Source organism: Microvirga sp. RSM25, from assembly GCF_044784385.1.
GTDB classification, from domain to species: Bacteria; Pseudomonadota; Alphaproteobacteria; order Rhizobiales; family Beijerinckiaceae; genus Microvirga; species Microvirga tunisiensis.
Window position 1 is genome coordinate 401,377 of the sequence record NZ_CP173040.1, and the last position, 56,509, is coordinate 457,885.

The 56,509-nt window shown below is 60.4% G+C and carries 56 protein-coding genes and 3 pseudogenes (1 of these 59 cut by a window edge); 27 read left to right on the forward strand and 32 right to left on the reverse strand.

Annotated features, from left to right (window positions below):
- From ACD578_RS27875 to ACD578_RS27905, 7 genes and pseudogenes are all read right to left on the reverse strand, one after another.
- On the reverse strand, positions 1-978 hold the 5' portion of the coding sequence (locus ACD578_RS27875) for an LLM class flavin-dependent oxidoreductase (RefSeq protein ID WP_404295295.1). The gene continues 375 nt to the left of window position 1, outside the view; the window shows 978 of its 1,353 coding nt (coding positions 1-978); the start codon lies at positions 976-978; the stop codon falls past the left edge of the window.
- A gap of 38 nt (positions 979-1,016) precedes the next feature.
- Positions 1,017-1,624: pseudogene (locus ACD578_RS27880) on the reverse strand (NAD(P)H-dependent oxidoreductase).
- A gap of 354 nt (positions 1,625-1,978) precedes the next feature.
- The gene (locus ACD578_RS27885) at positions 1,979-2,224 is read right to left on the reverse strand and encodes a hypothetical protein (RefSeq protein ID WP_404295297.1); all 246 of its coding nucleotides are present in this window, start codon (positions 2,222-2,224) and stop codon (positions 1,979-1,981) included.
- A gap of 380 nt (positions 2,225-2,604) precedes the next feature.
- Entirely contained in the window at positions 2,605-2,850 is a 246-nt protein-coding gene (locus ACD578_RS27890; RefSeq protein WP_404295300.1) for a flavin reductase, read from the reverse strand.
- 139 nt (positions 2,851-2,989) lie between these two features.
- Complete coding sequence (locus ACD578_RS27895) at positions 2,990-3,583, reverse strand: RBBP9/YdeN family alpha/beta hydrolase (RefSeq protein WP_404295302.1); 594 nt, start codon at positions 3,581-3,583, stop codon at positions 2,990-2,992.
- 102 nt (positions 3,584-3,685) lie between these two features.
- Positions 3,686-4,147 carry a flavin reductase family protein gene (locus ACD578_RS27900; RefSeq protein WP_404295305.1) on the reverse strand — a complete coding sequence of 154 codons (462 nt, stop codon included), beginning with the start codon at positions 4,145-4,147 and terminating at the stop codon, positions 3,686-3,688.
- Positions 4,148-4,403: 256 nt separating this feature from the next.
- The gene (locus ACD578_RS27905; RefSeq protein ID WP_404295308.1) at positions 4,404-4,856 is read right to left on the reverse strand and encodes an RrF2 family transcriptional regulator; all 453 of its coding nucleotides are present in this window, start codon (positions 4,854-4,856) and stop codon (positions 4,404-4,406) included.
- A 1,047-nt stretch (positions 4,857-5,903) separates the two neighbouring features.
- Between ACD578_RS27905 and ACD578_RS27910 the strand changes: the two genes are divergently transcribed.
- Positions 5,904-7,250 (forward strand): LLM class flavin-dependent oxidoreductase, encoded by a 1,347-nt coding sequence (locus ACD578_RS27910; RefSeq protein WP_404295311.1) that lies wholly within the window; start codon positions 5,904-5,906, stop codon positions 7,248-7,250.
- A 244-nt stretch (positions 7,251-7,494) separates the two neighbouring features.
- Here ACD578_RS27910 and ACD578_RS27915 read toward each other — a convergent pair whose 3' ends face one another.
- The 3 genes and pseudogenes from ACD578_RS27915 to ACD578_RS27925 form a co-directional block, all read right to left on the reverse strand.
- Positions 7,495-8,061, reverse strand: a complete 567-nt coding sequence (locus ACD578_RS27915) for a transposase (protein WP_404294435.1) — start codon at positions 8,059-8,061, stop codon at positions 7,495-7,497.
- Entirely contained in the window at positions 7,947-8,528 is a 582-nt protein-coding gene (locus tag ACD578_RS27920; protein WP_404294432.1) for a winged helix-turn-helix domain-containing protein, read from the reverse strand. The genes ACD578_RS27915 and ACD578_RS27920 overlap by 115 nt, the downstream gene beginning before the upstream one ends.
- A gap of 75 nt (positions 8,529-8,603) precedes the next feature.
- Positions 8,604-8,765: pseudogene (locus ACD578_RS27925) on the reverse strand (IS630 family transposase); the annotation flags it as partial.
- Between the two features lie 56 nt (positions 8,766-8,821).
- Between ACD578_RS27925 and ACD578_RS27930 the strand changes: the two are divergent.
- Positions 8,822-9,856, forward strand: coding sequence for an IS630 family transposase (locus ACD578_RS27930; RefSeq protein WP_404292134.1), 1,035 nt, complete (start codon positions 8,822-8,824; stop codon positions 9,854-9,856).
- Here ACD578_RS27930 and ACD578_RS27935 read toward each other — a convergent pair.
- Positions 9,844-10,251 carry a transposase gene (locus ACD578_RS27935; protein WP_404295313.1) on the reverse strand — a complete coding sequence of 136 codons (408 nt, stop codon included), beginning with the start codon at positions 10,249-10,251 and terminating at the stop codon, positions 9,844-9,846. The genes ACD578_RS27930 and ACD578_RS27935 overlap by 13 nt on opposite strands.
- Positions 10,252-10,285: 34 nt before the next feature.
- Complete coding sequence (locus ACD578_RS27940) at positions 10,286-10,678, reverse strand: transposase (RefSeq protein ID WP_404295316.1); 393 nt, start codon at positions 10,676-10,678, stop codon at positions 10,286-10,288.
- Positions 10,679-11,613: 935 nt separating this feature from the next.
- Between ACD578_RS27940 and ACD578_RS27945 the strand changes: the two genes are divergently transcribed.
- From ACD578_RS27945 to ACD578_RS27970, 6 genes are all read left to right on the forward strand, one after another.
- On the forward strand, positions 11,614-12,453 hold the full coding sequence (locus tag ACD578_RS27945) for an ABC transporter substrate-binding protein (RefSeq protein WP_404295318.1): 840 nt from the start codon (positions 11,614-11,616) through the stop codon (positions 12,451-12,453).
- Positions 12,454-12,456: 3 nt separating this feature from the next.
- Positions 12,457-13,368 carry an ABC transporter permease gene (locus tag ACD578_RS27950; RefSeq protein WP_404295321.1) on the forward strand — a complete coding sequence of 304 codons (912 nt, stop codon included), beginning with the start codon at positions 12,457-12,459 and terminating at the stop codon, positions 13,366-13,368.
- Positions 13,344-14,093 carry an ABC transporter ATP-binding protein gene (locus ACD578_RS27955; RefSeq protein WP_404295324.1) on the forward strand — a complete coding sequence of 250 codons (750 nt, stop codon included), beginning with the start codon at positions 13,344-13,346 and terminating at the stop codon, positions 14,091-14,093. The genes ACD578_RS27950 and ACD578_RS27955 overlap by 25 nt, the downstream gene beginning before the upstream one ends.
- A 767-nt stretch (positions 14,094-14,860) precedes the next feature.
- Positions 14,861-15,046 (forward strand): hypothetical protein, encoded by a 186-nt coding sequence (locus ACD578_RS27960; RefSeq protein WP_404295326.1) that lies wholly within the window; start codon positions 14,861-14,863, stop codon positions 15,044-15,046.
- 19 nt (positions 15,047-15,065) lie between these two features.
- Complete coding sequence (locus tag ACD578_RS27965) at positions 15,066-15,188, forward strand: hypothetical protein (RefSeq protein WP_404295329.1); 123 nt, start codon at positions 15,066-15,068, stop codon at positions 15,186-15,188.
- 529 nt (positions 15,189-15,717) lie between these two features.
- Positions 15,718-17,073 carry an IS1380 family transposase gene (locus ACD578_RS27970; RefSeq protein WP_404294322.1) on the forward strand — a complete coding sequence of 452 codons (1,356 nt, stop codon included), beginning with the start codon at positions 15,718-15,720 and terminating at the stop codon, positions 17,071-17,073.
- A gap of 135 nt (positions 17,074-17,208) precedes the next feature.
- On the opposite strand, the gene ACD578_RS27975 is transcribed toward ACD578_RS27970, so the two are convergent.
- Positions 17,209-17,403: a hypothetical protein gene (locus ACD578_RS27975; protein ID WP_404295331.1), complete on the reverse strand. Its 195-nt coding sequence runs from the start codon at positions 17,401-17,403 to the stop codon at positions 17,209-17,211.
- A gap of 317 nt (positions 17,404-17,720) precedes the next feature.
- Between ACD578_RS27975 and ACD578_RS27980 the strand changes: the two genes are divergently transcribed.
- From ACD578_RS27980 to ACD578_RS28000, 5 genes are all read left to right on the forward strand, one after another.
- The gene (locus ACD578_RS27980; RefSeq protein WP_404295333.1) at positions 17,721-18,461 is read left to right on the forward strand and encodes a calcium-binding protein; all 741 of its coding nucleotides are present in this window, start codon (positions 17,721-17,723) and stop codon (positions 18,459-18,461) included.
- Between the two features lie 88 nt (positions 18,462-18,549).
- Positions 18,550-18,858 carry a DUF6894 family protein gene (locus ACD578_RS27985; protein ID WP_404295496.1) on the forward strand — a complete coding sequence of 103 codons (309 nt, stop codon included), beginning with the start codon at positions 18,550-18,552 and terminating at the stop codon, positions 18,856-18,858.
- A gap of 457 nt (positions 18,859-19,315) precedes the next feature.
- Complete coding sequence (locus tag ACD578_RS27990) at positions 19,316-20,140, forward strand: IS5 family transposase (protein WP_404295336.1); 825 nt, start codon at positions 19,316-19,318, stop codon at positions 20,138-20,140.
- Positions 20,141-20,757: 617 nt separating this feature from the next.
- On the forward strand, positions 20,758-22,020 hold the full coding sequence (locus ACD578_RS27995; RefSeq protein WP_404295339.1) for an RNA-guided endonuclease InsQ/TnpB family protein: 1,263 nt from the start codon (positions 20,758-20,760) through the stop codon (positions 22,018-22,020).
- A gap of 434 nt (positions 22,021-22,454) precedes the next feature.
- The gene (locus ACD578_RS28000; protein WP_404295342.1) at positions 22,455-22,781 is read left to right on the forward strand and encodes a hypothetical protein; all 327 of its coding nucleotides are present in this window, start codon (positions 22,455-22,457) and stop codon (positions 22,779-22,781) included.
- Between the two features lie 932 nt (positions 22,782-23,713).
- On the opposite strand, the gene ACD578_RS28005 is transcribed toward ACD578_RS28000, so the two are convergent.
- The 3 genes from ACD578_RS28005 to ACD578_RS28015 are packed head-to-tail and all read right to left on the reverse strand — an operon-like array spanning position 23,714 to position 26,045.
- Complete coding sequence (locus ACD578_RS28005; protein ID WP_404295344.1) at positions 23,714-23,941, reverse strand: hypothetical protein; 228 nt, start codon at positions 23,939-23,941, stop codon at positions 23,714-23,716.
- A 35-nt stretch (positions 23,942-23,976) separates the two neighbouring features.
- Positions 23,977-24,690: a calcium-binding protein gene (locus ACD578_RS28010; RefSeq protein WP_404295347.1), complete on the reverse strand. Its 714-nt coding sequence runs from the start codon at positions 24,688-24,690 to the stop codon at positions 23,977-23,979.
- Between the two features lie 2 nt (positions 24,691-24,692).
- Entirely contained in the window at positions 24,693-26,045 is a 1,353-nt protein-coding gene (locus tag ACD578_RS28015; RefSeq protein ID WP_404295350.1) for a M10 family metallopeptidase C-terminal domain-containing protein, read from the reverse strand.
- A gap of 674 nt (positions 26,046-26,719) precedes the next feature.
- Between ACD578_RS28015 and ACD578_RS28020 the strand changes: the two genes are divergently transcribed.
- Complete coding sequence (locus ACD578_RS28020; protein WP_404295352.1) at positions 26,720-27,424, forward strand: GAF domain-containing protein; 705 nt, start codon at positions 26,720-26,722, stop codon at positions 27,422-27,424.
- A gap of 12 nt (positions 27,425-27,436) precedes the next feature.
- Here ACD578_RS28020 and ACD578_RS28025 read toward each other — a convergent pair whose 3' ends face one another.
- The 7 genes from ACD578_RS28025 to ACD578_RS28055 all read right to left on the reverse strand — a co-directional run bounded on the left by ACD578_RS28025 (position 27,437) and on the right by ACD578_RS28055 (position 35,095).
- Positions 27,437-28,408: an RNA-guided endonuclease InsQ/TnpB family protein gene (locus tag ACD578_RS28025; RefSeq protein WP_404295354.1), complete on the reverse strand. Its 972-nt coding sequence runs from the start codon at positions 28,406-28,408 to the stop codon at positions 27,437-27,439.
- Positions 28,409-28,722: 314 nt separating this feature from the next.
- The gene (locus tag ACD578_RS28030; protein WP_404295357.1) at positions 28,723-29,058 is read right to left on the reverse strand and encodes a DUF6894 family protein; all 336 of its coding nucleotides are present in this window, start codon (positions 29,056-29,058) and stop codon (positions 28,723-28,725) included.
- Positions 29,059-29,071: 13 nt separating this feature from the next.
- Positions 29,072-29,479: a hypothetical protein gene (locus ACD578_RS28035; RefSeq protein WP_404295359.1), complete on the reverse strand. Its 408-nt coding sequence runs from the start codon at positions 29,477-29,479 to the stop codon at positions 29,072-29,074.
- Positions 29,480-29,813: 334 nt separating this feature from the next.
- Positions 29,814-31,460 (reverse strand): chaperonin GroEL, encoded by a 1,647-nt coding sequence (gene groL / locus ACD578_RS28040; RefSeq protein WP_404295361.1) that lies wholly within the window; start codon positions 31,458-31,460, stop codon positions 29,814-29,816.
- A 39-nt stretch (positions 31,461-31,499) separates the two neighbouring features.
- Positions 31,500-31,814, reverse strand: a complete 315-nt coding sequence (gene groES, locus ACD578_RS28045) for a co-chaperone GroES (protein WP_036350413.1) — start codon at positions 31,812-31,814, stop codon at positions 31,500-31,502.
- Between the two features lie 396 nt (positions 31,815-32,210).
- Positions 32,211-33,641, reverse strand: coding sequence for a hypothetical protein (locus ACD578_RS28050; RefSeq protein ID WP_404295365.1), 1,431 nt, complete (start codon positions 33,639-33,641; stop codon positions 32,211-32,213).
- 1,181 nt (positions 33,642-34,822) lie between these two features.
- Complete coding sequence (locus ACD578_RS28055) at positions 34,823-35,095, reverse strand: SWIB/MDM2 domain-containing protein (RefSeq protein ID WP_404295368.1); 273 nt, start codon at positions 35,093-35,095, stop codon at positions 34,823-34,825.
- A 602-nt stretch (positions 35,096-35,697) separates the two neighbouring features.
- On the opposite strand from ACD578_RS28055, the pseudogene ACD578_RS28060 reads away from it, so the two are divergent.
- The 8 genes and pseudogenes from ACD578_RS28060 to ACD578_RS28095 form a co-directional block, all read left to right on the forward strand.
- Positions 35,698-35,933 (forward strand): annotated as a pseudogene (locus ACD578_RS28060) (transposase); the annotation flags it as partial.
- Positions 35,934-36,454: 521 nt separating this feature from the next.
- Positions 36,455-36,871: a hypothetical protein gene (locus tag ACD578_RS28065; protein ID WP_404295371.1), complete on the forward strand. Its 417-nt coding sequence runs from the start codon at positions 36,455-36,457 to the stop codon at positions 36,869-36,871.
- A gap of 116 nt (positions 36,872-36,987) precedes the next feature.
- Positions 36,988-37,467 carry an aldehyde dehydrogenase family protein gene (locus ACD578_RS28070; protein ID WP_404295373.1) on the forward strand — a complete coding sequence of 160 codons (480 nt, stop codon included), beginning with the start codon at positions 36,988-36,990 and terminating at the stop codon, positions 37,465-37,467.
- Positions 37,464-37,847, forward strand: a complete 384-nt coding sequence (locus ACD578_RS28075; protein ID WP_404295375.1) for a hypothetical protein — start codon at positions 37,464-37,466, stop codon at positions 37,845-37,847. Before ACD578_RS28070 ends, ACD578_RS28075 begins: the two co-directional genes overlap by 4 nt.
- A gap of 137 nt (positions 37,848-37,984) precedes the next feature.
- On the forward strand, positions 37,985-38,866 hold the full coding sequence (locus tag ACD578_RS28080; protein WP_404295378.1) for a 3-hydroxybutyryl-CoA dehydrogenase: 882 nt from the start codon (positions 37,985-37,987) through the stop codon (positions 38,864-38,866).
- Positions 38,867-38,914: 48 nt separating this feature from the next.
- On the forward strand, positions 38,915-39,337 hold the full coding sequence (locus ACD578_RS28085) for a hypothetical protein (RefSeq protein WP_404295381.1): 423 nt from the start codon (positions 38,915-38,917) through the stop codon (positions 39,335-39,337).
- A gap of 16 nt (positions 39,338-39,353) precedes the next feature.
- Positions 39,354-40,085, forward strand: a complete 732-nt coding sequence (locus tag ACD578_RS28090) for a Crp/Fnr family transcriptional regulator (RefSeq protein ID WP_404295384.1) — start codon at positions 39,354-39,356, stop codon at positions 40,083-40,085.
- 2,270 nt (positions 40,086-42,355) lie between these two features.
- Positions 42,356-42,922, forward strand: a complete 567-nt coding sequence (locus ACD578_RS28095; RefSeq protein WP_404295386.1) for a TetR/AcrR family transcriptional regulator — start codon at positions 42,356-42,358, stop codon at positions 42,920-42,922.
- A 96-nt stretch (positions 42,923-43,018) separates the two neighbouring features.
- Here the strand turns inward: ACD578_RS28095 and ACD578_RS28100 are convergent, their stop codons facing one another.
- Complete coding sequence (locus tag ACD578_RS28100) at positions 43,019-43,651, reverse strand: hypothetical protein (RefSeq protein ID WP_404295389.1); 633 nt, start codon at positions 43,649-43,651, stop codon at positions 43,019-43,021.
- Positions 43,652-44,449: 798 nt separating this feature from the next.
- Between ACD578_RS28100 and ACD578_RS28105 the strand changes: the two genes are divergently transcribed.
- The 3 genes from ACD578_RS28105 to ACD578_RS28115 all read left to right on the forward strand — a co-directional run bounded on the left by ACD578_RS28105 (position 44,450) and on the right by ACD578_RS28115 (position 46,283).
- Positions 44,450-45,091, forward strand: coding sequence for a hypothetical protein (locus ACD578_RS28105; RefSeq protein ID WP_404295391.1), 642 nt, complete (start codon positions 44,450-44,452; stop codon positions 45,089-45,091).
- A 169-nt stretch (positions 45,092-45,260) separates the two neighbouring features.
- A complete protein-coding gene (locus ACD578_RS28110) occupies positions 45,261-45,407 on the forward strand; it encodes a hypothetical protein (RefSeq protein ID WP_404295394.1) in 147 nt (48 codons plus the stop codon).
- 129 nt (positions 45,408-45,536) lie between these two features.
- The gene (locus ACD578_RS28115) at positions 45,537-46,283 is read left to right on the forward strand and encodes a Crp/Fnr family transcriptional regulator (RefSeq protein ID WP_404295396.1); all 747 of its coding nucleotides are present in this window, start codon (positions 45,537-45,539) and stop codon (positions 46,281-46,283) included.
- Between the two features lie 462 nt (positions 46,284-46,745).
- Here the strand turns inward: ACD578_RS28115 and ACD578_RS28120 are convergent, their stop codons facing one another.
- From ACD578_RS28120 to alr, 4 genes are all read right to left on the reverse strand, one after another.
- A complete protein-coding gene (locus tag ACD578_RS28120) occupies positions 46,746-48,176 on the reverse strand; it encodes an NAD-dependent succinate-semialdehyde dehydrogenase (protein ID WP_404295397.1) in 1,431 nt (476 codons plus the stop codon).
- A 177-nt stretch (positions 48,177-48,353) separates the two neighbouring features.
- Complete coding sequence (locus ACD578_RS28125) at positions 48,354-48,734, reverse strand: RidA family protein (RefSeq protein ID WP_404295400.1); 381 nt, start codon at positions 48,732-48,734, stop codon at positions 48,354-48,356.
- Between the two features lie 38 nt (positions 48,735-48,772).
- Positions 48,773-50,023, reverse strand: a complete 1,251-nt coding sequence (locus ACD578_RS28130; protein WP_404295403.1) for a D-amino acid dehydrogenase — start codon at positions 50,021-50,023, stop codon at positions 48,773-48,775.
- Between the two features lie 24 nt (positions 50,024-50,047).
- A complete protein-coding gene (gene alr / locus ACD578_RS28135; RefSeq protein ID WP_404295405.1) occupies positions 50,048-51,181 on the reverse strand; it encodes an alanine racemase in 1,134 nt (377 codons plus the stop codon).
- Between the two features lie 126 nt (positions 51,182-51,307).
- Between alr and ACD578_RS28140 the strand changes: the two genes are divergently transcribed.
- Together ACD578_RS28140 and ACD578_RS28145 are read left to right on the forward strand one after the other, a co-directional pair.
- On the forward strand, positions 51,308-51,772 hold the full coding sequence (locus ACD578_RS28140) for an Lrp/AsnC family transcriptional regulator (RefSeq protein ID WP_404295407.1): 465 nt from the start codon (positions 51,308-51,310) through the stop codon (positions 51,770-51,772).
- Between the two features lie 498 nt (positions 51,773-52,270).
- The gene (locus tag ACD578_RS28145; protein WP_404295410.1) at positions 52,271-52,531 is read left to right on the forward strand and encodes a hypothetical protein; all 261 of its coding nucleotides are present in this window, start codon (positions 52,271-52,273) and stop codon (positions 52,529-52,531) included.
- A 982-nt stretch (positions 52,532-53,513) separates the two neighbouring features.
- On the opposite strand, the gene ACD578_RS28150 is transcribed toward ACD578_RS28145, so the two are convergent.
- The 4 genes from ACD578_RS28150 to ACD578_RS28165 form a co-directional block, all read right to left on the reverse strand.
- On the reverse strand, positions 53,514-53,696 hold the full coding sequence (locus tag ACD578_RS28150; RefSeq protein ID WP_404295413.1) for a hypothetical protein: 183 nt from the start codon (positions 53,694-53,696) through the stop codon (positions 53,514-53,516).
- A 150-nt stretch (positions 53,697-53,846) separates the two neighbouring features.
- Positions 53,847-54,122 carry a PilZ domain-containing protein gene (locus ACD578_RS28155; RefSeq protein WP_404295416.1) on the reverse strand — a complete coding sequence of 92 codons (276 nt, stop codon included), beginning with the start codon at positions 54,120-54,122 and terminating at the stop codon, positions 53,847-53,849.
- Positions 54,119-54,400 (reverse strand): DUF6894 family protein, encoded by a 282-nt coding sequence (locus tag ACD578_RS28160; protein WP_404295418.1) that lies wholly within the window; start codon positions 54,398-54,400, stop codon positions 54,119-54,121. The genes ACD578_RS28155 and ACD578_RS28160 overlap by 4 nt, the downstream gene beginning before the upstream one ends.
- Before the next feature lie 298 nt (positions 54,401-54,698).
- On the reverse strand, positions 54,699-56,054 hold the full coding sequence (locus ACD578_RS28165; RefSeq protein WP_404294322.1) for an IS1380 family transposase: 1,356 nt from the start codon (positions 56,052-56,054) through the stop codon (positions 54,699-54,701).
- Positions 56,055-56,509: the final 455 nt, after the last annotated feature.

Here is a 56,509-nt window from a genome sequence, read left to right on the forward strand (position 1 = left end):
TGCGGGCGGAAGAGGGCCGTCGAGGTCATAACCCTTGAGGTCGAGCGTACTGCCGGTGAGGCCGTTCAACAGCGAAATCCCGTCCTGCTCCAGGATCAGGCTGGTCAGGCGGTCATACTTCTCGCGAGCTTCTTCTTCGGTTCTGCCGACAAACGGCGAGACCCCGGGCATGATGAGAATGTGGCGCGGATCACGGCCGAGCCCTTGCGCGCGGGACTTGATGTCCCGATAGAATTCCTGGGCCGTCTCCAGCCGTTGATGCGCCGTGAAGATGACTTCTGCAGTCAAGGCGGCAAGCCCGCGGCCGTCGTCGGATTGCCCAGCCTGCACGATCACAGGATGACCCTGCGGGGACCGTGGCACGTTAAGCGGCCCCTTGACCTTGAAGTGTTCGCCACGGTGATCGCTGACATGTAGCTTGTCCGGATCAAAGAACGCGCCGCTCGCCTTATCGCGGATGAAGGCGTCGTCCTCGAAGCTGTCCCAGAGCTTCTTGACTACGTCGACATGCTCCTTGGCGCGGGCATATCGAAAGGCGTGCGGATGCTGCTGATCAAGGTTGAAGTTGTGGGCTGCGGCCGCCGTTGCTGTTGTCACGACGTTCCAGCCGGCCCGGCCGCCGGAAAGGAGGTCGAGGGACGCAAACTTCCGCGCAAGGTTGTACGGCTCTTCATAGGTTGTGGAGGCCGTTGCGATAAATCCGATGTGGGAGGTTAGCGGCGCCAGTGCGGAGAAAAGCGTCACAGGTTCCAGTCCCGCCACCTTTGCGCTGCCGCCCTCGGAGCCTCCGCCGAACGACACCGCCAACCCATCGGCGAGAAAATAGGCATCGAACAGGCCGCGCTCGGCAGTGAGCGCGAGCTGCTTATGGAATTCGAAGCTGGTGGCGCCGTCCGCCGGCTGATCCGGGTGACGCCATGAAGCGATATGCTGGCCGCCGCCGGGCAGAAAGGCACCAAGCTTGATCTGTCGGGTCAAATCTGACTTCTCCTGGTGGGCTGGGAGGGGAAGGTGGGTCACGAGTTGACAGCGACTGCTTCTGCAGTACCGCGCCAGCGTTCGGTCTGTGCCGTGAACACCACGTCACGGTCGTCCCGCTGCAGATGTGGCTCGAATTGCTCAACCGCGCGGTCCAGTCTGTTGATGAGGCTTGGAGAGACAAGCTGGCCGTCCACGAAGTCTCGCTCCGAGGCGTAGACGCCTGTGGCGAGCGTCTGCGCCTCAAAGAACGCGAAGAGCGGGCGCAGATGATGATCGATCACCAGAGCGTGTTTGTCTCCTCCTCCCGTGGCGGCCAAAAGAACCGGCTTCCCGGCAAGTGCCGTTGGATCGATCAGGTCGAAGAGATGTTTGAAGAGGCCTGGATAGCCCCCTTGTAGACTGGCGTCGCAACGATCAATGCCTTGGCGCCGACAATATCGTCGACCAGCTCGCGCTCGGATCCAGTGAGGTCCTTGAGATCACGTGCGCCGGCAAAATCTGGCCCCACCTGCGACAGATCGATGACTTTGGACCGCCCCCCAAAGCGAGCTACAGTGCGAGAAACGGCCTCTTCAACGAGGCCACGAGTGCGAGAGGGTACGCTGAAACTACCGGCGAGGCCAACGATATCGAGCTTGGACATGGGCGTCTCCTTCTATAAATCTACTAACAAAGTAGACTAATAGTGGTTCGCATCCTGTGTCCATTTCATAGTTGCTGTTGAAAAGAGAAGAGATTTAGCGTGGATCGCGAAGGGGAGAGGATGATTGGCCTCTCCCCATTCCTCAGCGGATGCCCCGGCGGGCCGCCAACGATAGTGGCATCCGGTGACGGTCCGTGTTCTACATGCTTGAGGCATGCCGAAGGAAGCGGGCGCGGCACTCGTGCGGAGGGGGGCCCGGAGTAGTTGAGTATGTGGCCGCAATTCATCGGTCACGTTGCGTCGATCGCGGCCCGCAGGCTCATGCGTCCGGATAGCTGAGCAAAGCCAAATCATCTAGGCGAGGCTGAACCCAATCGGGATAGTAGCGGCTGAGAGCTTCGGGGGCTTGGTGATCTTGTGGAGCGTCGCGATGGGGCCGCGCCCGGAAGCGCGTCGATTGGCCCGGTCTTGGCCTGCATCGAGCAAGGACCATGGGTCCTTCAGGCCCAGTCCATGGCGCTCCTCGCGGTAGTAGCCGGTTGCGAGGATCGCAAAAATGAAGAGGACGAATCGTGCCGTCAGAAAGCGTCCCTTCGACACTAGGATTATGGGAATAACGCATTCCTGCTCGACTACGCGCAGGTACGGTACTGCAGGGACCGTTTGTGGGGCAGCCCTAGAGAGGGCTCCCTCCGGAAGGCTGCGCTTAAGGCAAATCATCAACCGCCAAGATCACTCCGGACGGCTCCCCGAAAGAAGACAAGCGGTGGTCGTGAGGAGTCCGCACGAGAGGCAATAGCAATGCCGATCACAATAGAAATATCGCCACGCTGAATGACGTCATCGACCACACAGTCGAAGGCGCCGAGAGCCTTTTGAATACCGGCGCACCGGTCACCAGGGTGTTCCACTGGCCCCCGAGGAAGCGGTCAGCCCCTGAAATGCGTCTGCAACCGCGTCTGCTCCGGCCGGCAGGTAGTTCACCGCGAAGTGCGACGCGAGAGAATCGCGCTGAGCGCAGTCGCCTCCTTATTGATCGAGTTGAGAATCGTTGGCGGGTCGGCGGTGACGTGCGCAGCCGAAAGCCCCAGCAAACCGGCCGGGCCGTCTTCCCCGTGAGCGGTCACAATCGTGATGCCAGTCACCCTCTCAGCAAGGGTCTGCCAGAAGATTTTAACGTCGACCGGCGGCAACGCGGCCGAATTGATCGTTGTCGTCATGCTCATCACAACGTCCCGCAAGGTTGCCACAAAGGCGGCAGATACGGGCGCATCTCGCCTGACCTCATTGCCACGTCCGGCTGCACCTCGGACTCCTTCGCAGTGTCCGACAGCAGACGGCTCGAACCGCATCCCTGCTCAGCGCTCACGGCGCAGAATGTCTCGAACCCGTCGACGGCCGTGACAGGGGCAGTTGCGCGAAGGCATGCTGCCGGACCTGCAAGCGGGCAAGCCAAGGAAGCCCCTCCGGCCAAGCGCCATGGCCGCTGGCAACGTTGATGTGCCCGGCATCTCCGGCATCGACGAAGGCTGCTTCCCACAGATTGGCGATGATACGGGCACGCTCCTGCGCCATGTGGGGGTCGGTTCGGCTGGCAACCAATATGGCTGGAAAGCCGAAGGGCTCAATCGGTAACGGGCCAAACGAAGCGATCCCAGGTACGCGGGAGCGCCGCAAGTCGGGATCGGCTGGTGCGACCAGCAGGGCACCTCCGATGTCCAGGTCTGGATGGCGCAGGGCCAGATGGGCGATCAAGGTCGCTCCGAGACTGTGGCCGACCAGAAGGGCACCCGGCCTTCGCTTCACGTGGTGGACCAGGACCGCGAGCCAGACGTCGAGATCCGGTGCATCCCAGTGCTCCTGCTGGACCCGTTCTACATCGTGCAACGCGGCTTCCCAGCGGCTCTGCCAATGTTCCGGCTCGGAGCCCTTGAAGCCCGGGATCATAAGAATTGTCATAGCTGATCTTCCTCAAGTGCCGAGAAGTATCAGGTTCGAGGCCAGAGCAGTCAATGAAACGCCTTGTCAAATTCAGGGCGATTGATGGAACAGCAATCCCGATTAGGTTTCAGGGAGAGAATTTTCTTCCGAACGCGAGCGTTCATCTTTGTCGAACAGCGGTCGAATACCAGCACCGTGCTGGAGGGCCTCGTCCAGCTTACTATAACCGCCGCGCCAGTACAGGAGGACGCCTGCTGCATCATCCCCACGAATCGCCTTCACGCGACTGATCAGAATCGTGTGCGAATGGCGGTCGATCATCTCCTCTGTCTCGCAATCGAGAATCGCCAAGGCACCGTTCAGGACAGGCGCGCCGGTGATAAGCCGCGTCCAGTCCCCCTCCTGAAACCACGCCTCGCCCTTGATCCCGCCACGGCCAGCGAAACGATCCGCAATCGATCGACGCCGGATCGACAGGATGTTGATAGCGAAATGACGGACCTTCGCGCTAACTAGCCAAGCCGACGCACTCCGATTGACACAGATGAGCGCGGATGGAGGCTGAACCGACAGGACCGTCAACGAAATTGCGGTTAATCGGTGCCGACGCCTCCGGCCGAGGCCGTAACAACACTGACTGCGCCAGCGACATTGCGCATCACTGCGCGGAAAGCGGAGGGCTCGATATCAGCGGGCCCTAGGCTAGGGACAGTTTGTTCATAGTGACCGTCCCTTGACTGCGGAGACGATAGGCACACGCGACGCGGCGCAAGTCCCTGGGACGGGCAAATATAGTGTCACATAAAATTGGTTTAGTAATTTAGTAGACCAACATCCGTCATGCTGTTCTGGATTTGTTGGGCTGAAAGCGTGATGGGGTGCGTTTGGCGAGATCGGCAACGGTGGTGTTATCAACGACCGAGGCGATGGCATCGCGCACTTCGCTCATGATCGAACGAACAGGACATAACTCGATTTTGCCGCAATCGTCACAGGCGCGGAACGCGGATCGGCTGGCGCACGCGATCGGCGCGAGCGGACCCTCAAGCGCGCGGATGACTGCGCCGACTTTGATGGTCCGGGCCGGCTTGGCCAAGGCATAGCCCCCGCCTGGGCCCTTCTTACTCCTCAACATGCCGGCATTGCGCAGATCCAGCAGGATGGCATCAAGGAATTTCTTAGGGATGCTGTTCGTTTGGGCAATCTCTGCGACCTGAACCGTCTCTCCGGCGTCAAGCCTTGCGAGATGAACAATTGCCTTGAGCCCGTATTTGCCCTTGTTGGTCAACACCCCTATACCTCGGCCCTCGTCGATATTAGATTATGTCTATCAAATAAGCATATTTCAGCAATGGTTTTTCCGTTCCCGGCTCAGAAAGGGATCAATTTTAACACTGTGGTCTGCGAGACGCATGCTTCAGGGAAAGCAAGCTCGCACCAGGAAAGACAGCATCGCCTGACTGCGAGGTTGGTCCGGGTTCTCACAGCTCGGCTAGGCAGCGGGGGCATTAATCCAGCCTTTCAATGCTTGTCGATCAGTCATGCACGACCGCCTCCCGATGGGAGTTGTTTATGAGGCGAGAATGAGAAGATAGCCGAGCCCTGCAACTCCTCGGCCTTCCTGTTGGGAGCACGGCTGAAGAGTATGAACTGCAGACCAATGCGCGCCAGCACGCTTGCTATAGTCTGAAAGCAGGACGTCGTTTGCAGCAGCACCGCCCAACAGCCGCCCATATGCCTTATTAACCCGGCGGTTTGCATGCCGCTGGATCGACTATGATCGTCAGCCCCTCACGAGAGCAACTCAACAACGCCGAACCGCTTGGCCAGCCACAGTGGCTTCCGGCGATGCCTTGCGGGTGCCGATGAGAGTTTCAGGCTCAAAGCCGCGATCAGCCATATCTCCCGGCTGCACGACAACAGTGAGGTCAGCCGCACCATTTCTCCTCTGATCAGATCGACAGCCAACAACATTGACCCGCTCAAGCAATCAATCAGAGCCTGCCGGCGATGGGAACGCCCAATGGGCGACTCGTTCTTTTTGAAGAACGATAGAGAGAAGACTATTCTCTCTGTCATTCGCGGCACTAAGTATAAATTAGCTGCCATAACCTAATTCTGAGCTGCGGGTGGGCTGATCTGACTAGTCTTGGCCTCCCGCGCAAGTTTAGTTCAATATTCTCTTGTTTGAGTTCTTTATAAACAACATTTCTCTTGACCGAGTTGCAACGCCCCTGGCATCGTTCAACGACATCGCGTTGTCGATCAATCTGGCTCGAAGAGGCTGCGACACCTTTTGTCGACTTTCGGAGCCGACCAATCTGAAGCGAGGGTTTCCATGTCCAATCCCAATCGCAAACTGATCCTGAATCTCTTCATCTATCCTGGTGGCCACCATGAGGCAGCCTGGCGGTTCAAGGAATCCGAACCTGGGCGAGTGCTCGACATCAGCTACTATCAGGAACTCGCACAGCGCGCAGAGGCTGCAAAGTTCGACGCGATCTTCTTCGCCGATGGGCCCTCACTGCCGGAGAATGTCCGCTATTCCTCTCGTCTTCGCTTTGAGCCCATTACCTGGCTCGCCGCGATCGCAGCAGCGACGCAGAAAATTGGGCTGATTGCGACAGCCTCGACCACATACACCGAGCCCTACAATCTCGCCCGACTTTTCGCCTCACTCGATCATCTGAGCAAAGGGCGCGCTGGGTGGAACATCGTCACCACAGGTGATGCCGGTGCTGCGCAGAACTTCGGCTTGCCAGAGCACCCCCCGCATCGTGACCGCTACGAGAAGGCGCGCGAATTTCTTGAGGTCGTGACCAAGCTCTGGGACAGTTGGGAGGACGGGGCGCTCGTTGCTGATCCCGAAAGCGGAGTCTTTGCTGATACTGACAAGGTGCACAGCATCGACCATATTGGCAAGCATTACCGGGTCCGCGGGCCGCTCAACATCGCGCGTAGTCCCCAGGGGAGGCCGGTCTACGTCCAGGCGGGCTCGTCTGACGACGGCCGCTCTTTCGCGGCCCAGCACGCCGAGGCAATCTTCACGGCACACCAAACGCTGGCGAGCGCGCAGTCTTTCTATGCCGATATCAAAACCCGTGCTGCCGCGCTCGGGCGGCGGCCGGACCACATTCGCGTCCTCCCGGGCATCAGTCCCTATCTCGGCTCGACGCAGGCCGAGGCCGACAAGCTGGAGGAGGAGCTTAACGATCTGGTTCAGCCGGCCGCTTCGCTGGAGCAACTCAAGCGGATGATCGGAGTTGATCTAACAGGTCATGACCTCGACGCACCGTTTCCGCGCCACCTCGTCGACACGGGCGGGCTCAAGGCCGTCGCCAGTCGGTTCCAGCTTGTCGTCGACATCATCGACCGCGAGAAACCGACCATCCGTCAGCTGATTCAACGCCTCGCCGGTGGACGTGGGCATTGGGTGTTGGCTGGTACACCCGTGCGCATTGCCGATGCGATCCAGACCTGGTTCGAACAAGGCGCAGCCGACGGATTCAACGTGATGCCGCCTTGGCTGACCGGCGGCTTCGACGCGTTCGCGTCCGAGGTCGTTCCAATCCTGCGCAAGCGCGGGCTGTTCCGGGAGGAGTATTCCGGTGATACGCTGCGCGACCATTATGACTTGCCCCGGCCGAAAAGCAGCTATGCACTGGCGCAGAGGAAGAGTGCCTGAGACTGGCGACCACCATTCGGCATCTTCGAGGACGCTCTGCTATCCGTAGTTGGCGCCGGAGCGTCCGTCTTACCGATCAGCGCGACGGGCTTGGATCCATCCGCTTGAGCGGTGCGATCTCGGACCATGCCCTGTTTCTGGGTCAACGGTCGCAACGGGCGGCGGTCTCCACCGCCTGATGCATCATCTCGGTACCGTGCATCGGAATGCTTCAGCAACAGATCGATGGGCCGGCTAATGATCTTCACGAATGTCCTGTGACGGAGAGGCCTGCGTGTCGAAAGAAGCTGACGATCATCTTGGGTCGTCGCTGCAGGCGGACGAACTCAAGACGCACCAGACGGTGCAGGTCGTCGACGGATCCGGGTAATGCATTCTCCATAGCTCGCTTGACGAACGCATTGCACTGCTCCTCCGGATTGAGTTCGGGTGCATAGGCCGGCAGGTAGGCGATTGCGAAGTCCTGCGCATGAGCCGCGATGAAGGCAGTGGTGACCTGTGATCGATGGGCGTTGAGCCGATCCCAGACCACCAGCAGCGGCGTGCCGATTCTGCGCCGAAAATACCGCAAGGCCGAGATCACGGTCGGGCTCGTGACGCTGGTGCGGAAGTGGCGGGCATACAGCCGCCCGTTTGGGGTGATCGCCACGATGCTCGACACCTCCCGCCGCTTGCTCAGGCGCCGCAGCACCGGGGTCATCCCACGCCGCGCCCAGGTGGTGCCCGGTCGGGCCCGGAAGCTGTGACCCGTCTCGTCCCAAAGAAGGAGCGTGCGGCCTTCCCGCTGGGCCTTCTTTTTAAAACAACCCACTCGCGCTTGGGCCAGACCGCGATCACGAGCTCGTCGCGCTCCTTAGCCCGGGTGGCGGGACGCTGCACGCTGAAGCCATGAGCCTTCAGCGGCCGCTCCAGATAGCGCGGATGGTAGTGAACGCCAAACTCGCGCTCGACCAGCGCTGCGATGCGCTGGAGGGTCCAGCGCTCGGTGGCAAAGCCCGCCGCCATGGCGCCCCGATCCAGAAGCCGTCCCAGATGGGCCCAGGCCGCCTCATCGAGCCGGGGCTCTCGTCCTGTTCGGACGCGGGTGACCAATCCGCGCCGGCCCTGCTGAGCCAGGGTGGCGGCCCAACGGGAGACACTGGCGCGACTGACACCCAGCTGCCGGGCAATCTCGGCCTGGGAGAACCGGCCCTGCCCCAACAGTCTCGCGGCCGCCAGACGGCGCTCCTCCATCTGCTCCGGTGTCAGATGCGCCGGACGCCAAACGATGTCCTCCATCGCACACCTCCTCACGAGGATCGACACCGCCCTATGTTACACCACCTTCGTGAAGATCATTAGAGCATCGGACGGTTACACGGACGCATATCCGGCTGCCTTGAGGAAGTTCCAGCACTCCTGTGGCTCGAAGAGATTGCAGATGTCGCCGAGCGCCCGCCAGAGCGCCTCAAAGGTTCGGGCTTCAGCTTTGCGCATGTGCGCCTTGATCTTGGCGAAGGCCTGTTCAATTGGATTATTGATCCGGCTTGGGTGCTCTTGAAATCTGCGGCTGGGTGATCCAGTTTGACGGGATGAAACATGTTGACATGCGCAAGCTGCCCGCAGCCGCGCAAGAGGAGCGCCGCCGGCAGGTGATCGGCCTGCGCGAGAGCGGTCTGACGTATGATGCCATCGCCGCCCAGGTGGGCCTGACCCGCACCGGCGTGTTCGATATCTGCCGCCGCTTCGCCGAGCAGGGTCTGGCCGGACTGGCCAGCGGGCCGCGCGGCCCGGCGCCCGGCACGGGACGGTTTCTCGAGGCCGAGCAGGAAGCGCAGGTCCGCGCTCTGATCCGCCGGCACACGCCCGACGACCTCGGCCTGCCCTTCGCCCTATGGAGCCGGGCGGCGGTGCGGATGCTGATCGAGCGCCACTGTGGGGTCCGGCTGGCGGTGCGCACGATGAGCACCTACCTGGCGCGCTGGGGCTTCACGGCCCAGAAGCCGCTCCGACGGGCCTACGAGCAGTCGCCGAAGGCGGTGCGGCACTGGCTGCGGCAGGACTATCCGGCCATCGTGGCGCAAGCCAGAAGAGAGAAGGGCTCGATCTTCTGGGGGGACGAGACCGGCCTGCGCTCCGATGATGTGCGCGGCCGCAGCTTCGCCCCGCGGGGCCGCACCCCTGTCGTCCGCCCCAACCACAGGCGCGCGGGGCTGGGCCTGATCTCGGCTGTGACCAACAAGGGCGAGCTGCGCTGGATGGTGCTCAATGGTGCCGTCACGGCCCCGAGCCTGATCCGCTTTCTCGGCCGGCTGATCGAGGATGCCAACGGCAAGGTGTTTCTGATCTGGGACAACCTGCCGGTCCATCGGGCCCGGGCGGTGCAGGACTGGTTGGCTGAGCGCCCAGAGCAGATCGAGGTCTTTCACTTGCCTCCCTACAGCCCAGAACTCAACCCGGACGAGGGCCTGAACGCCGACCTGAAGCACGCCGTGACGCGCAAGCCGCCGGCCCGCAGCAAGCCCGAACTTAAGCGCGCCATCATCAGCCACATGCGCCGGCTCGCCAAGTTGCCCGACCGGATCCGCAGCTACTTCAGGCATCCATCTTTCCGTTATGCCGCGTAATTCAAGATCACCCAAGCCGGATCAATAAGATCGGGCGAATAAGCCGGCAGGAACAGAAACCAGGCTCCTCTTTGCTTCAGACACTGCACGGCCTTCTCGCTCTTGTGGGCCGCTAGGTTGTCGAGGATCACGACATCGCCCTTGCGCAGCGTCGGCGCCAGTTGCGTCTCGATGTAAGCCTCGAACGCTAAACGGGTGATCGGGCCATCGATCACCCAGGGCGCACTCAGTTCGTTGCACCTCAGCCCGGCGATAAAGGTGTGCGTCTTCCAATGGCCAAAGGGTGCGCTCATGCGCAGCCGCTGACCCCGGCGCGAGCGCCCGCGCAGGCGCGTCATCTTGGTGTTGACGTAGGTCTCATCCAAGAACACCAACCGGTGCGGCTCTTGGCGCATGCGAGGCTGACGGTGGGCATGCCAGACCCGGCGCTCATCCCGCACGTCGGCGCGTGCGCACTCCGCCGCCATCAGGCATTTTTTTATATGAGAAGCCGCGCCGGCACAGGAAACGCGAGAGCATTGCGGGAGCCGCGACAATCCCGTGCTCGTCCAGCAGCCTTGCGGCGAGCTCAGGCATGGTGATGGCCGGCTCGGCCTCGACGGTCTGGACCAGGAAGCTCTTATAGACCACCAGCTTGCCGCCTCCCGGCGGGCGGCCCTGACGGGCTGGCGCGAGGGAGCCGGAGTGCCGCCGGCGCTGCATCAGCTTGATAGCGCAACTGTCACTGACCCCAAAGTGGCGGGCTGCTGCCCGGCAGGAATGGCCTGCCTCGACAAAGGCCGCCACCCGCACGCGCAGATCCAAGGAGAAGCTCTGGGTCATGATCCACCTCCTGTTCTCAGAAGGGAATCACACTTCAGCCCAGGCCGAAACCTCTTGAATCTGCCTTTCAGTCCGATGCTCTAGAACACCCTGGGCCACAAGCAGTGAGTACGCTATCCGCAGTTCAGGCTGAAGGGCTCTCGCACCCATAGGCTCAATGTGGCACAAGGGCGTTCTTTGCATTCGTCAACAAACTCGGGAGCACATGCACTCCACCTCGATAGAGAGCCAAGCTAAACGTTGCGAAGTTCCGGCTCATGGCAAAGACACATCTGAACCGCTGCGCCTCGAGTAGCAGGAGTGCGATACGGAGGTCCCAGAGCCATGAGCCTCGGTGTCATTCAAGATAAGAAGTGCGTAGCGATTACAGCAAACTCGAGGAACCAAAGCGCCAGATGGAGCCCGCGTCGACTCAGCACTGAAAGAACGAGTTGCTTCACCCTGCCTTCCCCGGTCAGGAGTCTCCTTGTCAGCCAACACGCAAGCATCGGCGCGGTGTCATGCGCTCGCAGTTGATAGCCAGCACTAAGGCCACCACCGATCACCAGGAAAGGCAGGCGCTTGCGGGCCGTCAAGCGACCTCCCACCGCTAACCTAAAAGATATTCTCCTCACGTTCCGCTTTCGGTTAAAACTATTCTTCAATGATCTCAATATTAGACTATTAATTCCATAGACTATTCTGATTACCAACCATACCTTGGAGTCTCAATTGCGCCCAGAGCTCATATGGGGACCAGAATGAAAGCATATTTGCGCCTACCGGCCGCTATCCGATACGTTCTATTGACGGCCCTCCTGATGACCGGAGCAGCCGTTGCCGAGCCTCTCCCCGACAATGCACCTGTCCCAGACAAGATCGCCCCAGGGACCAAGCTGGTCATCGGCGATCCGCAAACCCGGGTCGCGCTCACTCTTTCGGGCGAACTGGGCAAGTTGCCGTTCCAGGTCGAGTGGGCCAACATCTCGGGCGGCCCGCAGACAATCGAGGCTTTCCGATCCAAGGCGCTGGATATTGGTTCAGTCGCTGATATTCCTCCGATCCACGCGCAATGGACTGGCTTGGATGTTAAGATCGTCGCGGCAAAATTCCGCCTCGATCCAGTGGGTCATCCTATCTACGTCATCGCCGCCGCACCGCATTCCGGCGTCGAGCAACTCGACGACCTCAAAGGCAAGAGAATAGCCTTCAGCCCTGGGCAGGCTCAGGGTGCGCTCGTCCTACGAGTCTTGAAGAAGCTAAACTTGCAGCGCAGCGACGTCCGACTCATCGAATTGCCGAGTGTCGGTGACGCCTATGTCAATGCACTGGCGAGCAAGCTCGTCGATGCCGCGCCGGTTGCGGAAGCAAACAAGCAGCGCTTCATTCAGAACTACGCCAAGGATGGGGCTAAGGCGCTTGCCCACGGTCTGCGTGACGACCCGGCTTATCTGTACGTGGTGAAATCCTCTCTTGAGGATCCTGACAAGGCAGCAGCCATCCGCGCCTATGTCGCGGCATGGGGTCGTGCCACGAAATGGATCGAGACGCATCCCGAAGAATGGATCAAGGGATACTACATCAAGGACCAAGGCCTGAAAGAGGACGCTGCCCGGTTTCTGGTGGAATCGAACGGCCAGCCGGATGTGCCACTCGATTGGAACGGGGCGATCGAACGCCAACAGGAAACGATCGACCTGCTCGCGGAAGAACTGAAGAAGCCGGTCTTGAAAGCGGAAACCCTGTTCGACCGGCGATTCGAGACAGTTGCCGGCGCCGCCTATCGGGGAGAGTGAACCATGGTGGACCTTTCGATCCCAAACGCCGATTCTGCTCCCGATGTATCACGGCACCAGCAATGGCACAGAAGGCCGAGCCTTGGCCGGATCCAATCCTCGCCATTGATTACGAGCAACCGGACCAGGCGCCAGCGGCGGCGCAAGCTCGGACCAGGTCCGACCATCCCTTATGGTGCCGCGATTGGCCCTGCGCTACTTCTCATCGTGTGGAGCATCGGCTCGGCCACCGGCTATATTGACGATCGCATCCTGTCAGCACCATGGACTGTCGCACTGACCGGCCTTGAACTGATCCAAGATGGCCGCTTACAGGAGAATCTCTGGACCTCATTCGTCCGTTCCTTCTGGGGTCTCTTCTGGGGCATCGTCGCTGGAGCGTCGCTTGGTGTCATCGCCGGCCTGAGCCGAATTGGCGAGTATCTCGTCGACGGTCCGATCCAAATCAAGCGCGCTATTCCTGCGTTGGCCCTGATTCCTCTCCTGATGCTCTGGTTCGGCATCGGCGAAAGCATGAAGATCCTAACCATCGCACTGATCACGTTCGCGCCAATCTATATCCAGACCCATGACGGCCTGCGCTCGACCGATGCCCGCTTCATCGAGCTGGCCGAGACGCTCGACCTTAGCAACCTGCAGTTCCTGCGCCATGTCGTGCTTCCTGCAGCTCTGCCGGGCTTCCTCCTTGGCCTGCGCTTTGGCGTCACCTATGCCTGGCTGGCGCTCGTCGTTGTCGAACAGCTCAATGCCACCAGCGGCTTGGGCTATATGATCAATCTCGCCCGCACCTACGGGCAGACCGAAGTCATCATCCTGTGCCTTGCCGTCTATGCCGCGCTCGGCTTGAGCTCGGACTGGCTGGTACGCTTTATCACACGAAAGGCTCTCCCATGGCGAAAGATCTTGGCGGACTGATCCAGGAGCCTGCCGTGAAGGTGCGCAGGCTCAGGCGCCGGTACGGCGAGCGCACGATTGTCGACGGCGTCGATCTTGATATCGGCCGTGGCGAGTTCGTCGCTCTGCTCGGTCGTTCGGGCTCCGGCAAGAGCACAATCCTGCGCGCACTCGCTGGCCTTGACCATGACATTCCAGGCTCAGGCCAAGTTGACACTCCCGACGCAATCTCGGTCGTGTTCCAGGACGCCCGGCTGCTGCCGTGGAAGAAGGTCATTGACAATGTCACGCTCGGATTGAACGGAAGGGCCTCCCGCGAGCGCGCGCTTAAGGCTTTGGGAGAGGTCGACCTGGCCCCGCGCGCGACGGCTTGGCCGATGCAGCTTTCCGGCGGCGAACAGCAGCGCGCTGCCTTGGCACGTTCGCTCGTGCGCGAGCCTGAGTTCCTTCTGCTCGATGAGCCTTTCGGAGCGCTCGACGCTTTGACCCGGCTGCGGATGCAGGCCCTTCTGCTCGACCTGTGCGCACGTCACCAGCCGGCTGTTCTGTTCGTGACCCATGATGTCGACGAGGCGATCCATCTGGCTCAGCGCATTCTTATTCTCGATCAGGGCCGTTTCACGGTGGATCTGGAAGTCAACTTACCGTCTGACAGACGGCAGCGCGAGCTACGCTTCGCGCAACTGCGCGCTCAGCTGTTGACCAGCCTCGGCGTGACTGAGACGGAGCTGCGCCGCGTCGCGTGACTGAAATTGGAGCAAAACTCAAAGAGTGAAAGCTCTCAGCTGATGGTGCCTGCGCAACTACGGGCTGTCGCTGAAACAAAGCAAGTACTGCGCCTCAAAGGCCTTCAACCGGATCATCAGGGCCACTCGCCGAGCGCTCAGGTCCACCTCCCTCCGTGGGAGCCCCAGGATGACGCTCACCATGATCCCTGGAGCGCTTTGGCGCTCCAGGGATCATGCGGCCCCACAGGGTAAGGACCAGCCGGCAAAGTTCAAATCGCTGCCAAGCTGCATGGTTGGTCCGTCTGGCTGAAAGTTCCGAGTACACCTGTTGTGATCTGGCCAGATTCATGGAACGGGGCTACCGGCCCCGCAAGGTCCGATACCAGGTTGCGGAAGAGTTTTTCTTTCGCTCACTTTCCGACAGTCAGTCATTCGCGTCTGGGTGACGAATAAACAATTCTGTTCCCGTTGACGACGTCATGAGGCCAAGCCATTTTCTCAGGGTCTCAGAGCTCGATACGGCATTCGAGACCGCGGTGATTTGAAGTGAACCGCTTGCGCCGCGAAACCAAACGCTAAAGCGTCACGATGCGTCTCATGCGCCTCGTGATCCCATCGAAGGATTGCGATCATGATTGTTGCTCTGTTGAACTTCGCCTTGCATCGAATGGTGCGTCGGGCTCGCGGCACCCGGAGCTGGTATCGGCTTTCATAAAGAGCCTTTTTCGTTCCTTGAGACAACCGCATTATTGCCGATCCAGCGTTGGCGGCAGGGAGCTTGTGTCATGCCACATACCACACACGTCATCGAAGTCGGAGACGTTACGGCGGGCATCGTCGTCGCCGTCGAAGGCGGCTTCCGTTTCTTCGCCGCCGGCTTTGCCTTCAAGGCCCTCGATCTGACCATCTTTGCCTCGATCGAGGACGCCAGCCGGGCGGCACGTGAAAAACTCACCCGGCGTCGTCGCTGAACAACTCTTCGGGATCAGCATGAACACCAACGCGCTCCTGATTGCGGTCGTCGCCGCTACAGCGCTGTTCGTCTCAGCCTTCCGCGTGCAGGCCGCCAATGAACGCCTCCTCGTGGCCAGGCAGTGGCGCGAAAAGAGGTAGCGTAGTAGCCTGTTCGCCGTCTGAACAAACATCCGCCACGTCGGTCAAGGTCTCAGCCGCGCGCCGTCATCGGATCCCCCGGCAACAGCACAGAGGGAGGAACTGGGCCGAGTATGACACTGCCCTGTGCCAGCGCGGCAGTCCCACGGCCTGTCTCAAGGGAGGCGATTGCCGCCTTGCGCACCGAGCCTCGGAGATACCAGGTGGTCAGCTCCACTATTCGGCCCTGGCGCTCGAGACAGCCCTGACACTCCGGGCGGTGTTTCAGCTGGTGCTGCGTCAGACGGAGGAGCTGATCAGCTCGATCCTGAGGCTCCTCGCGGGACTCTGCGAGGAACGGATCAGGGATCCTCCTGATCACGAGAGTGATTGCGACCGGCAGGAGGATCACCTCGTCAAGGTCGTCTAGCCGTTCTTATGCACGAGAGGGCTGGAGAAGGCTGGCGGATGTAGCTTAAGCGCTTGAAGCAGCGTAGGATTTGGTTGCTGAAGCCGATCCTGCAACCCCTTCAAGGCTGCCACACCCGCCATGACGGACGATACAACCCCGACGTTCTCGTTTCCAGCCGTATCCCGCAAGAAGATCACCGCCGCCTTTGACGGTGGGCGCCTGTCGTCGGACGGCGGCGTCATGCTCCTGGCCCAGGCCGAGCACCAGCTCGGGATCGCCGAGCGGCTGGCGCGCCTCATCCCCGATCGGCGCGATCCGAGCCGCGTGACACACGCGATCACCGACATGATCCGCGCCCGCATCTTCGCCATCGCGTGCGGCTATGAGGATTGCAACGACTTCGGCCCGCTGCGCTCGGATCCGGCGTTCAAGCTCGCCTGCGGCCACTTGCCGGAGACCGGGGCCGATCTGGCCTCGCAGCCGACCCTCTCGCGCCTGGAGAACGCCCCGAGCCTGCGCGATGCGATCCGGCTGACCTATGCTCTGGTGGATCAATGGATGGACAGCTATCCCACTCCGCCCGACGGGGCGGTGCTGGACGTCGATGACACCTGTGACGTGGTGCACGGACATCAGCAGCTGTCACTGTTCAACGCCCATTATGACGAGCGCTGCTTTCTGCCGATCCACGTCTACGACAGCGCCACCGGCCGCCCCGTCGCCATCGTGCTGCGGCCGGGCAAGACGCCGTCTGGCATCGAGGTGCGGGCGCATCTACGCCGGTTGGTGCGGCGCATCCGCACCCGTTGGCCGACGACACGCATCACCATCCGCGGCGACAGTCACTATGCCCGTCCCGAGGCCATGGAGTTCTGCGAGCAGAACGGCCTCAGCTACCTCTTTGGGCTGGCCGGCACGAGGCCGCTCACCGCCAAAGTCCAGGATGTGGCGGATGCGGTGCGCACCCACAGGGCACTGGAGGATCGCGAGGTCGTTCGCGGCTTTGCCGAGACGATGCACCGGGCCAAAAGCTGGTCGTGCGAGCGACGGGTGGTGGCCCGCATTGAGGCGACCCGCCTCGGGCTCGACATCCGCTTTGTGGTCACCAACCTGATCAGAACCAGCCCGCGAGTCATCTACGAGAGCCTGTACTGTGCCCGCGGTCAGGCGGAGAACTGGATCAAGTTCCACAAGGCACAGCTTGCCTCCGACCGGACCTCGTGCCGGCGCGCGGTGGCCAATCAGGTTCGCCTCGTGCTGCACACGGCCGCCTATTGGCTGATGCTGGCAGTGCGGGAGGCCATCCCAGCCACTCGCGATCTCGCCCGGGCGGAGTTCGCAACGCTGCGGCTGCGCCTGCTCAAGATCGCCGTGCGGGTGCAGGAAAGCACCAGCCGCATCCGACTGGCCTTTGCCTCGTGCTGTCCGGAAGCGGATCTCGTCCGCCGTCTTGCGAGCGCTCTGGCACCCCAGCCCCGGGCGGCCTCGCCATAAGCGACGGGGCCGCCATCGCCCCGCTCACCTCATTTCGTCTCTGCAACGCGTTCCCCACGTTCCAAACCTCGCCGCGGTGAAACAGACGCAACGGATTGGCGCGCCCGGGCCATCTATCAGGTCACTGCAACAAACTCAGTGAATACGATCGGCTAGCACGGAGATGAGGTCCAGAATGAGGTCGCTGGCGCTGAGTGCATAGGCGGCGGTGGCCGCCGCTGCAGCCTTCACAGACCACAGAACCCGGCGCTCTCGGGCGGCAATGGAGCGCGCGCGACGACACCTTTCTTGGTAGCGCGCTCCGTTCTTCAGCCGTGCCCCAATCTTCATCCCTTGCGAATATCCTGAGACAGGTCGTTCTCATTCGAAGCGGCGGCTGTTCCGTCGAGCTCAACAACAAAATAGCTCGAACATCGTTGTATATTCGTTTCATTACAAAATGAATGTCGCCCATGTTCGCAACTAATCTGACATAACATTTTTGTATTTTAGCCGGCAATACTGATAATGCTGAACTTAATATTTACTGCGCATAGGTTTCGACTTAAAAGTGCTATGCAGGGTGCGAACCGCTGCACCCTGCTTCACGTTGAAACTTGTGACCCAACGCGCCCTCTCACTTGGCGCGCATACCAAGGAGACGAGACATGGCAACTTTAGGAGGCGGGGCTTTCAACGACTCGCTGCACGGCACGGCCACTGCGGACGTGGTGTTCGGACATGGCGGTGATGATCTGATCTTCGGTGGAGGAGGGGGCGACGCTCTCTCCGGCGACGAAGGCCAGGACGTCCTCTTCGGCGGCAGCGGAGAGGACTGGATATCCGGCGGCTCGGGCAACGATTGGCTGTCTGGCGGCGAGGGCGCTGACGTCCAGGACGGCAACGTCGGCAATGACATTCTGTTCGGCGGCAACGACGATGATGTTCAACTCGGAGGGGCTGGCGACGACGACCTCCGCGGCGGTCATGGCAACGACATTGAGCTCGGGGGAGATGGGAATGACATCATTGACGCTGGTTCCGGTGACGACCTGATACAGGGCGGTGTTGGCAGCGACATCCTGCGCGGCGGCTCCGGAGACGACATCCTGGAGGGCGGCGCTGGAGATGACGTGCTCCACGGCGGGGCCGGCAGCGACACCTTCGTGTTCACCGGCGGCGGCGGCAACGACGTCGTGCTCGACTTTAAGGCCGGTCAGGACATCCTGCAGATTTCAAAAGAAATCAACGGCACTGACATTGCGACCGCCGACGATCTTGCGAGCCGCATTCAGCAGGTCGGCCACAACACGGTGGTCGACCTTGGCAACGGCGACAGCATCACTCTGGTGAATGTCAACGCCGACGATGTTCACAACAACCCGGGCGATTACTTCTCCGTCCATTAACCGCGAACGGGTGCTGCGGACATCAACCGCGGCACCCTTTGCTGTGCCATCGAGGCAAGCGGCCAATGACCTGTCACTCAGGGTGACTATGCACTGTTACTTTCAACTCGTGAACGAGCAAGAGACCGTCCTGGACGGTACGGGTGTTGACGTTCCGGACCATAAGACCGCAAAGGCGGAAGCGCACAAGGCCATCAGTGAGTTACGACAGGAATATGATGCGCCATCGCGGACTGGACCAGCTGGCGGCTGGAGATCGTTGGCCCCGACGGAACTCTTCTTGATTCCTATCCTCTCACCAAGGTTCTGCATTGAGAGCGGCTCCGGTATCTCACGTCGCTCGCGATGGCGATCCTCCGGGATCTGCCCTGTCTTCGAGCAATCGAGCGCGCCCTAAATTTGCTGTGAGATCGACACGCAAGGTAAGCTGAAGGGACCGCAGACGTTGTGCGGCACCGGGTCTAGCAAGGTGCTTGATAAACGGCCTGTATGCCACTTGGCAGCGATCCGAAGCGCCCTTGTGCTGAAGTTGAGCCCGACAATGCGGACGGGGTCACGGTAAAGCCTCAAGCTCTTGAAGATCGCATGGCGAAAGTTTGTGCCGACTTGGAGTCGATCGGGTAACAAATCCGTTGCACACTTTTTCGTCTCAAAGGTTCGGCGACCGCGTCCGAAGGCGCAATGAGCGAGAACCCAGTGTTCAAGGGTTCTGGTGAGGTGGACGCTCCCCAGCGGCTCCAAACTACCGCGCGTCCTCGACTTTACTCGCCATTCTCAGAGTTTGCCCGAAAAGGTTGAATGGCCTCAAGACCCAACGATTCCGTCGGATTTGCGAAGATTCGATGGAGGTCACGATGGTTTGGACCGAAGCCACTCGCCGACAGTATCGGCGGGACGGACTGCGTTATGCCAGCAATCTCACCGATGCCGAATGGGCGCTGATCGAGCCGTTCATGCCGGCGGCTCGGCGGATCGGGCGTCCGCGCATGACCTGCCTGCGGACCGTGGTTGAGGCGATCCTGTATCTGGCCTCGACCGGGTGCCAATGGCGCCAGCTACCAATGAAGTTTCCGCCCTATTCGACCGTGCAGGGCTATTTCTATGCCTCGTCACCGGATGGCACCTTTGAGCGGATCAACCACGCTCTCGTGGCCGCCTCGCGGGCGAAAGCTGGATGCGAGGCGAGCCCGTCAGCAGGCGTGATCGACAGCCAATCGGTGAAGACAACGGAAAGCGGCGGCCCGCGCGGCTTTGATGCCGGCAAGAAGATCAAGGGACGCAAGCGCCACATCATCACTGACACGCAGGGCCATCTGGTCGGGCTGCGCGTTCACACCGCCGACATCCAGGACCGGGATGGTGCCGTGGAGGTGCTGACCTCGATCCGCACCCTTTATCCCTGGCTGCGCCATGTCTTTGCCGATGGTGGCTATGCGGGGGACAAGTTGCGCGACGCGATCGCCACTCTCGGGCACTGGACGAGCGAGATCATCAAGCGCTCCGACGCGGTCAAAGGCTTCGCGGTCCTCAAGCGCCGTTGGGTCGTGGAGCGAACCTTCGATTGGCCTGGACGCTGCCGCCGACTGGCCAAGGGCTTCGAAGCCTCCATCGAGAGTGCGATGGCTTGGGTCTTCATCACCCATATCCGGATGCTGCCCAGACGGCTCGCAAGACCCTGAAAGACTACAAGTCTTTTTGAGTCAGGCTGTGAGGAGCGGAACTGTTGCGTTACCTGCTCCAAGAAGAGAGGCTCCGTTCGGGTGCTGAGGACGGGCACGGTTCCAGTCCGCGTTGCGAACAGGCGCTGCCTCAAGTCACTGGATTGAAGGACGTGGGACGCCAGCGGTGTTTATATCCATGCTGAAAATGGATTCTGCCAATGCGTAATCGTCAGACGCAGAAAAGAGGGCAAGCATCTGGAGAAAACCTCAGGTACCGTCCGGCATCAATGGATTATGCTCCGGTTTACAATAACTTCAGGTCACTGCTCCTGTTTGTCCCGAGAGAGGCCTACAACGGTTGAACAGCCACCTCCGGTCAATGCGCACGAAGCAGCGCTCCATAAGGGACGGAGTAAATGCAAAAAACATAGTGCGAAGGTTATCAAAGAAGAGAGATAAAGAGGGAAATTCGGTAACGGATCAGGAAAGCCCACCGTTTAAGTGAACCGCATTAACATCGCGCCCAGTTTCACCTGTTATCATCATGCTCTGAAAGACCTCCTCTCTCAGGTGGAGGATGAAAAGAGCCAGAGCGACTCTTGAACAGCTTGCCTGTTCTCTCTATGTTCTGATCAATGAAGATCAGAAAAGCCTATCGCTTTCGGGTGTACCCCACACCAGAGCAGGTCGTGCAACTCAGCATGACGGTGGGCTGCTGCCGTCTGGTCTATAATCTGGCGCTGGAACAGCGCCGGCTGTTCAGCCGCAACGGGCGGAACCTGAATTACTATACGGGCGCGGATGAACTTCCAGAGCTGAAAAAAGAGTTTCCCTTTTTCGCTGATGCCCCGAGCCAATGCCTGCAGCAGGCGCTGCGCGATCTCGAGGATGCGTTCCAGCGCTTTTTCCGGAAGGACGCCGGCTATCCCAAGCCGCGGCGAAAATTCGTGCACGAGAGCTGCCGCTTTCCGCAAGGCTTCACGATCGAACGGCATCGCCTGAAGCTGCCGAAATTCGGCTGGCTGAAGATGGCCGCCCACCGCAAGGTGAAGGGCCGACCGACGTCGGTGACAATCGCCCGGGAGGGCGATCGTTGGTACGCCTCGATCGCGTGCGAGGTCCATCTGCCAAATCCTGCGCAACGGCCTGTGTCTGAGGTCGGCGTCGATCTCAACGTGATTACAGGGGCGGTGATCTCGGACGGAAACATTCAGCCGATGCCGCGGACCTCGCCCGAGGAGATGCGCCAGCTCGCGCGGCTGCAGAAGAGCCTGGCCCGCAAGAAGAAGGGCTCCCGCAACCGGCTGAAGGCGCGTCGGGCTCTGGCCCGGTTCCACGTCAAGCTCGCCCGGCGCCGGCGGAACGCGGCGCACGTGATCTCGTGCCAGGTTGCGAAGCAGCACACGCACATTGTGTTCGAGGACCTGCGCCTTAAGAACATGACGGCGAGTGCGCGCGGCACGCTGGCAGAGCCAGGCCGGAACGTGGCCGCGAAGGCTGGCCTGAACCGCTCGATCCTCGACGTGTCGCCGGGTCAGATCCGATCGTTCACCAAGTACAAGGCTACGTGGCAGGGCGGCGAGTGCGTTGAGGTCATCGCTCGTCATACCTCGCAGCGCTGCTCGGAGTGCGGTGGGCATCCTCGGGATGACGAGGCGACCGAACACCTGCCGCACGGGCGCATAACGCGCGACCGCTTCATCTGCCCGCTGTGCGGGTATGAATCTCATGCTGACATCAACGCTGCGAGGAATATCCTCGCGCTGGGCCGCCATCGCTGGGCGGCATCGAAGACGACCGCCGGTGGAGCGCCGGTGGCAGCCTGTGGAGGCCTCCGCTCTAAGCGCGCCCGTGAAACAGGAAGCAAAGGTCAAGGGATGAAGCGGCTTGCCGCCTAGCCTAAGATGCCTCGTCCTTCAGGGCGGGGAGTCTCACTTGTAGTTGCCAGCCTGTCCCATCAGTTGCGACTTCGGGGTTATCTCGCGGGGCTCATTCATCGCCGTCAATGCGAGAGAGTACGCCTCCTCAGGGTTTGCTATCGACGCCTGTTTTGTCGGCGATGCATTCAGTGTACTTCAATATATTAAAATAATACCTCACACTCGCGCGCTTTCATGCGCCCCGGCGATAGATGCGGCTCAAGAAAGCTCCTTGCCATTTGGAGCCGAGAATTGAAGTAAGTCTCGGACTATGTAATCGATTACGCGAATTTACCCCTTTGATATCTGCGGAATCTGTGGCTAGGAAGACGCGGCGCAGATTCGCTAGGAAGCGTCATTCGGTTGCTCGGGCTGGGTGGGGCTTCTTTTTCCTCCCTGGCAGGAAAAGAAGAATGTTCACTCACAACCAGATTTGGGCTGCCTTTGATGCAATTGCAGATTCGCAAGGGATATCAGTCTCGGCTCTCGCCAAAAGCGCCGGCTTGGATGCGACCTCATTCAATCTCTCGAAGCGGATTAGCCGTGAGGGCCGCGCGCGATGGCCATCGTCCGAGTCTCTCGCCAAGGTTCTCAAAGCTGCAAATCTCGATCTGAGAGCATTAGCCGACATCATCGGCTCCATTCCAGACGAGGAAGCCGGGAAAGCCCAACTTCGCGGATCGAAGCCAAAAGGACAAAGGATCCAGCGTGGTCGAACAGGGAACCGCACAACGGTGTGAGATCGTTATAGCCGAAGGCCTCGCCCTTCCCTGGCGTGATGCTAGGGAACTATGTGCGATCCGCAAGCGTAATCGGGCGGGCGAGGGCAACCAGTCGTGTCCCCGCTGCTACACGCATGCGGAGTGCGTTGCGTATCAGGCTCCAACGGGACCCCGTTCGGCTCTGCCCGGGGCTGGGTTTTCTGCGCCTTCGTGCTAGGATTGCACCAGTTGCTTCTCCCGAACCCGACAGTTGTGGGTTGGCACATGATCCCGCACGAAGCAGTCCAATCCAATCGCCTGCTGGCTTCGTTCGAGCCTGAAGATTTCAGGTGGCTAGGATGCCACCTCGAGCGGGTGACGCTAACGCAAGGAAGAATTCCTTCAATTGGCCGCAATGAACTCCAGCATATCTGCTTCGCTCATAACGCTATAGGATCTCTGGACAAGGTCATGCATGGCGGCAGGGCGATTGTAGTGGCTATGTTCGAGAGGTCGATATCGCTCTGTACCACGCACCCTCGTCTCGATTTCCGGAGCGTAGCGCCGGATCCGACGAAAGATGATGGATGAGTCGACATTGGCGCTATGTTCCTGCCTCATCTCGGCGAGATCGCGATAGTTGATGCCCTACTTGCGGCACCAGCGCATGTGTAACAGGATGATCTCGGCCGGTCAGCGACGGCGCTTGAACAGAGACGCCAGGGCGGCTTCTCAGATAGCCGCCACCCGCTACACCACCAAGGTTAAGACAACGTAGTCTTATGGACTGTGGTCTTCTGACAATGGCATAAGTCGGTAGCGGTAAGTTCATTGTGGCAGATCCTGCCGTAGAACGTCGGCATCCGCTCAAAGGACTCGAGAACGATGCGGCTCGAGCCTCTGCGCCTGACCTCAATGCCGTTCGCTGGATACGGGGCTCGAGAGGCGGAAAGTGGAACAGTCCGCACTATCTAACGCTGTCCCTGGGGTTTCGGTATCGGTCCAGAGTGGCGTGCCGGCGGAGCCGCAATCAGGCGGAAGTGAAGCGGTGGCGACTTCCAGTCAAACGGCAGTTGCAATGGAACCGTGCAGTTCGTGAACAGGCTCTGCCCTTCGGCATTCTTGACCTCAAACACATAACCCAGCCGCTCCATCCCGGCACATTCCGGCCAACGGTCGTACGCAATCCAGTCGCTCATCTCTACGTCCTCGTCGGGCGCACGAATGCGCGAATTCAGAGATAAAAATCGCCTTTGGCGAGCGTCATAAGTCCGGCCACTTTGACCTGGAAGTCCGCAGCCTTGTCGCCATTGATGTCGCCGGACAGCACCCCGCCCGAAAACCCGAGCTCCCCGGCCATTCCGCTGAATGCAGCCTTGCCGATGAACTTGAAGGCCTGATTGCCGCCGGTCGTGGTGTTGGCGTCGATGCTACGCAGGTCGATGTGATCCTGACCACGGACGAAGCCTTTGATCGTGTCGATGCTGGAGCCACGGGATTCACCGGCCGATTTGAAGATAAACGTATCCCGCCCTGTGCCGCCGCTGAGGATATCGCGCCCGGCTCCTCCGAGAAGGAGATCATCACCGGAACCACCGTCTAGGGTGTCATGGCCACCCCGCCCGGTCAGTGTGTCGTTTCCTGCGCCACCCTTGATCGCGTTAGCGGCATTGTTGCCACGCAAGGCGTCGGCATGGGTGCTCCCCAGCAGGTTCTCGATGGCCACGTAGATATCGCCCATGGCCTCGCCCGTGTTGAGCGAGTGCGACAGAAGATCAGCCCGCACTCCCGCACCTGCTCCGCTGTAGCTGGCGTAGTCGGTGCCGGCTCCTCCGTCGAGCCGGTCTGCACCGGCGCCACCATGCAGGATGTCGTTCCCGCCGTGGCCATAGAGTCTGTCGTTCCCAGCCCCACCATACAACCGATCGTTGCCAGCCCCGCCCGACACACTCAGATCCGGGGTAACAAGCGCCGGGGGGTGACCGTTGGTTCGACTGGGGGAGGGACGGTCGGTTCAACCGGGACGGTCAGTGTGCTGAGAGTGGCCATTGTCGTGCCGGACAAGAGCTCCTCGAAAGAGTAGCGTCCGTCCATGAACTGGAACCATTCAGTCCCCCAGACAATGTCCTTACCATCCGACGCATCCGCCCGATGGTCAACAAAGTGGGTTGATCCATCTGTGAACTGCGTGACGCTGTAGTGCGCGCGTTCGCCGCTGAAAACCGCGGTATCGCTTCCGACACCGCCATCCAGAACGTCGTCTCCGGTACCACCGGTCAGGGTGTCAGCACCAGTTCCACCCTGGAGGGTATTCGCGGCTTGATTGCCGATCAGGGTGTCGTTGCCGGATCCGCCGACCGCATTCTCAATCAGCGCGCGCGTGTCGTTGTTGTAGAGCAGCGCATTGGCGATGTTGCCAGCGGCGACCTTGGAGCCATTGTAGTGGAGCTTGGCGAGCTGGGTGGTCGACGTGGTTGTCCATTCGCCGGGTCGAAGGTCGACTTTGAGGCCGCTCGTATAGGGCGAGAAATCGTAGGTGTCAGCGCCACCGCCATCCCAGAGCGTCTGGAAGATCCGGTTCGCCCCTGCCGCGCCTTGGCCGACGCCATTGACGAACATCTCGCCCGTGGCTGGGCTCCAGGTGTAGGTCGTGTTCGAAGCGTTGGTGACGAAGTTGGCGCCGTACATATGTTGCAGGGCCGCAATGTCATACATCATGAGCGACTGGGCATAGCCCGCGCTCTCGTTCACGTAGCCCGTTGTTGTCGAGGCGCCCACATAGGAGCGGTAGCTCATGACCGTGTATTCCATTGCGTCACGATCCTGCGGCATGACGAAATGCTCGTGCGCGTGCTCAAGCCCGAGCGTGTGGCCGATCTCATGGATGAAGGTCAGGTTGGCGTAGCTGCCCTTCTGCGGCGCATCATAAATGCCGCTGGAATTGTTGAACCATGCATCCCCGCCCGCGGCATTCGTTGTCGGGAAATAGGCCCAGGCTGTGCCGGGTTTGTCCGACATGGCAAAGCGCAAATCTGCATGCTGCGTCGCGGTCTCCGCAATTTCCGTAAAGCTGAGATTGGCAACGGAGGCATACAGCTTCAGGGCCGCGCGGGTCGCCGTCTGCTGCGCGGCGTTCAGGGCCTCGAAGTTACTGAGGGGCTCACCGGCTCCATAGGCGCTGCCATAAAACGAGGCACTGGCCGGAAAGCTGTAGGTGAAGCTATTGACTGCCCATTTCAGGTCGCCCAGGACACCATCGATGTAAGCGTTGCCGGTCGGGCTGTAGGTCACAACAGCAGGCATAAGTCCATCCAGTCTTATTCGAGAATAGTTTGCGCACCGGCCACGCTACCCCTCCTTCTTCGAAGAAGCTCGAGAATAACGTGTGCTCATCTTGCTGGTCTAAAGCAGATAGGAATTCTTTTTCTTCTTCTCAAGGGCCACTCGTAGCTTGGCTGCTCGCTGCTTTACAGTGTGTACCGTTCACCTATACGGTAGAAACATCGCTACAAGGGATATTATCTTACGTTTCTGCTACAACTACGGCAGGAATAAGTTCGCGCATAATTTTTTCGAAGAAGCCAGAGGAAGCTCGGGAGAACTTGGCCCTATTCTTCTGAGGGTTCAGGCTGCGATAACAGGTGGAGCAGGGGAAACCAAGCTTCTGGAAGGGCCTCTTGCGAGGCGACGCTGTACATCAGCGCGAGCTCTCGGCCAAGGTAGGATAGGAGGTCCGAATAGGCGATCGGTGCCGGGGTATAAACCCTTCTGCTCCAGATACTCTCATTGGCCAACATGACGGAACCATTCACCCGAAGGTCTCTGAACGGGTAACCCGGCGCGCCTGAATAGGTTCACAGTGATGGCGGAAGTTCCTAGTGCAAATGCCGCAGACGCAAGTGCCACCGCGGGTCTCAGCGGCGGTGGCCAAGCTTTCATGAACCCAGCTTAGCAGGTGGGCGCCATTCAACTGCCAGGTGTCCGTCGAAGCTTTCAGCGAGGCTTGGGAGGTTCACAACGGTCAACAGGCCCAGAGCGAGGCAGCGGGCAAGGAGGCGGAGGGCAGCGGGGATGTCCATGCGGAACATTTGGCGCATCTCTTTCTTTGTGAAAGCGATGTGTTCGGACGATGCCTCTGTTCTCAGGAGGTGGAATTGGACTTTACCCTTGATCCGAATGAGGTGCTGCATCTCGACGCTCTCGCGGACCTGAAGGTTGAAAAGTGCATCCCCGATGCGACAGTGGATCGGATTACCGCCTTCGCCCGAGACCACTTCAGGGTTGGGTTCTGTCTCGTCAATCTCATCGAAGCTGACCGCGCATTGGTCCTGTCCCGCCAGGGTATCGATGTTTCGGAGATCCCCCGCAATCTGGTTTTTTGTGCCTACACGATCCTGCAAGACGAGGTCCTCGTCATCCCCGATGCTCGTGCTGATGAGCGCTTCAAGAACAACCCACTTGTGACGGGTGACCCCTTCCTCCGCTTCTGCGCTGGGGCTCCACTCATTTATGAGGGGGAAGTCCGCCTTGGCTCCTTGAGTCTCTTGGATACGAAGCCGCGCTCATTCTCACGGGGAGAGCGGGCTGAGTTGCGGATGCTGGCTGACCATGTGGTTAGCATCATCATCAGCCGGGCTATGGGTTTGCCAGAGCCGGATCTGAGTACCGCGCTTTCTATGTGATGCCTCCTCGTCCTAAAGGACGCGACTTCCAGGTCCCTTCAGACCCAGCGTCTCGCACCCGAGACGGGCAATGTTCAGGGCGGCGTTCCGATCGCGGGCCTGGACCGCACCACAGTCGCTACACACCCATTGCCTGACCGCAAGACCCTCTCGACCTTGTGGGCCGCTGAGCGCGAAGCACTCAGAACAGGCTTGCGTTGTAAAGGCCTCATTCACCTGGGCAAAGGCAACTCCGGCGTGATCGCTCTTGTACTTCAGGAAGTTGCGCAGCATCGCCCAGCTCACATCGTGCGTCGCCTTCGCGGCGCCCGATGCGATCTGCCAGGTGGAAGAGATGTTGCCGACAAAGACGGCACCGGAGCGGTTGACCACCGCCCGGGAGAACTTATGAAGCGCGTCCTTTCTGCGGTTGGCGATCTTGGCGTGGATCGTCTGGACCTGACGCTTACGGTCCCGCCGCTGCGCTTCGGCCAGTTTGTCCTCGAGATCGCGGTAGAACCGGGCTTGAGGCAGCTCCAGTCCATCCGCTGACTTTGCGGCGGTCTTGTGCCCAAGATCGATGCCAACGACGTGGGTCCGGTTCGTCGTCTGGCGTTCGATCTCGCAGACGATGTTGCAGTACCAGCAGCCCCGCGCGTCCTGCGAGAAATTGCCGGACTTGAACCGGCCCTCGATCTCACGATGCTTCCAAAGACGGATCTTCCGGCCGCGGAACAGCGCGATCGAGCCGCTGATCTCCACATCCTGGTTCGTAAACGGAACCCAGCCGAGCGAGCGGCGAGGCCCACGGCTCACCCGCCAGCGCAGTCTTGGTCGCCCGACTTCCTTCCGCTTGGTCAGGAACTCGTCGATGATCTCCTGGATGACGTAATTCCAGACCGTGTTGGTCGCATTGCCGAGCGCAACCAGATGCTTGCCGCTCGTCGCGCCCTTCACGCGAAAGCTGAACGTCAGGTATGCTGGTTCTTGCTCTGTTCCGGCCATTGCTCCCGATATACGGTCACAATGGCCAAGGTTCAAGATATGATTTTGCGGCATTCGCCGCACCGCCTGTCCATCCTCTTCCTGAAGTGGAGAGGGCTTTCGGCGCTTTTTTGCTAAGAGTGCTCCGGATGGTTCCTTGACGTCTTATCCGGTCGACTAAGCCTTCGGTCATTCCAGTTGCTCGGAAGCGAAGAAAGATAGAACCCCACCCGGCCTGAGCAGCAGAACAGGACTTTTCTTTTGAACCAGGTATGCAACTCAGCCCGCACGGTTTGCCGCGACGAGAGGCAAATAGCTGCTCTTCCACTGTCTGTTCAATGAGCGGAGAGAGCGTCAAGCGGAATGGCCTGCAGCGCTCGGCCAAAGGCATCAACGATCTCCAACCGCCATCCCCGCCACGCGTCTGAGCTTGCGGGAGCCTGTGCACGAAGCTCCTCGACCGCTTCTAGGGCGGAGACCACGGCTGCCTGGATGCTGGAAGCCTCAATGCCCTCTTCATCACGGATCATGTCATCGCCGTCCGTGAGGTTGAAGTAAAAGCGGGCTGGAGCTGCTGGAGCCGGTACGGCGCCTGTCCAGGAACCAGCTGACGGGATGCCGGTGCCGAGATCCTCAGCAGCCTCGAGCTTGCCTTTGATAGTGGTTGCCACGTTTTGGGCCGCCTTACTGGACTACCGAGTGTGAGACGTTTGCGAGATCGACCCAGCCGGTGCAGGTCGGGAGTTCGGGGATGAGGTAGGCGCGGCTTCCTTCCACGCTCTCAACCCGGCACGCGTAGGTTCGCTGGTCTCCCGGAGGGCGGTATAGGACCAGACTTCCAGCAGCGACAGTGTCGCCAGGAAGAGCTTCCAAGCCGGCTGTCGCGCTCGCTTCGAGCGGCTCACCTGCAGTGGGAGCGATGTTTTGCTGGCCTGCCCGCACGCGGTCGACAGCAGCGATGGCAAGACGGGCGCGGTCCCGATAACGCGCCATGACGAGCTTCACAGGACCTTGCTCTTTTCCTGAATGCCAGGAGAGCCCACCAGCTTTGGCAAGCTCGGCCGCAACCGCCTCAACTTCATCCTCGGTCATGCGCCCCCCGGCCGTATAAAACCACTATGGTTAAGTGCTAGGGGTCCTTTCCTGTTCCATACGGCAAACGCGGCGGACTGCGGCTAAAAGTCAGAAGATTAGGAATATTGAGCTCAATGGCTGTTAATCGTGACCGTTTTGTCCGAGCCGTTGGCAGCATGAGGTTCCATAAAAATGTTCAATGAAATTCGCGTGTAGACGCGTGTGGCAACCAAGTTACATTGTCACTTCTTGCGCGAAGTACTTTAGCGATCGACGCCTCGCAGCCAGACCCAAATGAAAAAGCCCCGGAGCGCTCCGGGGCTTCTTTTTCTTCGCGTCGTGCGGGACCTTCTTAGAAGTCCATGCCACCCATGCCGCCCATTCCGCCACCTGGCATCGCCGGAGCCGATTCCTTCTTCGGAGCCTCGGCAACCATGGCTTCGGTGGTGACGAGCAGGCCAGCGACTGACGCTGCATTCTGCAGAGCGGTGCGCACGACCTTGGCCGGATCGACGATACCGGCCTGGAGCAGATCCACGAACTCTTCGGTCTGAGCATTGAAGCCGAACGTGTCCGACGCGGTGTTGTCGGTGATCTTGCCGACCACGGTCGATCCCTCAACGCCGGCGTTCTCGGCAATCTGGCGGATCGGGGCCTCGAGCGCGCGCAGAACGATGTTGATGCCGGACTTCACGTCCGGGTTGTCGCTGGTGAGCTTGGCAACCGCAGCCTTAGCGCGCAGCAGGGCCGTGCCGCCGCCGGGAACGATGCCTTCCTCGACTGCAGCGCGGGTGGCATGCATGGCGTCGTCAACGCGATCCTTCTTCTCCTTGACTTCGATCTCGGTCGAGCCGCCGACGCGGATCACCGCGACGCCGCCGGCGAGCTTGGCCAGACGCTCCTGGAGCTTCTCACGGTCGTAGTCCGAGGTGGTTTCCTCGATCTGCGCCTTGATCTGCGAAACGCGAGCCTCGATGTCCTGCGAAGAGCCAGCGCCGTCGATGATCGTGGTGCTTTCCTTGTCGATCCGGATGCGCTTGGCACGGCCGAGCATGTCCAACGTGACGTTCTCGAGCTTGATGCCGAGGTCTTCCGAGATCGTCTGACCGGCGGTCAGGATCGCGATGTCCTCGAGCATGGCCTTGCGGCGGTCGCCAAAGCCCGGAGCCTTGACGGCGGCGATCTTCAGGCCGCCACGGAGCTTGTTGACCACCAGCGTGGCGAGAGCCTCGCCCTCGATGTCTTCCGCCACAATCAGCAGGGGCTTGCTGGTCTGCACCACAGCCTCAAGGATCGGCAGCAGCGACTGCAAGGAGGAGAGCTTCTTCTCGTGGATGAGGATGTAGGGATCCTCGAGCTCCGCGATCATCTTCTCGGCGTTGGTGATGAAGTACGGCGAGAGATAGCCGCGGTCGAACTGCATGCCCTCGACCACGTCGAGCTCGGTCTCGGCGGTCTTGGCCTCTTCAACCGTGATCACCCCCTCGTTGCCGACCTTCTGCATTGCTTGAGCGATCATCTCGCCGATGGAAGCGTCGCCGTTGGCCGAGATTGTGCCGACCTGGGCGATCTCTTCAGACGAGGCAACCTTCTTGGCGCGAGCCTGGATGTCCTTCACGGCCTCTGCCACGGCAAGATCGATGCCGCGCTTGAGGTCCATCGGGTTCATGCCTGCGGCCACCGCCTTGGCGCCCTCGCGGACGATGGCCTGGGCCAGCACCGTCGCGGTGGTGGTGCCGTCACCCGCCACATCGCTTGCTTTCGAGGCCACCTCGCGCACCATCTGGGCGCCCATGTTCTCGAACTTGTCGGCGAGCTCGATCTCCTTGGCGACGGTCACACCGTCCTTGGTGATGCGCGGAGCGCCAAAGGACTTTTCCAGCACCACATTACGGCCCTTGGGGCCCAGCGTGACCTTTACGGCATTGGCGAGGATGTCGACGCCACGCAGCATGCGATCACGAGCGTCAGAAGAGAATTTAACGTCTTTGGCAGCCATGAGCTGAACTCCTGTTATTATCTGTTCGGGCTGGGCTGGTTAAGCCGCCTTCTGAGCCGCGGCGGACTGTTCGATCACGCCCATGATGTCGGATTCCTTCATGATCAGGAGATCCTGGCCATCGATACGCACCTCGGTGCCGGACCACTTGCCGAACAGCACGCGGTCGCCGGCCTTCACGTCGAGGGCGACGACCTTGCCGCTCTCGTCACGGGCGCCGGGGCCGACGGCGATGACTTCGCCCTCTTGCGGCTTCTCCTTGGCGGTGTCCGGGATGATGATGCCGCCGGCCGTCTTCTCTTCGGCTTCGATGCGGCGGACGACAACGCGGTCATGTAACGGGCGAAAGGTCATGGGTGTGCCTCCTCGATATGGAATTGGGGGCACTCGTCTGCGCCGAGCAGCACGTTTAGCACTCGACGCATGGGAGTGCTAAGGCACGGTGATAGCCCAAGGCTGCTGGCGAGGCAAGAGCCCTGGAAGGGCCAAGCTTAAGGTGCGCAGATCCTCGTGAGCAACGTTGGAGCACCGGTAACCCTGGGCAGTCTCCATAGCCCATCAGCTCGGACCTATCTTGAGGCAGTTCGGCGGCTGACAGGCGAGGGGAAGCTCGGATCGCCACCTCAAATGACAAAGCTCATCTGTTCAGCAAGTTGTTCGCCCGCAAAGACGCAGAGGCCTGCGCAACGCTCTCAACAGTGGCGGCCACCATCAGAGCCGAGCCAACGCTGCCGCATCAACGAGTGGGATCTACCGCCTGAGCTTCTCCAGGCCCAGGTCCCGCCAGAGCCAGGTGAAGTCATAGCTGGCCATCGGATCGTCCGACGGGCGTCCGCTCTTCGTCTGGTTCTCAATGTGTTTCAGCCAGTCGGCAACCTTGTGCCGGCCTGCAGCGGTTTGGGCCGCGGCCCGTGGGCTCAGATCTCCCAGTGCCGGGATCGGCTCGTCGAGGGTGTTGCGGTAGTGGTCGGTCAGAGCACCATGGACCAGTTCGGCCTGCAATTCGGCCGGAAGGTCGCTGGCCTGATCCAGATGGTCGTCCCCGTCTCGTCCAGCCATGACCTGTTCGAGCGTTTCGATCTCGGTCAGAGCCGGCCCGACCAGCGCCCCGGCCAGCTCAGCCAGGATAGCCCTCCCACGCTCGGCCCGCTCGCGGGAGTTCGCCTCCAGCAGCAATGCCTTGTCGGTCAGTTCGATGGTGCCCAGGACCGTATCGCCGGTGTCGAGCGTCACCCGCACAGACGGGGCTCGCCCTGGGACGGACCTGCTCGCCGGCTTGCCTGAGGATTTCCGTTTGGCAGGCTGCCGCTCGATCCAATTCCAGAAGCCTTCATTCTCCTCCTGGAAGGCTGGAACGGTGCGCAGGCGCTCCCGGAGCTCGCTGGCTGCGCCTTCTGGGCGCAAGGGAAAGCGAACCCGGCAGAAGACCACCTCGTCGCCATCGCTGTTGAGAATGGTCGGCAGGCTTTGGTCGAGCGCTGAGGCCAGGGCATCATCCAGCCAGATGTTGCTGAAGATCGGCGCGGCTGTCGCCATGAACAGGAGGTCGGCGATCTGGCCATCCTCCCGGGTGGACCTGGGCAGCTGGGCTTCCTTGGTTAGCTTGCGGAACTCGCGCCGGGCCTGCTGCCTGGCCGCCTTGAGCTCGTCCATGAGCAGAGTGGCGGCACTCGGGCGGAAGGGCAGGAGGCCTCCAGCAAGGATGTTCTTGCCCGAGACCTCAATGATGCGGGCACCGATCTTGTCCCAGAGCTTGAGGCTCTTGGTGGCGGAGTGCTCGCTGACCCGGATCGGCTCCCCGCCGCGCAGAAGATCCCGCGCCAGGAAGGACTGGCCGGGCACGATCTCGCTGACCTCGTACAGGCTCATGCAGGAGTCCCGCAGCGCCTCCATGTAGCGCCGGTTGCCGGCGCTTTCCTTCCAGCCGCGGCGCTTGAGATAGTCCTCGACGATGTTGCGCCCGTCCGGCTCGATCGCCTGAGTCAGAAAATCCTCGAAGGCGCAGCCCCACAGGGTCATGGCCGCGTGATCGCCGATCACCTCCGCAATGTCCTCAAACTCCATCTCGTAATCTTCGCAAGCCGGACCGAGGTGCAGGTCCAGGACGTCCGCAAACGGCTCACGCCATTCCTCGTGTGTGAGCCATTTCATGAGACCGGAGAGGGAATGGTTGCCGAGCATGGTCATTCGATCCTGGTACGACTGCAGGAGAAGCGCTGGCGTACGGTGACTGCGCTTCCTCAGGACAAGAGCGCTTTGAGACCAGTGTATCGCTGCGGACCCGCCGATCAAGGTTGACTTCCTGGCGCACGCGCCCGTCGCGCTCCAGCTACCCAAGTAGCTGTCGTGCGCTCATCCTCATTGAGCGGGTGCAGGTCCCAGACCTTCGGGGAAGCACGAGTAGCCATGGGGCGGCCGATACGACGCCCAGAATTTAACGAAGATGACCTCCCCAGCGTAGAAAGCGGTAGCAACACCGGCTTCGGCGTCCAGTTTGAGGCGCTTCATGGCAGCCAGGATTCTTCGAGAAGGTGGGTTGCTTTCAGTCTGCCCACTCAATGGCTCCTTACCCCGCAGCGGTGAGGAATATCCTCTGTCGATCCGTGTTGGTTGCAGGGGGTGCAATCCAATCCCACCACATCTCGTCCAAGTTCCTCCGCCAATTACTCAAGGTTTGAGCCACGAGTGCATATGACTTTAAAGCGCTTGCTCAGAGTTAGGGAATGGAGTCATCGGCCCCACTAGCTCACCTCTTGGGTCGAGAACCCAATCGAGTTGGCCCGTTACGTGAGCACATAATTGTGCATTCAGGGGTCTTCGGATTTATGCCGGAGCGGCATTCCCAGTGAGCCAGGATTGTCTCCCGAGCGGTGAAGAAGTGCTAGCATGCTGGCAGCGCGTCAAAGGCGTTTCTCTGGAGGAGTCGAGTCGATGGTGCATCATCTTCTGGCAAGCGCTCCTGCTGTCGCACTGGTTATCGGGTTGTCAGCGTTCCCCGTGCTTGCGGCCGAGATGATCGAGGCCATTGGTGCGGAGAGATGCGGAGGGCTGCGGAAATCCTATGCCGTTGAGTTCTTGGCCCCGGAAGATGCCGATGTCCAAGCGAGCGCAAAGAGGATGGTCAACGAGAGCGAAGACATAGACAGCGCTCTACCCGCTCTCTCGCTTGATGGCAAGCTGTGCTCGGACGGACGCTGCGCCTTTCGAGCCTCCAAGGGACACCTCTATAAGCTTGCCAGCAAGAGCACAGGCCCGCCCTTAGGCAGGCTTTGCATCTCCGTCACCCGACCTTGAGGTGCTTAGAGGAGTTCCCGGCTCGGTCTCAGTCACCCGCCCCCTCCACAACTCTACGACCATGGGCATCATTTCTGGTGCTGCGCAAGGTGCTTGTTCATTTCGAACATGCTCACCTTGTTCTTGCCTCCAAACACTGCCTGAAGCTTCTCGTCAGCCATGATCTCGCGCTCGTTCTGCGGGTTCTGGAGCTTGTGCGTCTTGATGTACTCCCACACCTTGCTCACCACCTCCGGGCGCGGCAAGGGAGCCAGGCCGACAATGGCGGTCAATTCCTGCGAGGGCTGCAATGGTTTCATCAGAGCTGCGCTTGGCTTCCGAGCTTCTTGAGACCCTGACATTGGGATACTCCGATACGATGACCATTTAATCTGAGCACGGTTAGGACGGGATGAGCGTGACACCAGACGAACTGACGGCTCCGCCCCCATGCAGTGGTACCGGGTGCCGCCATGCGAGCCGATGCGGCTCGCGACTTGAGGGGCTGGTGCAGGGGGGTACGATCCGAAGAACGCAACGGTCGCTACAGCGATCACCGATGAAATCATTGCCAGAGGTCAATAGACGATGATTGTTCATCCAACACACGGACCGGTTGTGCGGATCCGGTTTCCGGACGGCTCAGGGGCCTGGTGGAAGGCGGATGGCTCCTTCGTTGGGTTTCCTCTCGAACGGTCCACGGCGAGGTGCGAATGCGATCGAGCGTAGAGATTACCAACGATCGTGGAAAGGATTTTGAGCTGTACGTTGAGTTGTTGGGGAGGAAGGCCAGCATGTTGCTCAACTGCAGCCCGATGAAGCTGGTCAGCTCGAACTACAATTCTACGGCGGACAGCCGGCTCGTATTCCATATGATTGGCTCTGCGAGATAGCTGAGAAGCTTGAAATGGAGGTACGTCCGAGCACGCTGGATGAGTTGTTGAGGAGACGCTGACCGGTCTCACGCTTGCCGCGTCAGCATTATAAGCACCTCAGGAGCACCAACATGCTCGAGCGGTTCAGCGAGGAGTTCAGCCGACGCACATACGTGGCGCAGATCTTTCCCAATGCGGCCTCATATTCCGGCTGGTGTAAGCGCTGGCGGTCGAAACCCACGAGAACCGGCTTGAGGCGCACCGCTACCTCAACATGGAGAATCTGACGGAGTACAAGAAGGATCAGCTTCGCGAAGCCGCTTAGCCAGCCTGACCGGCCACCCCGCTTTGCAGAACTTGACACACACAATCCGAAACATGCACGTTTTATGCGTTATTGAGGCTAGAGTTGCAGGATTTAAAGCAGTTGACGCCGTATATTGCAATAAATCGCACTCGGTTCCCAGTTAGATTGCTGGGGTTCGATCTACTAAAGCATTTTGACCTGAGCTTGAACCAAACGCGCGGCGATGGCGGGTTGCTGCTACGCCAAGGGCACTCGCGGGCGACGGGCGGGCAACGATACTGGTTGGTCCCATAGAGGCCATCCAAGTTGGGCGGGCCACCACCAATCAACAAGGACCTAAGCGTAGGCCACATCGGGCCACTGTATAGTACCAGCGAATATAACCCAGAGTATAGGTCGCCTGAACCTCCCAGGTGTCGACACGGATGCAAGTGTAACGGAGATCTGACACCCGGAATGGCGATTTTCGATGACTGACAGGTTCTACGGAAATTCTATCGAGGCGCGCCAGCAATCTGACTTGGCGCCAGGAGCCAGCTATGAACACACCTGAGCAGGAACGCATCCTCGTCGTCGATGCCAACCCGCTGTTTCTGGAGCGACTTGCACGGGAACTTCGGGCCAGGAACTTTGATGTCGTGGCGGCAGAGTCCGGCGTGCAGGCTTTCCACATCCTGAAGGACCGGCGCCGTCCCATCGACTGGCTCTTCAGCCGTGCCGCTCTGCCTGGCCTGATCGATGGCTGGATTTTAGCCGATGAGTATCACGACAGTCATCCCCATCGGGCGGCCGTGATTGCCGCCTCGCAAGCGAGAGTCTCGGCCCAAGGGCATATCATCCTCAAGGATCCGTCACCGACTGCCGTGCTCGACTCCATGCAATGCATCATGGCCCAGAACCAGTCGTCGAGGATACCGAGCCACACCGAACGCGACGAAGAGCGAATTGCCGCGTAAAGGGTTACAGCAGGATCCAGCTGCTGGAGATTGAAACGATTTCAATCTGAGTTCCAATCCATCGGAAGGCTGTGTGCTGATCGGGCATGCGGCACAGGGCCAGAGGCTGTTGAGGCATGACGGGTATACCCTACACTGAGCCGAAATTCACCCCAGAGCATCGTGCGTTCATCGCCGATGAGTGGATCGAATGTGAAGCAACACTGCCGGTTGATGACCTGGCTACTGGCGAGCAACTCGTGGATGTTGCAGTCTGCTCCACGGATCTTGTGGACCAAGCCGTCACATCAGCTCGTAATGCTTTCCTCCGTTGGCGGGGCCATACACCCGTTGCTCGCGGCAAGATCCTCCGCTCATGGGCTGTTTTGAAGCGCACTCATGCAGAGGATCTTGCTGTTCTCATGACGTCCGAGCAGAGCAAGCCCTCAAGCGAGGCCGCGGCGAGATCTTTTATTCGGCAGCGTGCCTGGACCGGTTCGCTGCGGACGGACTGCTCGAAGCCTGCACCCTGCCGCTCACCAGCGCCGGCGTCATCGACCCGGCAATCACGGATCTCGGCGTCTTCGCCATCGACAAGCGGGATAGCACCGGCATGACCCTGATCGAACGCGACGTAACGGAGCTTCCGATGGCGCGGCGCAAATCGTCCTCTCCAAGCCTCTCCGATGCCATGCCCCTTGAGCCAGATCAGCTCGAACGGAACATCCTTCTGGCGTACGTGCAGCTCGCCGCGATGCCGGACCAGGTTAATGGCACGAGAACTGCAACGTTGGCGAACTTTGGATCGGTCGAGGTGCGCCTGACAGAGCTGACCCAGCCGGGATACAAGTCGCGTTGTATTCCACCATTTTGGCTGGAAGTGCACTCCCATGCCACCGGCACAACCCTCGATAGTTGCGGCTGCTTTGAATTCGACGAGTCCGAACTGACCACCGCCGTCGGCCTCATTTGCGAAGCCCGAAGAAAAGCCGCCTGAGAGGACTGCCCGATGCGGATCACCATCCTCCTGAAAAGCCGCACTGTGTCATCCGACGAGGGGCTTGCCTGATGCCTGAGTTCGCCGCTTTGCCCCCTCGTGCCATTCAACCGCAACGAAACCCCTTAGGTATCAAAGTGGCAGTTGCCATTAAAACGGTTGGCGTGATCGGTGCAGGGCAGATGGGCAGCGGCATTGCCCATGTCTGCTCGCTCGCGGGATTCGACGTCCTGCTCAACGACCTCTCAGACGATCGGATCACCGCTGGCTTGGCCTCTATCCATGATAACATAGAACGCCAAGTCTCGAAGAGCATGATCTCCGATGCCGACCGGCAGGCGGCACTTGAGCGGATCCGGCCGACCTTGTCCTATTGCGATCTGTCGATCTGCGACCTCGTCATCGAGGCTGCGACTGAGAACGAGCAGGTGAAGCGCAAGATTTTCAACAACCTGTGCCCCTCTCTGCGCCCTGACGCCATGATCGCCACCAACACATCATCGATCTCAATTACCCGACTGGCGGCGGCCACCGACCGGCCGGAGCGGTTCATCGGCATTCACTTCATGAACCCGGTGCCGGCGATGCAGCTCGTCGAGCTGATCCGCGGTATCGTGACTGACGACACGACCTACGAGTCGGCCAAGGAATTCATCGGCATGCTCGGCAAAACGGCAACGGTGGCCGAGGACTTCCCAGGGTTCATCGTCCACCGCATCCTGCTGCCGATGATCAACGAGGCGATCTACACCCTCTACGAGGGCGTGGGCTCCGTGGAAGCCATCGACACAGCCATGCGCCTCGGCGCCAACCATCCCATGGGGCCACTCCAGCTGGCCGATTTCATCGGCCTCGATACCTGCCTCTCGATCATGCAGGCATTGTACGAAGGCTTGGCCGATTCCAAGTACCGCCCCTGCCCGCTCCTCGTGAAATACGTGGAAGCCGGCTGGCTCGGCCGGAAGACGAAGCGCGGCTTCTATGATTATCGAGGCGAGGAGCCGCTTCCGACCCGATAGATTAAGAAAGGGACAGAGTGCCTCTGCTATCAAAATTGGAGTCGTGCAATGAGCATTGGAGTTCCGAAAGATGCGTTTGAAGGTGGAGCGCGCATTGCGAAAGCACCGAATTTCGCACCGCATTTACCGTTGAACAAGATAGGGCACGAGTGCTCGGTCGAATCCGGAGCCGATCTGGTCACCGATTCTTCCGATGCAGCCTACAGAGCAATCGACGTGACACTTCTCGATACCTCAGCCGAACTGATCCAAGAGATTCATGGCGTCGTTAAGGAGCGTCCGCCCTCAACTTCCGAGGCGAGAAACCTCAATGCCGGCCGGACACTGATTTTCTTCTTCTATCCTGCTCAGCACTTCGAGTTGCTCGATCAATGTTGGGAGAAGGGTACCATTCCTCCGAGGGGCAAACGCGCAGGTTTTATTCATCGGCACCAAACGCAGTCTGTCCGCCTCTCAGGCAGTCGAACATAGGCTAAGGGTTCTTGCCATGGCACTGTCCTCGAGCCAATCGTCCCATCGCACGAACCGCTTGCTGTCGACGCTGCAGCCAGACGACTTCGCGCATCTTGAGCCGCACCTTCAGCAGGTCGAGCTGCCGAAGGGCACGGTTCTCTATGAGACCCATGAGAGCATGCCGTTCGTCTACTTCCCGCATAACGCCATTGTCTCGCTCATGGCGGTTCTCCCCGATCGCAGAACCGTCGAGATGGCGGTGCTCGGGTCTGAGGCCATGGTTGGTTTGGCCAGCACGCTTGTGACGCGCCAATCTGTCGGGCGCTATGTTGTTCACATCGCAGGCACCGGCGCACGCATTGACACTGACGTCCTGCATCGTGCGTTCGAGGACCGGCCGAACCTGCGGGAGCTCTTCATGTGCTATGAAGCGGCCCTGCTGGCAGAGGCCCTGCAAACGATGGCCTGCAACATCGTCCACACTGTCGAGGCGCGCTGCTGCCGCTGGATCCTGACCATGCGGGATCGCGCCGACCAGGCGGCCTTGCCCTTCACGCACGAGCATTTGTCCCGGATGTTGGGCGTGCAACGCTCGACGGTCAGTCTCGTCACGTGTGGGCTCCAGTCATCTGGTTTGATTTACCAGAACCGCGGTGTGATCACCGTAACCGACGGCTCCGGCCTCGAGCAGATCGCATGCGGGTGTTACGAGACCGCCCGCCAGCGGCCACGACAACTCCCACCCACAGAACCGGGAGGCTTATGATGCGCACAGAGGATGACGATGATCTTCTGCAGGTCGATGAGCATCGGTGGGTCCGACGCAGGCCCTCCATGGGCTTTCGGTTGCTTTGTCTGGTGATAGGGTTGGCTGTTATCGCCAGTGCGATCTATCTGACGGTCCGATTGCTCTAGGCGGAGCATCATACCTGGTTGGTCTCGAGAATGCTTGGACCGGGACGATCGCATCTGACCCCGACGTACCTTGATTCTCTTGGTTGTTCCGACGGGCGTCTCTTACAACGATCGCGCTAAGAACTACGAAGTCTGCTGCGTCATCTCAAAGGACGATGATGAAGCGGTGATTTGCACTCCAGCCTCATGATTGTGTTGGCCTTAGGATGTTCCTTCTGCTTACACAATGTAGGAGAAACGATCTTCTCGCTTACACTTGGAAAAGAGACAATCTTTCCCTTGAGCACAGACGATTGAGCAAGTTACAAGCGTGCCTGCGCACCAGAGTTAGTTTTCGTACTCGTATCAATGCATTCGGTGCTCTCTCGCGCGCAGGGTAAACCGTAGCTCGCTTCGGCCGTCGGTCAGGCCTGCCGGATTGAACACCGTATGATGATGAAGACACTTGCGGTGCGGTCATCCGAGGCGAGCGCACGTGACGCTCCCCCGTCGATGCCTCAAAGGAGACCAATAGCAATGAACCTGCAGGAAATAGAAGCCGTGGCTCAAGCCCTGTACGAGATGCAAGAGCAGGGATGGGATTGGGATCTTGAGCCCGAGCGGCTCAAGGCGAAGTTTCGCGATTGGGCTCGAGCGGCAATCGCTATCCTTGACGAGCATGACAGGAAGGTTCGAACCCCGACATCAGTTCGGCCGCCCTCGTCTCACGAGGTTGAGCCAGATCGGCGTTCATTGGTTGTCACGGCTGACCGGAGGAGAATGCACTAGGCAGGCGAAGACTGACCGGTATGCGCTTCTTGATATTCGGCCGTCCTCAGCGGTTCACCCCACATTTTAGAGATAGATTATGCTAAACTGGATTCTGATATATCGGCCTCACGCAGTCATTGATCTTCTTCTTGTAGCATCTGCCGCTTCATCCGCGTTTACCGCCATCTACCTCTGTTCCCAGCTGCCGTAGGTCGGGACAGCTATAGGTTAACCTTTCATGGCACATTTCTGCTGATCACGGAGCGGAGCCACGGCACTTCTTCAGCAGTCATATGAGTTGACCGCCCTGGTGATCAGGGCTTTGGTTGTACGCCCGCTTGGTGCTGCAGCATGCGTATCACGCGAAACACGCACGTATCGTCGATATGGCTCGTGTGTCACCGGGTGAGCCAAGCGCTGAGGGCGGACACACCTCTGGGTGCCTTCACGCTGTGTGATAGATCAAAACGTCCGTCACAATCACAGCCGCTGCAGGTATTGGTGCATGAGGCCCATGAAGAAAAATCTTCTCCTTTTTGGCTGCACCATGAGACGCATGCATGTGACGCAGCCCTTGTGTGAGGCATGCTGCATTGCAAAGAGACGCGATAGCGCCCATATCAGCCGTGGCTGAATTTCCACGGTGCCGCTTTTCTCCTCCCGCGGTGCCGTGTCGGCCGTTCCCTCTGGAAAGTTTTGACGTATGTCGAAACTCAACTTCATGCCGGGCCTTTGGCCCGGCTTTTTTCTGACTGCCGGTATCTGATCGCGTGATCGGCAACAGCGGTTGGGTAACGACTTGCAGCTACTGCTATTGGTTCCGTCACTTGCGCAGGCGAAATCCGGATCATGAGAGCATTCGTTGGCATCAGCACCATGCTCGTCCCTCCCGTTGGCGGGAGCATCGGCGGACGGCACAGGTTTTGCGGGCTCCTTGTGACGGTGCACCCGAGCCTCGGATCAGTCTCGGATCGTGATCACCTTCTATCCCAGAGGAGGGGTGGGCGGCGGCGAACTGCAGGACGAGGAGGGGAGCCCCTACATCTGCGATGCCTTGCGCATCGGAGAAGGCGAGTGGCCTGGACGCTGGGAGCGAACGGGGCGGTGCATTACCTGGAGCTTTCCCGACCAGCACATGCGGATTACAGGCACCATCAGTGCACCAGGGCAGCTGCGGGTCTTACTGCATGGTATTAAGACGGCATCAGGAGTCAGATCTTCCATGTCCTGTGCGAGTGTGGCCGAGCTCCCGCGGATCGGGGAGGGGCTGGTCATCCCGGAAACAGCCACGACCCGATCTTGACGCCGGGAGGACGGGCGCTGATATGGCGAATGGAATTTCGGCTGGACGCTTCAGGGCAAGAGTGGTGCATGTTGGGACCTGTGCGAGGCCGAAAAAGTTCCCGCGAGAGGATTCTCGATGCGGCTGCGGAGCTTGTGCGCGCGATCGGTTCGGGACGGCTGACGCTGGATGCCGTCGCCGAACGGGCTGGTCTCAGCAAGGGTGGTCTGCTCTACAACTTTCCTAGCAAGGAAGCGCTGCTTCAGGCCATGGTCCAGCGACTCGTCGACGAGGTCGCGGCGGAGCGGGAGGCGCTCCGGGCTCAGGCCGAGCCCGGGCGTAACCTGGAAGCACGTCTGTGCACGGCAGCGCTGCTCAAGCTGCGCCAAGGCAAGACGAAGGAGGTCGCCAGTGGCATGCTGGCCGCTTCGGCCGAGAACCCGCGCCTGCTCGATCCCGTGCGCGAGGTCATCAAGGCGACCCTGGAGAACCTGAAAGCCACATCGGACGATCTCGACGCGGCGCTGGTGGGCTGGTTGGCGATTGAGGGCCTGAACAGCCTGGAAATGCACGACCTCACTCCCTTCTCGGAGGAGGAGCACCAACGGGTCGTCGAAGCAGTCAACTGCCTCCTACGCAAGGGAATTGCTGAGTAAAGCCCTCAGGTGCGAGCCAGACAACAAAGCGGTTTTGATTTGGGCTTGAATCAGTCGCGGCAGCCGCCGCCTTGACGTTCACGGGCCGCGCGGACCTTAAGCCTGTGTCCCGAGCCGCTCGCGTGCACCTGACGCATCCTGGTGGCCGAGAGAACGACCAACGGCCGTCGACGCGCAGATCGCGAGCGTGAGCAAGCTCGCATACCCAAGCAGGATGATCGTCGCGGGCACGACGAAGTTCAGCTGCGGAATGGCACCGAGCCCCAAGGGCACGAACCAAGATGTGGCCGACACCGCGCCAGAGGCCAGCATCAATGAGCGCTCGCGTGCACCCAGGCCGTCGAACAGGCCTCGACCGATCCTCGACTTCAGGAAGGGTAGAACACGGCGGTGGATGTAGACGCCGTTGAGCGAGAGGACGCCGACGATGGCTATCTTCGCCCAGACTTTCGGGTTGTCCAGGTTGGCGGGCGCAAAGAGCGCATAGTGGGCGAGAAAGCCGAGCCCGGAGATCCACAGCATCACGAGGCCGACCGTGACGATCCGCGACGAGAAGCGGATGACCTTCCAGTGCTCCTCATGCACGCCACCTCTCACCAGGAATTTGCACATCACCAAGTCGAGCAGCGTCGCGGCACCTAAACCCAGCGCCAACCCCAGCAGGTGCATCAGGCGCAGGCCGCACTTGATGGCCATCGCCGCCTCACTCGACACGCTCAGGTGCGCCATACTCATTCCGTCTCCGTTTTGCGATTGCGAGTCATTTGCAACTAAGGTCGTCATACCGTGGCTGTTTGACGCCGGCAAGAGCGTCGTCCGCTCATGCGTTGCAGGAACCACGATTGGTGCGTTGCGTCAAGAAATAGCTCAGTAACATCAATAACTTATAGGATGTCTAAACTAATCTTTCCTTATAAGGCTTCTAAGCTGAGGCGGCCTTTTGGAAGGATTCCACTACGGCAGCGCGGCGCGGGAGAATAATCTCCTCTTTCATCGTCTCCACGGTGTGGAACCGCCGCTGGCGACGAACTCATTCTTCCATGATCCCGCTCAGTTTGGTCGAGCGGGTATCCACTGCGATCGATTGGAACTGTTGTATTAACCCCGGCCCGACGCACGGCTTCCAGCGGATGAAATCAGCCGATGTGACAATCAACGCGTCGTTTGCCGCGACTGGTGCAAGCCCAGATCAAAAGCGCTTTAGCTGTTTCGACCCTGAGGTTCCTCAGTCTCGATCTGACGGCGCCGGATCGCTCCTGTGATTGGTACGCTGTTCATAAGGGCGTCCATGCAGGTGCATGGGGTTGGTCATCATGGTGACGTGGCACATGGCTATCGGGACGTACTTGGCCTGTCACACCAGAGCTGAGCCCGAGGCCGCTCTGGGCAGGTGTCATTCTGAGGATGGCTCTGTTCCGGCTTGCATCGAGACCAGCCGCTGGAGCCTAAGATGAGCTCGTATTGTCCGCGGCTCCGCTTGATGGGTATACCGTCGCTGTCGGGACCTAAGGCGAAAGGAGGCATTCGGTGGCGCTCACAACCAAGGTCATCGATGGCGACCTCCTCATGCTCCGGATCATGTTCCCCGATGGCAGCACGGCGACGATGACAGCCGGCAGGGACGGCAAGAGCGTCAGCGTGGCTCCCGATGATAGGGACATTACCGAGAGGCTGTCTTCTATCTTTCATTGGAGCACCGACAGGGTGGGCGAACCGGGCTATCCGTTCACCAGCCTCAGCCAGATGATCTATGGAATGGAGACACTGGCCCGCTCCGCGATGAGTGTGGAACAGTTCATTGAGGGGCTGCGGGAAGTGCTGGAGGTGGCCGATAAGCATCCGGCGCCCGAGGTCGGCGTCAGAACTCCATCACTCACCGTCGTAGACCTGAGCCCGAGTGGCAACGGGTGGTTTGTCCATGCCCGCTTCCAGAGCGGAGAGCGCTTCAAGCTCGCCATCAACAAGGCCAGCATCGGCTGGGTCGCAGACCCCCGGGAACCCACGCGTGATAAAGAGGTCATGAAGCTCCTCTCAGGAGTGAAGGGTGCCCGGGTCTCGTCGGATGAAGACCTTGCGCTGCTCGCAATGGAGGTAGCGCATTATTCGTCCGACATCACCGGGTGGCTCCAGAGACTGCACTCAGCCATATCCGAGAAGTTGAAGCCCTAGAGGGAAGCTCCCTTTTGCCGCATGCCGGGAAGAAGGCCATTCAATCGTCCTAGTCCTCGAACTCGCCCCAGCCTGACACGCCCCAAGAGACACTCCAGATCGTGGCTACATTCTCTTTCGCAATAGGCAACGGCCGGAGCTCCTCTGCGCTGTACCCGAGGATTAACCGGTGCCCGGCTTCGTCATCAACGAGGGCTGGTTATTCGAGCGGCCGCTCCGCCCGGCGGATAGTCCGCCGGGCTTTCACGCGAAAGCGGCCGCTGCTGGCGTGCGGTTCAACGGCTACTATCTGTTTCAGCTGATCCAGTCCGATTGACACCGGCTCTTCGGCACCTTACGGCAGACAATCTCTCACTGGGGTCATTTCGAAGAACTGTCACAGGTGTCGGCTAACCTCGACTATCGTCAGACTAGTTCCGATCCCACGCCACGATAAGCTGCTCTGATGATCTCTGGCGCGACGTCCTCCGACCACCGGGCCAACCGCTTTCTCGCGGCCCTGGATCCCGACGACTATGCCACTCTGGAGGCTCATCTCGAGAGCGTCGACCTCGCGCGCGGGACCGTTCTCTACGACACAGGAGCTCCGCTCATCCACACCTATTTCCCGCATGACAGCATCGTGTCGCTGGTCACCGTCATGGCGGACGGCCACTCGGTCGAGATGGGGGTGTTCGGCCGCGAGGCTCTGGTGGGCATCGTGACCGCAGTGGTCACCCGCAAAGCCTTGGGGCGCTACATCGTCCTGCTTCCGGGCACCGCCTCCCGCATCACCACCGCGCGCATGCACGAGGCGATCGCCACCCGTCCGGCCCTGCGGCACACCTTCCTGTGCGCCAGCGAAGCGCTGATCAGCCAGACGCTGCTGACGGTCGCCTGCAACGCGGTTCATGACGTCGAGGCCCGGTGCTGCCGCTGGCTCCTGAGCACGCACGACCGGGTTGACCGGGACACCCTGCCGCTGACGCACGAGCTTCTGGCCGAGATGATGGGCGTGCAGCGCTCCACCGTCAGCACCATCACGCGGGCGCTCCATCGGGCCGGACTGATTGCGCAGGGCCGGGGCGGAATCACGGTCCGCAATCGGGCCGGGCTCGAGCGGAGGGCCTGCGAGTGCTACGGCCGCATCCGTCGCACCTTCGAGCACCTTCTGCCCCGCAGCTATCCGGCGTCGACCCGCCGCCGGACGTAAAGGCAGAGGCGGCGCGGCTGACGGTCCTTCAGTCGTCGCCGGCCAGAGCTCTCACGCGGAGCCGGATCCTTGAGCCGCTCCCGGCTCACTGGGTTGCGGGATAATGGCTGGCCTTGGCATTCTGGGGAGTATAGGGACCTGTGGGGCACCCAGAGATGAAACAGTTTCAGGAGCCTGCCATCTCAGGACCTTTACCTGCCCGTCAGTGATGGCTTCCTCAAGCACTTCATAGCTGCCGCACAAGACCGCATGCTCTGACGCCTGTTTGTTCGGCGTTTCGCTTGCCTATGTGATCGAGCCTTTCGAGGGGCAGATGCTTGCGCTGATCCTCTCGAGCGTGGAGATTGGCCACGTCTCCAACGTCACGGCTGCTGGCGCGACGCCAGCAAGGCCGCTCACGGTCATACGGCGCGGTGAGGGGAGGGGGCACGTTGCCATCACGGCCCGGCCGTCTCTCCAGGGCTACAGCCCTCCCATGCAGAGGTACTTCATCTCGAGATAATCCTCCAGACCATGGCGCGATCCCTCACGCCCGATCCCTGACTGCTTGACGCCGCCGAACGGGGCAGCCTCGGACGACATGCGCCCGGTGTTGATGCCGACCATGCCATATTCAAGCGCTTCAGCGACGTGCCAGACCCGCTTGAGATTGGACGCATAGAAGTAGGCGGCAAGACCGTAAATGGTGTCATTCGCCTCGCGCACCACCTGACCGGGATCCTCAAAGCGAATGATGGGCGCCAGCGGTCCGAAGGTTTCCTCCTGGGCCAGCCGCATTGTGCTGGCGACCTCCGTAATCACCGTGGGCTCAAAAAATGTTCCCAACGTGCTGATCCGGTGGCCACCGCACCGGATCTTGCCGCCTTTTTGCAGAGCATCGGAAACATGGCCTTCGATCTTTGCAAGCGCGCGGGCATCAATCAGCGGGCCTACTGCGACATCCGGCTGGAAGCCATCTCCGACCACGAGCGTGCGCGCACGTCGCGTGAATTTCTCGGCAAATTCATCATGCACGCTGGACTGCACGTAAATCCGATTGGCGGACACGCAGGTCTGGCCGGCGTTGCGGAATTTTGCCTGGATGGCGCCATCCACGGCAGCGTCGACATCCGCATCATCGAAGACGATGAAAGGGGCGTTGCCGCCAAGCTCGAAACTGATCCGCTTAATCTGGTCCGAACACTGCCTCATGAGCAATCGCCCAACCTCGGTCGACCCGGTGAAGCTGATTTTTCGCACCTTGGGGTTGGCGCACAGCTCGCGGCCAACCGCATCGCCTTCCGACGCGTAAATAAGATTGAGAACGCCAGCGGGAATCCCTGCCATGCTCGCGAGCCTGACCATGGCGCCGGCCACAAGAGGCGTTTGCTCCGCAGGCTTCAGCACGATGGTGCAGCCGGCGGCGAGCGCCGGTGAAACCTTGCGGGCGACCATCGAGGCGGGAAAATTCCACGGGGTGATCGCACCAACGACACCGACCGGCTGTTTGATCACCAGCATCCGCCTGTCGTTGGAGGGTGCCGCAATCGTCTCGCCATAGATGCGATTGGCCTCCTCGGCATACCATTGGATATAAGCGGCGGCATGGGTGATCTCCGATTTCGCTTCTGCGAGGGGTTTGCCCATCTCGGCCGTCAGAATGGCCGCCAGATCTTCGCTGTACTGAAGGATCAGCCGGTGCCACTCCCAAAGGATGTCAGAGCGCTCGCGGGCCGTCAGCCCGGCCCAGTGTCCCTGCGTCGCGTCGGCGTTGTTGACGGCCTTTGCGACATCCTCAACATCCATGTCCGGGAGTTCGGCCAGTCGTTCACCGGTGGAGGGGTTGAACACCGAAAACCGCTTCGCCGGCGCTGCCCCGTTCCCATCAGGCACGGCGGCCAGATCGGCAAACAATTCGGGATATTTGAGGTGCTTGGTCAACGACTGCGTCAAGCTCAAACCGACCTCCTCTGATGTCAACGTTCCGCAACCGCTGCCGTGGAAACGTCTCAGCGCATCTAACGGCAGTGCCGGAGCGGCGCAAGACCGACCGCTCCAGCGTTTGGTTTGCCGTCAATGGCACTCGATCGATCAGTCGAACGTGATGACAGCCTCGATTTCGACTTTTGCTCCCTTCGGCAAGGCCTTCACCTCATAGCAGGCACGGGCGGGATAGGGAGCCGTGAAGAAGCCCGCATAGACGCGATTGACATCAGCAAAATCGGCAAGGTCGGTCAGGAGCACCGTCGTCTTGACGGTTTTGGACAGCGCGGTGCCGGCGGCCCTGGCGATCGCCGCGAGGTTCTTCAGGCATTGCTCGGCCTGCTCCACAGCGTTGGCCGAGTTGAACTCGCCGGTGGCGGGATCGATCGGCAGTTGTCCGGACACGAACAACAGGTTGCCGGCCTTGATGGCCTGCGAATAAGGGCCGACCGCGCCGGGGGCGTCAGTTGTGGAAACTTCAGCGATCATGGACAATCCTCCAGGAATGGGGCTTGGGTGAGGTGGGATCAGGCGTAACGGGCCATCGCCAGGTCGGTCGCATCGATCTCCGGCTTGCTGCCCGAAACAAGATCGGCGATCACGCGGGCCGAGCCGGAGCTCATGGTCCAACCGAGCGTGCCATGGCCGGTGTTGAGGAACAGGCCGGCGATCGTCGTCGGGCCGATCACCGGCGTACCATCTGGCGTCATCGGCCTGAGACCGGACCAGAACGATGCTTCGCGGACATCACCGCCGGGGAAGAGATCCATGACGGAATGTTCCAGCGTGCGGCGGCGCGCCTGGCCGAGATCGTTGGTATAGCCGGAAATCTCCGCCATGCCGCCGACGCGGATGCGGTCGCCGAGCCGGGTGATGGCGATCTTGTAGGTCTCGTCCATCACGGTCGATTCCGGCGCGCGTGCGGTATCGGTGATCGGAAGCGTCAGCGAATAGCCCTTGACCGGATAGACCGGCAGCCTGACGCCGTAACGTTTGAGGAGCAGCGGCGAATAGCTGCCGAGCGCGACGACCACGGCATCGGCGGAGAGATTGTCGCGGCGTGTGACGACGCCGCGCACGCGGCCGCCTTCGACCCCCAGCCCCTTGATCTCGGTGCTCCAGCAGAAGCGCACACCCAGCTCTTCCGCCTTCGTTGCCAGCGCACAGGTGAACTTGAAGCAGTCGCCGGTCTCGTCCTTCGGCGTCAGAAGGCCGCCAACGATTTTCTCCCGCACATGGTTCAGGGCCGGCTCCACGCGAATGCAGCCGTCGCGGTCGAGCACCTCGTATGGAATGCCGTCGGCGGCAAGCGCCTTGACGTCCTTGGCCGAGGCGTCGAGTTGCGCCTGCGTGCGAAACAATTGCAGGGTGCCCTGCATGCGCTCGTCATAGGCGATGCCGGTTTCCGCGCGCAGCGTCGCGAGCGAGAGGCGGCTGTAGTCGGCAAGCCGCAGCATGCGGCTCTTGTTGATGGCATAGCGCCTGGAGGTGCAGTTGGAGAGCATCTTCACCAGCCAGGACAGCATGGCGGCATCGATCTTGGGGCGCAGGATCAGCGGCGCATGCTGCATGAACAGCCACTTCAGCGCCTTCATCGGAATGCCGGGCGCGGCCCAGGGCGAGCAATAGCCGAAGGAGACTTCGCCGGCATTGGCGAAGCTTGTTTCCAGCGCCGGGCCCGGCTGGCGGTCGACGACCGTCACCTCGTGTCCGGCCTTGGCCAGCTGATAGGCAGTCGTCACGCCGATGATGCCGGCGCCGAGAACGATGACTTTCATGAGGTCCTCACGGGAAAGAAAGGGTCAGCGATACCGACGCTGATATCGGTCGCCGAGACCGGTCAGGATTTCGTAGGAAATGGTGCCGGCGTCACGCGCCAGGTCCTCCAGGGTCTGGTTTGAGCCCAACACCTCGACAAGGCTGCCCAGCGTCAGGGTGCCTTCCGGCAGGGCGGACACATCGACGGTGATGCTGTCCATTGACACGCGGCCGACGATCGGCAGGCGCACGCCCTCATAGTAGACAGCGCCGCGATCGCTCAGGCTGCGGGGAAGGCCGTCGGCGTAACCCGCGGCAATCGTCGCAAGACGCGCGTCTCGCTGTGTGACATGAACACCGCCATAGCCGACCTTTGTGCCTGCCGGCACGGTGCGGACCTGCACGACAGCGACATCGAGGCTGACGACCGGCTCCATCGGGCTCAGTACCCCAGCCGTCGGCGCGCCGCCGTAGAGCGCAATGCCGGGACGGGCCAAGGCGCCATGATAGCCATCGCCGAGAAACACGCCGCCCGAATTGGCGAAGGACAGGTCGAGGCCGGCGAACTCGGCGGCAATGCGTCTCATCTCGGCAAGCTGCTCGCCGTTCTGGTCGCTGTCCGGCTCGTCCGCCGAGGCTAGGTGGCTCATGATGAACAGGATCTCGACATTCCGGTCCGTCCTGAGGGCTTGCGCCAGGGCAGGGCGTTCGTCCGGTGGAACGCCGAGGCGCGACATCCCCGTATCGAACTGCAGCACAGCCGTCAGGATCCGGTTCAGGGAGCAGGCCGCCGTCGACCATCGCCGCCACTGCTCCATCGAGTTGAGAACCGGGATGATGCCGCCCTCAGTGCATGCGATCTCACAGCCGGGCTGCAGCCCGTTGAGCACAAAGACCTGCGCGTCGCCGGAGACCATGGGCCGCAGCTCCAGGGCCTCACTGAGGTGGGCGACGAAGAAGTGCCGGCAGCCTTTGCGGTCCAGGATGGTTGCGACCCGCTCGACGCCCAATCCGTAGGCGTTGGCCTTGACGACGGCAGCCACGCGGGCCGGCGCAACAATCGACGCAAGCCTGGTGTAATTGCGCCCGAGGGCTGAAAGATCAATCGTCAAACAGCCCGTGGCGCCCTGGACCTCGGCGCCCGTGCTCGTGTCGGGACCTACCATCGTGCTGACCATTGTCGCCCTCTTGCTGGAGCGGCACTGTATGCAATAATGAACGAAATTGTCCGCCTATTTGCGGTTCATCGTGGCAAAATGCGACGTCAATGCCGCATGTTCTTCTAAGTTTTGGAATTTTCGATCATGACGGGTCTAGACACGATCGACCGCAACATCCTGCGGCTCCTGCGGCTCGATGCCCGGATGAGCAACGCCAAGCTGGCCGGTGAGGTTGGCCTTTCGCCATCAGCCTGTCTCCGGCGCATCAAGATCATGGAACAGACCGGCGTGATCCGCGGCTACACGGCCTTGGTCGACACGTCGCATGGCGAGGCGACGATCGCCGTGATCATCAACATCACCCTTGAGCGGCAGACCGAGGATTACCTGGACCGCTTTGAAGCGGCAGTCCGCAAGCATCCTGAGATTCGGGAGTGCTATCTGATGACCGGCGGCTCAGATTACCTGCTGCGTGTGGAAGTGGGCAACGCTGGCGAATTCGAGCGGATTCACAAGGAGGTTCTGTCGACGCTTCCCGGCATCGCGCGGATCCACTCCAGTTTTTCGATCCGCAACGTCCTGGCGGCGCGGCGGGAGACCAGGCCATAGCCGGTTCCGATCAGATCCAGGGAGGGATGGAGATGATCTCGTGTGGCATTGTGCGAGTCCTTGATAGGGCTCTATAACCGCGGCCGCTGGCGATTCGCCTCCATGACCGGGCCTTGCCGTGGTTCAGCCGCAGGTCATGCTCCGAGATGCCCGAGGCCGTCTCACAGGAAAGGACGCAAGAATGGCAGACGTTGAACTTGGAATGGTGGCGAGGTTCATCCGCAGAAAGCACAGCCTGATCGTGCTCGAGACTGCTCCCCCACTCTCTGCTTACTTTCCGCTTTCCCGCGCCGAGGCGACGGCCACGAACCAACGCAAAACTGAGACGACGTCCTCTATGACAAAGAAGAAGACCTAATCTCCGCAACCCTCGCTTCACCTCTTCATGCCAAACCGTCGGCATGATCTACTCGCCACCCCCGAATGGAGTACCTCGTCGGAGCTAAGGAGGAGTATTCCTAAATAGGATAGTCTACCTCATGACGATAGGAGACTTGCATGACCCAAGAGCAAGTCGAGCACGTGGCGCGAGCCTTCTACGAGGCAGAATTTCCAGGCCCCTGGGATGATGCCCGCGGAGCCATCCAAGAGCGTTTCAGAGACCTGGCTCGCACGGCGATCGTCATTCTCAACCGTCAGATTGCGCAGTGTCGCCGGTCAGTTCCCAAGGCAAGTGCCGTATCCTACTCGCGCGAGATTGCCTGGGATCGAGGCGGAACCGGCTGGAGTATGGTCCGTTTCCGGCCCGGCTCGGTCTGAGGCGAATAAGGTGGGCAAGACTGAGCAGGACAAGGCGTTCCAAAGATGGGCACAAGCCAGTGCCGGGCTCGGCTGTCACGAGTGCCTGACCAACATCATTCTGGGAGGCCTTATGTTTGCTGCTGTCTTAACCCTCAGGCTGCTCATCGGCCACATCGCATGCGTGCCGTGGCTGTCGTACGCCCCCTAACGGGCTCTTCCCCTTTCGGGCCATACGCTCGGCATGGCCTGCTCTCGGAGTGCAGTAGCTGAAAACCGCCTCTTAACCCTGACCCGGCTTTGAATTGGTGGTTTGCAACTTTTGTCTTAAATGTCAGCCTACAAGCTGCGCCGCGTATTCGCTCATGACGAGGGACTGGAGCGCAGCACTACGAACTGCACAGGGGCTCATGATGAGCGACTACAGCGGGCATGATCGCCCTTTTCCCGTTTGGTATCCGTACGTCTTTCTAGCTGTCGTGATCGCTGGCGTGGCATTCTGTACGCCGATGATCTCCGTCACGACATCTTCGTCACCTCAGCCACCTGAAGAGATCAGCATCGCTCGTCATAAACCGGTCGTGATTACTCACCGGCGTTCTTGAGCCGCATCGGCCGCGTCCGAGGCGGTCTTAAAATTGGAAACAAGAGTGCACTTGGCAGACCTTGCCGGTGATGTGCCATTTCTAATGGGGCAGCAATGATCTACGGACACAAAAAGACGGATGTGGCACTGGATCAGAAACGACACGAGGTGGAAGAGCGCTTGGCTCGGGAAACCCGAATTAGCTGGCCCATACTGGCTATCACTGCCGTTCTCATTATCGTTGGTGCTGTCATAGTCACCTACCTCTTCCTCAATGCGGGCATCATTCGCGGGTAGCAAGATTGCCCGGCTCGAAGTGCGGCGGCCGGCAGACCAAGATGATGATCAACGTCCATGAGCTCTACACAAGGATGCCTGATAACACCTTCAGATCGAAGGAGCCGATCCTCTTACCGCCTACGCATTGCCCTTGGGCGGCAAGTCCTCAAGCCCAACTTCCTCCACAGGCTCTAGAAGAGACCGAAGGAACTCGATAGTCTCGGCAGCCTCGATGAGGAGGGCCTGTCCCTCGTCGAGAGGGAGATCGCCCTCGTGCTCTGACGCTGCCTTGAGCCGATCAACGATATCGAGCTTGGACATGCGCCTTCCCATTATCTTCGCTGGGTAATGTCTGAGATTATAATGAGCCCTACCAGCCTAGCCAGTTGGGCGCTAACCGCCATCGAGCTCACCGGCGAGCCCGTCAGCACCTGGTCTGAGAAATAGTGGATCGACCGTGGATTTCGCAGCTCAGCGATATCCAGCCTGCTGCGGCCAAATAAAAGTGACGCCGCACTCCTCGCCTTCGCGCCATACCACGCGGGCTTCAACATTCAGAGCCAATTGCGGGATCTCTAGCTCAAATTCATGCGGCAGATCGACAGCGGTCGCAAACGTCAGCTTCGCTCCGCCGGCAGTTATATTCTGCACGCGGCACTGAAAGGTGGTGGCCCGGTCGCAGCTGGTAGCCGTTGCACGAAGAGCCGACTCTCGTCGGCAATACCGACGGCGATCACTCCCGTTCATCGTAGCATCTTCGCAATGAACAGCCCCGATCCACTGTCGTGTAGATTGGCCTCGGCGGTCAGCATGTCGAGCTGGATTGCCATGAGAAGGTTTCCGGCCTCGTCCACAACGTTGAGCTGCCAGTCGCGCCAATCTTCCTCATCAAGCCCTGCCTCCTGGCGAAACTCCTCGATGGCCTGCACCACTTGACGCTGCATTTCCACAAGACCAGCAACCTCAATCCCAGTGTCATCCGAGATGCTCTCGTGCCTGCTCGATAAGTGAAAGTAGCACCGCATATCACGAGAGCTCCACGATAAGGTTTTTGTTGAGTTTCAGGCCTTATTTGGACGGCATGCAGATGCCCATTTGTGCTCTCGGCTGGGAGGCAGCCTCGGCCAAAAGTGCCGGGATTACGCTGTTACGCTTAGTCAACGCACTCTAACCGATCGTATTCACTGAGTTTGTTGCAGTGACCTGATAGATGGCCCGGGCGCGCCAATCCGTTGCGTCTGTTTCACCGCGGCGAGGTTTGGAACGTGGGGAACGCGTTGCAGAGACGAAATGAGGTGAGCGGGGCGATGGCGGCCCCGTCGCTTATGGCGAGGCCGCCCGGGGCTGGGGTGCCAGAGCGCTCGCAAGACGGCGGACGAGATCCGCTTCCGGACAGCACGAGGCAAAGGCCAGTCGGATGCGGCTGGTGCTTTCCTGCACCCGCACGGCGATCTTGAGCAGGCGCAGCCGCAGCGTTGCGAACTCCGCCCGGGCGAGATCGCGAGTGGCTGGGATGGCCTCCCGCACTGCCAGCATCAGCCAATAGGCGGCCGTGTGCAGCACGAGGCGAACCTGATTGGCCACCGCGCGCCGGCACGAGGTCCGATCAGACGCGAGTTGCGCCTTGTGGAACTTGATCCAGTTCTCGGCCTGACCCCGGGCACAGTACAGGCTCTCGTAGATGACTCGCGGGCTGGTTCTGATCAGGTTGGTGACCACAAAGCGGATGTCGAGCCCGAGGCGGGTCGCCTCAATGCGGGCCACCACCCGTCGCTCGCACGACCAGCTTTTGGCCCGGTGCATCGTCTCGGCAAAGCCGCGAACGACCTCGCGATCCTCCAGTGCCCTGTGGGTGCGCACCGCATCCGCCACATCCTGGACTTTGGCGGTGAGCGGCCTCGTGCCGGCCAGCCCAAAGAGGTAGCTGAGGCCGTTCTGCTCGCAGAACTCCATGGCCTCGGGACGGGCATAGTGACTGTCACCCCGGATGGTGATGCGTGTCGTCGGCCAACGGGTGCGGATGCGCCGCACCAACCGGCGTAGATGCGCCCGCACCTCGATGCCAGACGGCGTCTTGCCCGGCCGCAGCACGATGGCGACGGGGCGGCCGGTGGCGCTGTCGTAGACGTGGATCGGCAGAAAGCAGCGCTCGTCATAATGGGCGTTGAACAGTGACAGCTGCTGATGTCCGTGCACCACGTCACAGGTGTCATCGACGTCCAGCACCGCCCCGTCGGGCGGAGTGGGATAGCTGTCCATCCATTGATCCACCAGAGCATAGGTCAGCCGGATCGCATCGCGCAGGCTCGGGGCGTTCTCCAGGCGCGAGAGGGTCGGCTGCGAGGCCAGATCGGCCCCGGTCTCCGGCAAGTGGCCGCAGGCGAGCTTGAACGCCGGATCCGAGCGCAGCGGGCCGAAGTCGTTGCAATCCTCATAGCCGCACGCGATGGCGAAGATGCGGGCGCGGATCATGTCGGTGATCGCGTGTGTCACGCGGCTCGGATCGCGCCGATCGGGGATGAGGCGCGCCAGCCGCTCGGCGATCCCGAGCTGGTGCTCGGCCTGGGCCAGGAGCATGACGCCGCCGTCCGACGACAGGCGCCCACCGTCAAAGGCGGCGGTGATCTTCTTGCGGGATACGGCTGGAAACGAGAACGTCGGGGTTGTATCGTCCGTCATGGCGGGTGTGGCAGCCTTGAAGGGGTTGCAGGATCGGCTTCAGCAACCAAATCCTACGCTGCTTCAAGCGCTTAAGCTACATCCGCCAGCCTTCTCCAGCCCTCTCGTGCATAAGAACGGCTAAGGCAGCTCAAAAGGGGACTGCCGTTGCCGGCAGCCCAAGTTGTGGGAGGAACGACACTCGTCAGAGTGTACGGTGCTGCGGATAGGTGCAGACCGCGCAGCGCCATTACCATTATGGAGCCGGGCAGGAAATACTCTGTCGCAAATGTAATCGTTTACGCAATTTTATTTTTAACAGAATCGTGTCTTTGTGTTAGTAAAGTCACAGTAACCAGATGTTTAATACGTATCAAAGTGTTCGCTACCCGACATTGGAACCCTTGAGAGCAGCCGAAGAACTCACAGCAACTAGGGATCTCCTGTATGAAATCAGTGCTGCCTCTCATCTATCA

Coding starts and splice junctions, on each gene's coding strand:
- ACD578_RS27950 (WP_404295321.1), top strand. CDS start 12,457: ATGGTGGACCTTTCGATCCCAAACGCCGATTCTGCTCCCGATGTATCA.
- ACD578_RS27965 (WP_404295329.1), top strand. CDS start 15,066: ATGAACACCAACGCGCTCCTGATTGCGGTCGTCGCCGCTACAGCGCTG.
- ACD578_RS28125 (WP_404295400.1), bottom strand. CDS start 48,734: ATGATCGCTGAAGTTTCCACAACTGACGCCCCCGGCGCGGTCGGCCCT.
- alr (WP_404295405.1), bottom strand. CDS start 51,181: ATGGTCAGCACGATGGTAGGTCCCGACACGAGCACGGGCGCCGAGGTC.
- ACD578_RS28065 (WP_404295371.1), top strand. CDS start 36,455: ATGAACACACCTGAGCAGGAACGCATCCTCGTCGTCGATGCCAACCCG.
- ACD578_RS27920 (WP_404294432.1), bottom strand. CDS start 8,528: ATGGAGGACATCGTTTGGCGTCCGGCGCATCTGACACCGGAGCAGATG.
- ACD578_RS28015 (WP_404295350.1), bottom strand. CDS start 26,045: ATGCCTGCTGTTGTGACCTACAGCCCGACCGGCAACGCTTACATCGAT.
- ACD578_RS27995 (WP_404295339.1), top strand. CDS start 20,758: ATGAAGATCAGAAAAGCCTATCGCTTTCGGGTGTACCCCACACCAGAG.
- ACD578_RS28000 (WP_404295342.1), top strand. CDS start 22,455: ATGTTCACTCACAACCAGATTTGGGCTGCCTTTGATGCAATTGCAGAT.
- ACD578_RS28150 (WP_404295413.1), bottom strand. CDS start 53,696: ATGTCCAAGCTCGATATCGTTGATCGGCTCAAGGCAGCGTCAGAGCAC.
- ACD578_RS27930 (WP_404292134.1), top strand. CDS start 8,822: ATGAAACATGTTGACATGCGCAAGCTGCCCGCAGCCGCGCAAGAGGAG.
- ACD578_RS27955 (WP_404295324.1), top strand. CDS start 13,344: ATGGCGAAAGATCTTGGCGGACTGATCCAGGAGCCTGCCGTGAAGGTG.
- ACD578_RS27890 (WP_404295300.1), bottom strand. CDS start 2,850: ATGAGCATGACGACAACGATCAATTCGGCCGCGTTGCCGCCGGTCGAC.
- ACD578_RS27980 (WP_404295333.1), top strand. CDS start 17,721: ATGGCAACTTTAGGAGGCGGGGCTTTCAACGACTCGCTGCACGGCACG.
- ACD578_RS27895 (WP_404295302.1), bottom strand. CDS start 3,583: ATGACAATTCTTATGATCCCGGGCTTCAAGGGCTCCGAGCCGGAACAT.
- ACD578_RS28035 (WP_404295359.1), bottom strand. CDS start 29,479: ATGACCGAGGATGAAGTTGAGGCGGTTGCGGCCGAGCTTGCCAAAGCT.
- ACD578_RS28055 (WP_404295368.1), bottom strand. CDS start 35,095: ATGTCAGGGTCTCAAGAAGCTCGGAAGCCAAGCGCAGCTCTGATGAAA.
- ACD578_RS28095 (WP_404295386.1), top strand. CDS start 42,356: ATGTTGGGACCTGTGCGAGGCCGAAAAAGTTCCCGCGAGAGGATTCTC.
- ACD578_RS28145 (WP_404295410.1), top strand. CDS start 52,271: ATGACCCAAGAGCAAGTCGAGCACGTGGCGCGAGCCTTCTACGAGGCA.
- ACD578_RS27940 (WP_404295316.1), bottom strand. CDS start 10,678: ATGACCCAGAGCTTCTCCTTGGATCTGCGCGTGCGGGTGGCGGCCTTT.
- ACD578_RS28005 (WP_404295344.1), bottom strand. CDS start 23,941: ATGAGCGACTGGATTGCGTACGACCGTTGGCCGGAATGTGCCGGGATG.
- ACD578_RS28165 (WP_404294322.1), bottom strand. CDS start 56,054: ATGACGGACGATACAACCCCGACGTTCTCGTTTCCAGCCGTATCCCGC.
- ACD578_RS27935 (WP_404295313.1), bottom strand. CDS start 10,251: ATGCGCCAAGAGCCGCACCGGTTGGTGTTCTTGGATGAGACCTACGTC.
- ACD578_RS28140 (WP_404295407.1), top strand. CDS start 51,308: ATGACGGGTCTAGACACGATCGACCGCAACATCCTGCGGCTCCTGCGG.
- ACD578_RS27990 (WP_404295336.1), top strand. CDS start 19,316: ATGGTTTGGACCGAAGCCACTCGCCGACAGTATCGGCGGGACGGACTG.
- ACD578_RS27960 (WP_404295326.1), top strand. CDS start 14,861: ATGCCACATACCACACACGTCATCGAAGTCGGAGACGTTACGGCGGGC.
- ACD578_RS28085 (WP_404295381.1), top strand. CDS start 38,915: ATGAGCATTGGAGTTCCGAAAGATGCGTTTGAAGGTGGAGCGCGCATT.
- ACD578_RS27910 (WP_404295311.1), top strand. CDS start 5,904: ATGTCCAATCCCAATCGCAAACTGATCCTGAATCTCTTCATCTATCCT.
- ACD578_RS28155 (WP_404295416.1), bottom strand. CDS start 54,122: ATGAACGGGAGTGATCGCCGTCGGTATTGCCGACGAGAGTCGGCTCTT.
- ACD578_RS28100 (WP_404295389.1), bottom strand. CDS start 43,651: ATGGCGCACCTGAGCGTGTCGAGTGAGGCGGCGATGGCCATCAAGTGC.
- ACD578_RS28115 (WP_404295396.1), top strand. CDS start 45,537: ATGATCTCTGGCGCGACGTCCTCCGACCACCGGGCCAACCGCTTTCTC.
- ACD578_RS28075 (WP_404295375.1), top strand. CDS start 37,464: ATGACCCTGATCGAACGCGACGTAACGGAGCTTCCGATGGCGCGGCGC.
- ACD578_RS28090 (WP_404295384.1), top strand. CDS start 39,354: ATGGCACTGTCCTCGAGCCAATCGTCCCATCGCACGAACCGCTTGCTG.
- ACD578_RS28050 (WP_404295365.1), bottom strand. CDS start 33,641: ATGCTCGGCAACCATTCCCTCTCCGGTCTCATGAAATGGCTCACACAC.
- ACD578_RS28130 (WP_404295403.1), bottom strand. CDS start 50,023: ATGAAAGTCATCGTTCTCGGCGCCGGCATCATCGGCGTGACGACTGCC.
- ACD578_RS28070 (WP_404295373.1), top strand. CDS start 36,988: ATGACGGGTATACCCTACACTGAGCCGAAATTCACCCCAGAGCATCGT.
- groL (WP_404295361.1), bottom strand. CDS start 31,460: ATGGCTGCCAAAGACGTTAAATTCTCTTCTGACGCTCGTGATCGCATG.
- ACD578_RS27975 (WP_404295331.1), bottom strand. CDS start 17,403: ATGAAGATTGGGGCACGGCTGAAGAACGGAGCGCGCTACCAAGAAAGG.
- groES (WP_036350413.1), bottom strand. CDS start 31,814: ATGACCTTTCGCCCGTTACATGACCGCGTTGTCGTCCGCCGCATCGAA.
- ACD578_RS28025 (WP_404295354.1), bottom strand. CDS start 28,408: ATGGCCGGAACAGAGCAAGAACCAGCATACCTGACGTTCAGCTTTCGC.
- ACD578_RS27970 (WP_404294322.1), top strand. CDS start 15,718: ATGACGGACGATACAACCCCGACGTTCTCGTTTCCAGCCGTATCCCGC.
- ACD578_RS27985 (WP_404295496.1), top strand. CDS start 18,550: ATGCACTGTTACTTTCAACTCGTGAACGAGCAAGAGACCGTCCTGGAC.
- ACD578_RS28160 (WP_404295418.1), bottom strand. CDS start 54,400: ATGCGGTGCTACTTTCACTTATCGAGCAGGCACGAGAGCATCTCGGAT.